The sequence below is a fragment of the Pseudomonas sp. URIL14HWK12:I6 genome, assembly GCF_000514195.1.
Lineage (GTDB): Bacteria > Pseudomonadota > Gammaproteobacteria > Pseudomonadales > Pseudomonadaceae > Aquipseudomonas > Aquipseudomonas putida_A.
This window is the reverse complement of sequence record NZ_AZVL01000009.1, coordinates 56,808-113,531: the sequence shown is the minus strand read 5'-3', so window position 1 is coordinate 113,531 and position 56,724 is coordinate 56,808. Positions and strand designations below refer to the sequence as shown.

Genomic DNA, 56,724 nt, shown 5'->3' with positions numbered 1-56,724 from the left:
ACGCTCCGCATTCGCGAGCAAGCCCGCTCCCACAAAAGCTCTGCAGGAGGCTCAGGATTGGGGGAATACAAGAGAATCGGGCACATCGATATCCCACAACACCCCGGGATCATCCACCGCTACCTCAATCACCCTGCCCTGCTTGAACAAAGGCCTGGCGCCGCGATCACCACTCAATGCCTGCAACCCCGGCCCGAACGAACGCCCGAACCCCACCGGATGCCCAAATTCGCCCTCCTGCACCGGCACACTCACCGCGTCATCGGTCATTGCCGCCACTACCCGCTCAATACTCGACGGCAGGATAAACGGCATGTCCCCCAACACGACCAGCCAGCCATCTGCATCCGGACAAACCGCAACGCCAGCCGCAATACTGTCACCCATCCCGGTCGATTCAATCGAGACCACGTCACAGCCATAAGCCTGAGCCATGCGCATCGCCTGCGGCCGCGCTTCAGTGGTCACCAGCACCCGCTTGTCGAGGTTGGCCGGCAGATTCAGCAACACTTGCTCGATCACCGAGCGCACCGCGCCATCACGCCCGGTGCAATCGGCCAGCAACTTGTCCTTGTCGGCACCGGCAACCTGGCGAAAGCGACTGCCCTCGCCCGCCGCCAGCACAATCACTGCGATAGATCGACTCATGCGCCCTCCACGACTTTCTTCTGTTTCAACTCGACGCCGTTCTTGATCGCGACGATCTCCGCCAACAATGACAGGGCAATCTCCGCTGGCGAATGACTGCCGATGTGCAAACCGATCGGCCCGTGCAAACGGTTGATCGCCTCGGGTGACAAGCCCAGCTGAGCCAGATTGTCCCGGCGCTTCTGGCTGTTGACCCGCGATCCGAGTGCACCGACATAGAAGGCCGGCGAATCGAGCGCGGTGAGCAACGCCATATCATCCAGACGGGGATCGTGAGTCAGCGCGACGATGGCTGTGCGTTCGTCCGTCTGAATGCTCAACACCGCGTCATCCGGCATACCCGGAACAAAGCGACCGTGGTGCTCTTCCCAACCGTAGACGAACTCGGTACGCGGATCGCAGATCAGCACTTCGAAATCCAGCAGCCGCGCCATGTCCGCCACGTAACGCGACAGCTGCCCGGCGCCGATCAACAACAGACGCCAGCGCGGACCATAAATAGCGCGCAGGGTCTTACCATCGAATGCCAGCACATCGGATTTGCTCGCCGCTGATAGCACAACTTCACCGGTTTCGATGTTCAGCTCGCGGGCGACAATTTCATGCGTTTCACAACGGGCGAGCAACTCGGCGACCCACGCCGGATCAGCGACCCGCTCCTCGGTCAGGCGCAGCGTGCCGCCACAGGGCAAGCCGAAACGCGCCGCCTCCTCGCGGGTGACGCCATAGGTAATCAGTTGCACCGGTGGCCCGTCGCTGGCGATGCGCCCGTCGTGCAGACGGGCGATCAAGTCATCCTCGACACAACCGCCGGACACCGAGCCGATCACCACGCCGTCCTCGCGCAACGCGAGCATCGCGCCGGGTGCCCGGGGCGCAGTGCCCCAGGTCTGCACCACACTGAACAGCACCACCCGCTGCCCGGCGCGGCGCCATTCAAGCACGCTGCGCAGGACGTTGAGATCGGCGCTATCCATTACGCCTGCGCCTTCTGCCAACCCTGCAACTGATAACGCACCGGCAAGTTACGGATGCGCTGGCCGGTGGCGGCGAAGATCGCATTGCACAGTGCCGGCGCAATCGGCGGCACGCCGGGTTCACCGACACCACCCAACGGCACGTCGCCCGGCGGCGTCACCAAATGCACCGCGATTTCCTTCGGCGCCAGCGACATGCGCGCCACTTCGTACATATGGAAGTTGTCCTGCTGGACCTTGCCGTACTTGAAGCTGATTTCACCCAGCACCGCGTTGCCCAGGCCCATCACGCACGCGCCCTCGAACTGCGAACGGATACGTTCAGGGTTGATCTGCGGCCCGCAATCGACGGCGATGTCAGCCTTGTGCACGATCAGCGTACCGTCGTCCTTGACCTCGACTTCGATCACCGCCGCCACATAGGTGACGAAGCTGTAATGCACCGCCAGACCGAGGCCTCGGCCCTTGGGCAATTGGCGCCCCCAGCCGGCAGCCTTGGCCGCGGTTTCCAATACCGCGCGCATGCGCCCGGTGTCGATCGGGTAGCGCTCGGGGGATTCGCCGTAGTTCCACTCCTCACTCAGGGTACGCGGGTCGATCTGCCGATCCGGGCCGAGCAACTTGATCTGGTACTTGAGCGGATCGACGCCAGCCTTGTGCGCCAGTTCATCGACGAAACTCTGAATCGCAAAACCGTGAGGAATGTTCGACACCGAGCGATACCAGCCGACGCGGGTATGCACCGTGGCTTCGGGGTTTTCCAGGCGCACGTTGGGAATCGTGTAAGCCATATTGGTGAAACCCATGCCCAGTTCGAACACCGCTTCATGGTTCATGCTCGGGGCGAACAGCGCCGTAATACTCGGCGCCACTGTGCGATGCAGCCAGCCGGAGGGCATGCCGTCCTTGCCGACAGCGGCCTTCAGGTACTCGGCGGACACCGTGTGGAAATACGAGTTGTGGATGTCATCCTCGCGGGTCCATTGCACCCGCACGGCTTTACCGGGGAACTCCTTGGCAAGGATCGCTGCTTCGACGACGAAATCCGGCTTCGATTTACGGCCGAAACCGCCACCGAGCAGCGTGACGTTGAAGGTGACATTGTCGAACGGCAGCCCGAGGCGCTCGGCGATGCGCTCGCGAGTTACCTGCGGCGCCTGACTCGGCGCCCACGCTTCACACACACCTTTGTCGTAGCGCGCGATGGCGACCATCGGCTCCATCGGTGCCTGCGCCAGATGCGGCAGATAATAGGACGCTTCGAGGCTGCTGGCGGCGCCGCTCAGGGCTTTGTCGATATCGCCAGTGTTGCGCACCACTTTGCCGGGTTTGCGCGACGCTGCTTCCAGTTCCTTGCGATAAGCGATCGAGTCATAACTGGCATTGGGGCCGTCGTCCCATTCGATCTTTAGCGCCTCGCGGCCCTTGATCGCCGCCCAGGTATTGCTGGCAATCACCGCTACGCCGCCCAGCGGCTGGAATTCCGAAGGCAGCGGACGGCTCTCGATCTGCATGACCTTCAGCACACCCGGAACCTTCAGCGCGGCGCTGTCATCCAGCGACTTGACCTTGCCGCCGTACACCGCCGGACGGGCGATGGTGGCGTAGAGCATGCCGTCGAAATGCACGTCCGCGCCGTACACCGCGCGCCCGTTGACGATATCGGCACCGTCGATGGCTTTGGTGCCTTCCTTGCCGATGTAGCGGAACTCTGACGGCTGCTTGAGGCGCAGGCTGTCACGCGCCGGCACCGCCAGTGCACTGGCTGCAGCGGCAAGTTCGCCGTAACCCAGCTCGCGACCGGACGGTTTGTGCAGGACTTTGTGCAGCTGCGCCTGGCACTCGCCCACCGGCACCTGCCATTGCGCGGCGGCGGCTTGTTCGAGCATGGTCCGGGCCGCCGCGCCGCAGCGGCGCATCGGTTCATACCAGTGACGCATGCTGCGCGAACCGTCAGTGTCCTGGTTGCCGAAACGTACTTCGTCACCCGGCGCCTGTTGCACTTTGACTTTGGCCCAATCGGCGTCCAGTTCATCAGCGACCACCATGCTCAAACTGGTGCGCACGCCCTGGCCCATTTCCGAGCGGTTGCAGACCACGGTGACCGTGCCATCCGCGGCGATGCTGACGTAGACCTTGGGATCGTCGATCCAGCCATTGGGCATGCCGTCGGCACCGAACTTCTTCGGTTTGTCTTCAGCCAGTGCATCCTGCCAGCCCCAGCTCGCGGCCAGCACCAATGCGCCCGTGGCGCCGACGCCCTTGAGAAAGCCACGGCGGCTGAGATTGCTCAGGGCGAAATCATTCGGCAAGCGGCTCATGCCTTGGCCTCCTTCAAGTGAGTCGAGGCCTGGCGGATCGCGGTCTTGATCCGGTTGTAGGTGCCGCACCGGCAAATGTTGCCGACCATTGCCTCTTCGATCTGCTCGTCGCTCGGATCGGGGTTGGTCTTGAGCAACGCGGTGGCGGACATGATCTGCCCGCCCTGACAAAAACCACACTGCGCAACGGCGCTATCGAGCCAGGCTTGCTGCACCACCTGCCCGACCGGATCGGCGTGCAGATTGTCGATGGTGGTGACGTTTTGCCCGACCACCGAACCGATCGGCGTGATGCAACTGCGCGCCGGCAAGCCGTCGATATGAATGGTGCAGGCACCGCACAGGCCCATGCCGCAGCCGAATTTGGTGCCGTTGTATCCGGCGACATCACGGATTGCCCACAGCAGCGGCATGTCTTCGGTGACATCCAGTGGGTGATCCTGGCCATTGAGTTTCAGGGTAATCATGGGCACGCCCGCATATTCTTGGTGGTTATGGGGTCGAGCAGAACTGGCGGTGGTTCACGCAGATCGACTCAGGCTAATGGGCCAATACACATCAGTGAAGCCGAACACTGAGCCTGTGGCGAGGGTGCTTGCTCCCGCTGGACTGCGGAGCAGGCCCTTCTTGAAAGCGGGGCAGCTACGCGCCCCAGCGGGAGCAAGCTCCCTCGCCACAGGGTCATCGCTGACTGATATGTGGTTGGCACAGGCTCTCTTGTGCCGACGCGAACGTCTGCACCGGGCCTTTGGTGGAGCAAATGACGGTTATCGTTAGCTGGCTAAGTTAACCCACCGTTAACAAAAAAGCCCTGCACTTTTTGTTCAGTGCAGGGCTTTGGATACCGACCTGAAGCGTAGCCTCAATAGCGGTTCGGCTCCATTTCCAGTTCGACATTGAAACGTTCGGCAATATCTTTCTGGATGCGTTGCGCCAGCTCCAGCAATTGCAGGCCGGTGGCGGTGCCGTAGTTGACCAGCACCAGCGCCTGCAATTTATGCACGCCGGCATCGGCCTCGCGGAAACCTTTCCAGCCAGCGCGCTCGATCAACCAGCCGGCGGCCAGTTTCATCTGCCCGTCCGCTTGCGCATAGGCCACCAGATCCGGGTGCTGCGCCTTGATCTGCTCGACCAGCGCCGCCGACACCAGCGGATTCTTGAAGAAACTGCCGGCATTGCCGAGCACCGCCGGATCCGGCAGTTTTTCGCTGCGGATACTGCAGATCGCGCGGCTGACGTCGCTGGGTGTCGGTTGCTCGATGCCTTGCTCGGTCAGGCGCTGACGCACCGGGCCGTATTCCAGATGCAGATGCGCAACACGATCGAGCTTGAAGCGCACCCGCAGGATCAGCCAACGCCCCGGCTGCTGCTTGAACAGGCTGTCGCGGTAGGCGAAGTTGCATTCTTCCAGGCTGAAGTCGCGCAGCTCGCCGGTCTGGCGATCCAGCGCGGTCAGCCCGGCGAACACATCCTTGATCTCGACGCCGTAGGCGCCGATGTTCTGCATCGGCGCCGCGCCCACGGTGCCGGGGATCAGGCTGAGGTTTTCCAGACCGGAAAAACCCTGCGCCAGCGTGTGCTGCACGAACGGATGCCACGGCTCGCCGGCTTCGGCTTCGATCACCACACGGTTGCCGTCATCGCTGATCAGCCGAATGCCACGGCTGGCCATGCGCAGCACCAGCGCCGGAATGTCTGCTGTCAGCAGCAGGTTGCTGCCGCCGCCGATCACCAGTAACGGCAGATCATGGGCACTCGCATAGGCAAGGGCTTCGCGCACGTCGGCGTCGCTGTGGGCCTCGGCGAACAACTGCGCGCGAACGTCGACGCCGAAACTGTTGAACGGTTTCAGCGAAACCTGTGATTGAAGCTGCAAACTCATAACCGGCCCTTCACTTCGATCAACAGTTGGTCACAGGCTGCTTCGATCAGGTCCAGCACCTGCTCGAAGCCTTGATCGCCGTCGTAGTACGGATCCGGCACTTCATCGACCACACCGGCATAACGCCGCAGGAACAGGTCCAGCTCGGCCTTGCCAGTGGACGGTTGCAGCGCCTTGAGGTTGCGCAGGTTGCTGTTGTCCATGGCCAGAATCAGGTCGTAACTGGCGAAATCGGCGCGGCTGACCTGCTGCGCGCGTTGCGCCGACAGGTCATAACCACGCAGTTTGGCTGCAGCCTGGCTGCGCTTGTCCGGCGGATTGCCGACGTGCCAGTCACCGGTGCCGGCGGAGGCCACTTCGACCTGATCCGCCAGCCCGGCTGTGCGCAATTTGTGGCGCAGCACGCCTTCAGCGGTGGGCGAACGGCAGATGTTGCCCAGGCACACGAACAGAATGCGCATCAGGCCTCCAGCAGGCGTCGAACGCGCTCGAGGTCTTCAACGGTGTCGACGCCGGTTGGCGGCGCGATCAACGCGTCGGCGACATGAATCCGCACGCCATGCCACAAGGCACGCAGTTGTTCGAGGGATTCAGTGTTTTCCAGCCAACACGGGCCCCAGTTCACGAAGTCCTGAAGGAAGCCGGCGCGGTAGGCGTAAATGCCGATGTGGCGACGGTACGGCACGCCCTCCGGCAACTGCTCGCGGCTCTTGGCGAAGGCGTCACGCGCCCACGGCAGGGTTGCGCGGCTGAAGGTCAGCGCCAGACCATTGAGGTCGCTGACGACCTTGACCACGTTCGGATTGAACAGGGTTTCAACGTCTTCGATCGGCTCAGCCAGGGTGGCCATACGCGCTTCGGTGTGGGCCGCGAGATTGGCCGCGACCTGATCGATCACACTTGGCGGGATCAGCGGCTCATCACCCTGCACGTTGACCACGATCGCGTCCGGCGCAAGACCCAGCTTCGCCGCTACTTCCGCCAGCCGATCGGTGCCGGAGTTGTGGTCTTCACGGGTCAGCACCACTTCCGCGCCGAACACCTTGCAGGCCTCGACGATGCGCGCATCGTCAGTTGCCACCACCACACGGCTGGCGCTGCTTTTGCTCGCCTGTTCCCAGACATGCTGGATCATCGGCTTGCCGGCGATATCCAGCAGCGGTTTGCCCGGCAGGCGGGTCGAGGCGTAACGCGACGGAATGACAACGGTGAAAGCAGTGGTCATTTATCCAGACGCTCGTCAGTGGTCAGGGTGCGCGCTTCGCTTTCGAGCATCACCGGGATACCGTCGCGGATCGGATAGGCCAGACCGGCACCCTTGCTGATCAGTTCGGTCTTGTCGGCGCTGAGCTTGAGCGGGCCTTTGCAGATCGGGCACGCGAGGATATCGAGCAATTTGGTGTCCATGAACATTCCCTGGATAAAGAGTTAAGGCAAAAGACGATCGGGCAACAGGCGTATCAGTTGGGTGTCGAACCAGGCCACAAAGGCCGGCGACGGCACAGCATCGACCGCCAGATACCACCAGTCGTCTGCTGCGAAGGCACGGCACTTCACCGCGTCTTTTTCGGTCATCACCAACGGCAATGACGGTGTGAAATTCAAGGCCTGCACGCTGTATTCGGCGTGGTCGGCAAACGCATGGGGGACTGCGCGCCAGTCTAGCGCTTCGAGGGTATTGAAGAAACGTTGCGGATTGCCGATCCCGGCCACCGCGTGCACCGATTGGCCGGGCGCAAAATGATCGAGCGGCTTGCGCTCGCCGCTGCGCAGATTGACCAGTGCGGTCGGTTGCAGGCGAAACGCGAAGCCATCGTCGCGGTCTGCCGTGGCACCGTTGAACAGCACACCGTCGACGCTTTGCAGGCGCTCGATCGGCTCGCGCAACGGACCGGCTGGCAGGCAGCGCTTGTTGCCCAAACCACGGGCGGCGTCGATCAGCACCAGCTCCAGATCTCGCGCCAAGCGGTAATGCTGCATGCCATCGTCGGAGAGGATCAGGTCCAGTGGCTCACTGGTGAGCAAGGCTTTGACCGCCGCGCTGCGATCAGGGTCGATCATCAGCGGTACGCCGGTGCGCTGTACGATCAACAGCGGTTCATCGCCGGCGATGTCGGCGCTCTGCTCGGCGGTGACCCGCCAAGGCAGTTGCGGTGGTTTGGCGCCATATCCACGACTGACCACGCCAACCCGCAGGCCGGCGCGTCGGCAATGCTCGATCAGCCACAGGATCATTGGCGTCTTGCCGGTGCCGCCGACGGTGATGTTGCCGACCACGATCAACGGCACCGGTGGCTGATAGATCTGGCCTTCACCGTCGAGAAAGCGCTGACGCTTGTTGACCACCACGCGGCGGTAGAGCATTTCCAGCGGCCGCAGCAGCGTCAGGGCCGGATGCCCCTGATACCACGCGGCGAGCAAACGATCGGACAGGCTCATCAGGATTTGGGCGCCGCCTCGACCGTGGTCATGCGCAAATGGCTGAAACCAAGCTTGCCGGCCGCGTCCATGGCGGTGATCACCGATTGGTGCTGGGTCTTGCCATCAGCGCTGATCGACAACGGCATGTTGGTGTCACCGTTGGCTTCTTTCTGCATGGCTTCCATCAGCGTCGCCAGGTCATTCTTCGGCAGAATCTTGTTGTTCACCGAGAACACGCCTTCGGCGCTGATCGCGACATCCAGTTGCTTGAGCTGCTGGTCTTCGGCGGGCGAACCGCTGACCGATTCCGGCAGATCGACGCGCAACTGTGTCTCGCGGGTGAAGGTGGTTGTCACGACGAAAAACAGCAACAGGATGAACACCACGTCGATCAGCGACGCGAGGTTGATGTCGATCGTTTCTCGGGGTTTGCGACGGAATTTCACGCTTTGTCCCCGGCCAGATCGACGTCACGGTCGCCCTGCACCACTTCGACCAGTTTGATCGCTTCCTGCTCCATGCCCACCACCAGCTCATCGATGCGGCGTTGCAGGAAACGGTGGAAGAACACCGACGGAATACCGACCATCAGGCCCGCCGCAGTGGTGATCAGTGCCTTGGAAATACCGCCGGCCAGGACCGAGGCGTTGGTGGTCATGCCGGAACCGGTGAAGGCGCTGAAAATGTCGATCATGCCCAATACCGTGCCCAACAGGCCCAGCAACGGCGACATGGCGGCAATCGTGCCCAGCGCGTTGACGTAGCGTTCGAGCTCGTGAATCACCCGCGCGGCGGCTTCTTCGATGCATTCCTTCATGATCTCGCGACCATGCTTGGAGTTGGCCAGGCCCGCGGCGAGGATTTCACCCAGCGGCGAATTGGCGCGCAATTCCTTGAGTTTTTCTTTATTGAGCTGCTTGTCCTTGATCCAGACCCAGACCTGACCCAGCAGATGCTCGGGGGTGACGCGGCTGGCGCGCAGGGTCCACAGACGCTCGGCGACAATCGCCATGGCCGCGATGGAGCTCAGAATGATCGGCAACATCATCCAGCCGCCGGATTTGACCAATTCCCACACAGTGACAGTCCCCTCGAAAAAGTGCGCCACTTTACCATACCGGTTGGCGATTAAGACCCGCTGCCCCGACGACCTGATGCCGCATTCGGCGATCCTGCGATCAATGGTGTTTCAGCGCCAGAAACGCCGTTGTTGACGCATCAGCAACGGCGCCTGAAAGCTGCCCAGGCGCAAATGGATGGCGCCGTGCTGCGCGCTGTCGTAGATGCGCAGCCCTTGCTGGCGGTAACGCGCGAGCACCAGCGGGTGCGGATGACCAAAGGAATTGCCCTGCCCCCGGGAGATCAGCACCGAATGCGGGCGTAATGCCCGAAGCAAAGCCATCGAAGAGGAACTGCGGCTGCCATGGTGCGGCGCTTGCAGCCAGTGCGTCGGCAGCGCCAACGGACTTTCCAGCAAAACCCGTTCGGCAGCCGTGTCGATATCGCCGGTCAGCAGCAGCCGCTCGCCACTGGCCTCGATCTGCAACACACAGGAGCGCTGATTGCTGTCATGGGCCGCCGACCATTGCCACAGCTGAAAACTGACCCCGTCCCACTGCCATTGACGTCCACTTTCACAGGCCTCGGCCTGCAGGATGGCGGGCAGCCCCGGCGGATCGCCGCTGATCACCCGCGTCACTTTCAAGCCCCGCGATACTGCCAACGCACCACCGGCATGGTCGGCGTCGGCATGACTGAGCAGCATCAAATCAATGCGCTCGACCCCCAGTTTGTGCAGCGCCGGCAGCACCACCCGCTCCCCCAGATCGAAATCGCCGAAGCGTGGACCGGCGTCGTAGAGCAACGCGTGATGACGCGTGCGGATCAGGATCGCCAGGCCCTGACCGACATCGAGCTGCCAGATATCGGCCAGTCCATCGGCCACTCGCTCGCGCGGCGGCGCCAGCAGAATCAACAGCAACGGCCAGCCCAACGGTCGCAACGGCACCCCACGCGGCAACAGCAACAACACGGCGCCGAGACAGCCAATCAACAAGCCCCACCACGGCAGCGACGGCGAGATCCACGCCGGCCAGGCCCCGGCGATCAGCGACAAGCCGCGAAACAGCCAGTCGATCAAACCACCGGCCAGCCACAACAAGCCTGCACCGACGTAAGGCACCGGCAACAACAGCGTGCCGAGCAGCGCCGGTGGCAGCACCAGCAGACTGACCCACGGCACCGCGAGCAGATTTGCCAATGGCCCGCTGACGCTGATCGGCAGGTTCAGCGCCAGCAACACCGGGCACAGACCCAGCGCAATCAGCCATTGCGCGCGGGTCCAGGTCTGCCACCATTTCCACGCACCGAGTCGCCCGCCGAAGGTGAAAATCAAAATCCCCACCGCGGCGAACGACAGCCACAAACCCGGACGCAAACTGGCTAACGGGTCGAGCAACAGCAACGCATCGAATGCCAGCAACAGCGGCCACCACGCGCCGAGATGGCGAAAGCGCAAACGCCACAACAACACCAGCCCGACCATCACGCAGGCCCGTTGCACCGGCACATCAAACCCGGCGAGCAAGCCGTAACCGAGCGCCGCGGCAAACGCCAGCCCACAGGCCCATGGCAGCCACGGCCAGCGCAGCGGCCACCAGCCGTAGCGCGCCAGCCCGGCGACCAACAGATAGATGACCGCCGCCAACATCCCGATGTGTTGGCCGGAAATCACCAGCAGATGCACGGTGCCGGTGTCCTGCAAGATCTGCCAGTCCTCGCGACTGAGCCCGGAGCCGTCGCCGAGCACCAGCGCCGCCAATGCACCGCCCCGGCCTTGGGCATCGACTGCCATCAAGCGCTGACGAATGCTGTCGCGCCATGCCCAGTTTGCCTCGGCCAGGCGCTGACCATCCTTGATCGTGCCGGTCGCGCCGATGCGTTGCGCCAACAGCCAGGCTTCGTAATCGAAGGCGTCGGAATTGAGCAAACCACCGGGGCGCCTGAGCTTCACCGCCAGGCGCCAGCGCTCACCGCTGTTGAGCGGCGGCCCGGCGTACCACGACAGACGCATCAACGACGGCAATTTTTCGTGTCGCGAGCGAGCATCGGCCAACTCGAACCGCACCACGCCCTCGCTGGTTTGCGGCAAACCGACCACCCGCCCTTCGACCCAACGGGTTTCGCCGTCAAGCGCTTCCGGCAGGCGATCATTCAACGCCCATTGCGCACTGACGCACGCCCAGGTGAAACCGAATAGCAGAAACGCCAGGGGATAGCTGCGAAACGGCAGCAACATCAGTCCCACCAACGGCACCAACATCATCAACCCGACCGGCGGTAAAACCGGCAAAAAAACCGGAACCAGCAGACCGACTGCCAGCGCCATCATCCCTGTGCGCATAAGCCCGTCCTTGAGAGTTCCTGCATTAGGCGTAGCTGGTATGAGGGCGGGTCGTCGTCAACAATTGTCACAAAGTCTGAATGGGCGCTTCGTAGAATCCAGACATACTTGCCGCCTTAACCGACCGAGAAGCCTTATGCCCCGGCGCTTATTCAAACGTTACATGCCCGATCCGACGAGCATCAGGGAACACAAATCCTTACGCTTTCTCGGCAAGTTGCTGCATGACCCGAACCTCTGGCACCTCAATCGTCATTCGGTGGCCCGGGCGATGGCCGTCGGCCTGTTCGCCGCGTTCCTGCCGATTCCGGCGCAAATGCTGGTGGCGGCGGCACTGGCGATCACCGTGCGCGGCAACATGCCGATTGCCGTCAGCCTCGTGTGGCTGACCAACCCGATCACCATGCCGGCGGTGTTTTTCTGTACTTATCAGGCCGGAGCCTGGTTGATGAATGTGCCCGCCCGCACCCTGCCCGATTCGTTGACCTGGGAATGGATCAGCGGAGAGTTGTCGACCATGTGGCAGCCGTTTTTGCTCGGGTCGGTAGTGTGCGGATTGATACTTGGCATCCTCGCCTACTTCACGGTGATGCTGTACTGGCGCTGGTGGGTGGCGCGGCAATGGGCGCGGCGCAAGAAAAGCCGCAAGCCTTGAATGCAAAACGGCCTCCGCAAGGGAGGCCGTTTGGTTTTGTGTTGTCTGCATTCGCGAGCAGGCTCGCTCCCACATTGGATCAGGTCCGCATCCCGCGCCCACTCACCAGCAGCCGCGCGCAACCGAGGTACAACACCACTGTCGCCACCAGCATGAAGGTGATCGCGATGCCGATGCGGATATCCGACACCCCGAGAATGCCGTAACGGAAGGCGTTGACCATGTGCAGCACCGGGTTGGCCAGCGACACGGTCTGCCAGAACGGCGGCAGCAAGGTGATCGAGTAGAACACGCCACCGAGGTAAGTCAGCGGGGTTAGCACAAACGTCGGGATGATCGAGATGTCATCGAAGTTGCGCGCAAACACAGCGTTGATGAAGCCGAGCAGCGAGAAGATCGTCGCGGTCAGCACCACCACAAGGATGGTCACGCCCAGGTGATGCACCTGCAGATGAGTGAAGAACAACGACAGGATGGTCACGATCACCCCGACCATCAAGCCACGCAGCACGCCGCCAATGGTGAAGCCGATCAGAATCGTGTGCGGCGACACCGGCGAGACCATCAGTTCCTCGATGGAACGCTGGAACTTGCTGCCGAAGAAGCTCGAGACCACGTTGCCGTAGGAGTTGGTGATCACCGACATCATAATCAGCCCCGGCACGATGTACTCCATGTAACTGAAGCCACCCATGCCGCCAATCTGCTTGCCGATCAGGTTACCGAAGATCACGAAGTACAGAACCATGGTGATCGCCGGCGGCAGCAGGGTCTGCGGCCAGATCCGCGTGAAGCGTTTGACCTCGCGATAAACGATGGTCTGGAGGGCGACGAGGTTGGGGCGGAACTCGGAACTCATACCGCCACCTTCGACAGATTCTTCTCTACCAGAGACACGAACAGCTCCTCGAGGCGATTGGTTTTGTTACGCAGGCTCAGCACTTCAATATTCTGCTGCGCCAATTGAGTGAACAGCGCGGTGATGCCCATGGATTTGTCGACCTGGACTTCCAGGGTATGGCCGTCGAGCAACCGGGCGGGATAGCCGATCAATTGCGGCGCGGCGTGCAAGTCGTTTTTCAGATCCAGCAGGAAGGTCTCGACGTGCAACTGGCCCAGCAGCTGTTTCATGCTGGTGTTCTCGACAATGGTGCCGTGGTCGATGATGCCGATGTTGCGGCACAGCTGCTCAGCCTCTTCCAGATAGTGCGTGGTGAGGATGATGGTGATGCCTTTCTGGTTCAGCTCGGTGAGGAACGTCCACATCGAGCGACGCAGTTCGATGTCGACGCCAGCGGTCGGCTCATCGAGGATCAGCAGGCGCGGCTCATGCACCAGGGCACGGGCAATCATCAGACGCCGTTTCATGCCGCCGGACAGCGAACGCGACGGCACATCGCGCTTGTCCCACAGGCCGAGCTGGGTCAGGTACTGCTCGGCGCGTTCCTTGGCGATCTTCGCCGGGATGCCGTAGTAACCGGCCTGGGTCACGACGATGTCGAAAGTCTTTTCGAACTGGTTGAAGTTGAATTCCTGGGGCACCACACCGATCGAGCGCTTGAGCGCGGCGGGGTTCTTGTCCAGGTCATGACCGAAGATATTCACCGTGCCGCTGGTCTTGTTGACCAGGGTCGAGAGAATGCCGATGGTCGTGGATTTGCCGGCGCCGTTGGGGCCGAGCAAGGCGAAAAAGTCACCTTCGGCGACGTCCAGATCGATACCACTCAAGGCCTGGAACCCGTTGCCGTAGGTTTTGGTTAGCTGCCGGATGGACAGAGCGGAACTCATATCGGATTTACGCACCAAGAAGGGAAGAAAAGGAAAGATTGGGCCGGGCGGCGAACAAAACAACCACGGCGCATGAGCGCAATGGTGCTTGCCGCCGCCACACAAGTACAGTCAAGAGTGTCGATAGTTATTATCAAGTCAACGCGGTCATGACTGCTTTCTGATAGGCCGGACGCTGCTTCAGCCGTGCGTACCAAGCCTGCAGATGCGGCTGCGCGGCACGTTCGATGGGCATCTCGAACCAGGCATAAATGAAACTGCCCAGCGGAATATCGCCCATGCCGATTTCGCTGCCGGACAGGTACGGCTGGCTGGCGAGGGCCTGATCGGCCATGGCCAGCAGCGCCGTGCACTCCTTGATTGCGGCGTTGATCGCCGGCCAGTCCTGCTGGTCCGCTGGGGTACGCAATACGCCCCAGAACACGGTGCGGAACGGCCCGGCAAAACTCGAGGTGGTCCAATCCATCCACTTGTCCGCGATGGCCCGGGCTTGCAGGTCTGCCGGGTACCAGGCGCTGTTCGGTGCATGCCTGGCCAGCAGGTATCGCACGATCGCATTCGATTCCCACAGCACGAAGCCGTCATCTTCGATCACCGGCACCCGGCCGTTCGGGTTCATCGCCCGGTATTCAGGCGTGTCGACCACACCGAAGGCGCCACCGGCGTCAATCGCCTCGTAGGCCAGGCCCAGTTCCTCGGCGGCCCACAGTGGCTTCCTGACATTCGATGAGTTTTTCCGTCCCCAGATCTTCAGCATGACCACCTCTTTTCCAATGCGTGGGCAGGCAGCATACGCCGGATCAGACCCGACTCAAATCACTCTGCATATCGCCCAAGACCTTCGCCTGATGTTCGCCGAACAGATGCGGGTAGCACTTTTTCAAGTGCTCGAAGAAGAACCGCTCCGGCACATCGACGAACTGACCATGATCGACCAGATACTCCATCAACAGCGCGCCGTCACGGTTGTATGGGTGGAAAACGCTGTCATTGATCCCGTCAAAGTCCAACGGTGCGACGTTGAACAGCTCACAAAGTTGCTGATTGAAGGCCGGCGTGGCCTTGACCCAGCGCTCGTTGAGGAACAATTCGGTGTAACCGTGCATGGCGAACACATCGCTGCGCAACAACTCCAGCAGACGCGGGGTCGACAGGTGATTCTTGACGTCGGCCAGACCGATGCGTGCGGGAATGCCGCAATGCCGTGCGCACCCGGCCAGCAATGTGGCCTTGGGCACGCAATAGCTTTCCCCGGTGGCCAGCGCATAGCTGCCGCACAGGGTTTGCGGGTCGAGGCTGAAGGTATACGGGTTGTAGCGCACCGCTTCACGCACGGCGTAATAGAGACTGATCGCCTGCGCGAGCGGGTCGCGGCTGGCACCACGCTGTTGTTCGGCGAACTCCACCACCGCCGGGTGGTCACTATCGATGAAGCGGCCGGGGCTCAGATACTCGCGCATGACGATGTTCTCCTGGGTGAGCCCCGAGTCTAGCGACAGCTCAAGCACAGAGATAACGACGTTTCGGCCAAACATGCACGCGAAGACGCGGGAGCGGCGAACGATTTCCCACGGGTGTTGCCCACCGAACCTACGAAAACCATCCGGGGTTTCCCACGAGTTCAATCACCATGTTCTGACCACCCCGTTTTACAGATGCCGTCTAAGCTCTGGAGGGTCGGTTTGCCTTGGTTCACGGAGGATTACATATGCTGTTGTTGTGGATACTGGTTCTGATCGTCGGTGTGGCGTATCTCGCCCACCGCCGCATCGCCCCCCTGCCCGCGTTGGGTATCGTCGCCGTATACCTGCTGGCGATGGGCATTTTCAGCCATGCCCCGGGCTGGTTGCTGCTGGTGTTGTGGGTCGTGCTTGCTGTGGTGGCCGCGCCGTTGTTGCTGCCTGACCTGCGCCGCAAACACTTCACCGCGCCGCTGTTCAACTGGTTCCAGAAAACCCTGCCGCCGATGTCGCAGACCGAACGCGACGCGATCGATGCCGGTACCGTGTGGTGGGACGGTGAGCTGTTCAGCGGGCGTCCGGACTGGGACAAGTTGCTGTCCTACCCGAAAGCGCAACTGAGCGAAGAGGAACAGGCCTTTATCGACGGCCCCACCGAAGAACTCTGCGCGATGGTCACTGACTGGCAGATCGGCCAGTCGATGGACCTGCCGCCAGAAGCCTGGAGCCACATCAAGGAACACGGCTTCTTCGCCCTGATCATTCCCAAGGAATTCGGCGGCAAGGGCTTTTCCGCCTACGCCCACTCGCAAGTAGCAATGAAACTCGCGACCCGCAGTGGCGACCTCGCCTCCACCGTGATGGTGCCCAACTCCCTCGGCCCGGCCGAACTGCTGCTGCACTACGGCACCGATGAGCAACGCAATCATTACCTGCCGCGGCTGGCCCGTGGCGACGACATTCCGTGCTTCGCCCTTACCGGCCCGCTGGCTGGCTCTGATGCTGGCGCCATGCCGGACACCGGGATCATCTGCAAAGGTGAATGGGAAGGCCAGGAAGTCATCGGTCTGCGCCTGAACTGGGAAAAGCGCTACATCACCCTCGGCCCGGTCGCGACCCTGCTCGGTCTGGCCTTCAAGGCTTATGACCCGGAGCATCTGCTGGGCGATAAGGAAGATCTCGGCATCAGTCTGGCGCTGATCCCCACCGATACACCGGGAGTGGAAATCGGCCGTCGTCACCTGCCACTGGGTGCCGCGTTCATGAACGGCCCGAACTCGGGCAAAGACGTGTTCATCCCGCTGGACTACCTCATCGGTGGCCCGGAAATGCTCGGCAAGGGCTGGATGATGCTGATGAACTGCCTGTCGGTCGGGCGTTCGATCTCGCTGCCGGCAGTCGGCACTGGCGCGGCCAAATTCACCAGTCTGGTGACCGGTCAATACGCGCAGATTCGTGAGCAGTTCAACGTCCCGTTGTCGGCCTTCGAAGGCATTCAGGAAGCCATGGCGCGCATCGGCGGCAACGCCTGGATGATGGACGCCGCGCGCATGCTCACCGCCAACGCGGTGGATCTGGGCGAGAAACCATCGGTACTGTCGGCGATCCTCAAGTATCACCTGACCGAACGCGGCCGCGAGTGCATCACCCACGCCATGGACGTGCACGGCGGCAAGGCGATCATCATGGGTCCGAACAACTACCTCGGACGCAGCTGGAACGGCGCACCGATCTTCATCACCGTGGAAGGCGCGAACATCCTCTCGCGCAACCTGATGATTTTCGGTCAGGGCGCCATTCGTTGCCATCCGTTCGTGCTCAAGGAAATGGCCCTCGCTGGCCGCGAAGACAAAGAACAGGCACTGAAAGAATTCGATGGCCTGCTGCTCAAGCACATCGGTTTTGCCGTCGGCAACGCCGCCAGCACCCTGGTGCTGAACCTGGGCTTCGGCCACTTCGAACATGCACCCGGGGACAGGATCAGTCAGGGCTACTTCCGTGCACTCAACCGTCAGGCAGCGGCTTTCGCCATGCTGGCGGACTTCAGCATGATGTTGCTGGGTGGCGAACTGAAGCGCCGGGAACGCCTGTCCGCACGTCTTGGCGATGTGTTGAGCAACCTGTATCTGGCCTCCGCTGCGCTCAAGCGTTATCACGACCTGGATTCGCCGGCGCATATGGAGCCGCTGTTCCGCTGGGCCATGGAAGAAAGCCTCGGCCAGTCGGAACGGGCGCTGGATGAGCTGCTGAGCAACTTCCCGAACAAAGTGTTTGGCTGCCTGCTGCGGGTGATCGTGTTCCCGTTCGGACGTCGCCATAAAGGCCCGTCGGACAAGCTCGGCGCCGAAGTGGCAGCGGTGATCGGTCGTGCCAAAGGCGATCCGACCCTCGAAGAACTGCTCGCCGGCTGCTATCGCCCGCAGTCCGCCGACGATGCCGTCGGTGCCCTGCAACACGCCAGCGATTTGCTGAATGCCGCCCAACCGCTGCACAAAAAACTGCACACCTCGCTCAAGAGTGGTCAGGTCAAACCGGTGGCTGGCGAACACGCCATCGACGCCGCACTGGAGGCCGGGGTGCTGCAACCGCAGGAAGCACAGACCCTGCGCGATGCCGAAGCAGCACGGCGCAAGGTGATCGACGTCGATGATTTCGACAAGGAAGAGCTGAAGCAGGCTGAGGGCAAAGTCCGCTGATGCCGACGACCGTGTAGCTGTTTATTTGTGAAAAACGGGCGCGAGAGCTTTATACTCCCGCGCCCGTTTTGCTCTTGAGGACTTATCTCGTGTCCAACGTCGTTGCCGATCATCTGGTTTTGCTCGACCACCTGCGCAGTATCCTGGTCGCCGTAGGTGAGGCCGAACAGGTTCCCGAAGAAAGCCATGCCTTGTTCCTGGAGCGCTTTGACGAACTGCTGGCGTCCCTGCCGATCGATCCGATCGAAAGCCAGTACCTGGGCCAGGACATCCTGACCCAAGTGATTACCCGTTATCCGCAAATTGCCCACCTGATTCCACGGGATCTGCTGTGGTTCTTCGCCGGCGACTGCCTGCACTACCTGTCCGATGAAGAAATCGACCTGTATCAGGCACTGGAAGAACGTCGCTACGAGGCCGAACAGAACGACGAACCGTTCGACTGGAATCAGGAAAAACAGTTGCTGGCGATGTCTGCTCAGGACAGCAAGCACTGATTTAATGGTTTGAAGATCAAAAGATCGCAGCCTTCGGCAGCTCCTACAGGGAATACATGTGATTCCTGTAGGAGCTGCCGCAGGCTGCGATCTTTTGCTTTTAAAGCAGCCCCTCGCTCTCCGGCAATTCATACGCAAGCGCCAGATTATTCGGCGCCCCCGCCTTGCCCGGCTTGCTCAACGTCGGCTCCTTCTCCAGGCACTCCACCAGATAATCGATGAATACCCGCAGCTTCGGCGGCAGGTAGCGCGTGGGCGAATGCAGCAACCACAGACCACCGTGGTAGGACGCGAGGAACGTCCACTCCGGCAGCACCTGCACGATCAACTTCTGCTCAAGCGCATAACGCGCGGTGAAATACGGCAAGCTGCCAATACCAATGTGCTGCAACACTGCCCCGAGCCGCACGCCGGTATGGTTGGCGGCATAGCGGCCACGCACGCCGACGGTCACCGCTTTGCTGCCCTTCTTGAATTTCCAGCGCGCATCGCTCGGGGTTTCCCCCAGATAGATGCAACTGTGATTGAGCAAGTCATGCGGGTGGGTCGGCGTGCCATGTTCGGCCAGATATTGCGGGGTGGCGCAGAGCAAATGGTCGATGGTCAGCAACTGCCGTCCGACCAGCCCGGCCGGCGGACGGTCAGTGATACGAATCGCCAGGTCGACATGATCGTCGATCAGATCAACCTGACGGTCTTCCAGCAGCAACTCGACATCGACCTTCGGATAACGCCGCAGAAACTCAGGCATGTGCGGATGAATCACGAAACGCCCGACCGCTTTCGGCACACTGACCCGCACCAGCCCTTCCGCCTCGTGGGTGAACTGCCCGCTGATCTCCATCACCGATTTGGCGGCGCTGACCATCTCCTGACAGCGCTTGAACACTTCCTCGCCACCGTCACTTAGGCGCAGTTTGCGCGTAGTGCGCTGCAGCAAACGCGTAGCCAGGGCCTTTTCCAGGCGGGAAATGCTGCGACTGATCGCCGACGGCGACGAGCCCAACTGGCGGGCCGCCTCGGAAAAACTGCCGGTCTCTACGACCTTGACGAAGATCGCCATTTCACCGAGCAGTGGCAGCGGAAGATTGATGCTCACAGCGCACAAGTCCTTTGATGTTTGAACGGATTATCACGTTATTGCACGATTCATATAATAAAAACAGACACTTTAATAAGGGCATGGAATATGACGCTTCGCCTCTTTTTCCATAGTGATGACCTCAAGGCTAATGTGGAAGTCCTCGACTGCACGCCCCACGAGAACGAATTTGCCGTGGTGCTGCGCGCCACGTTGTTTCATCCGCAAGGCGGTGGTCAGCCTTGTGACACCGGCATGATCGGCGAAAGCCAGGTGCTGCGCGTGGTGCAGGAACCTGACCGGATCGTGCATTACGTCGATCGTCCGGTAAAACCCGGCATGACCTGTATTCATGTGGATGAACAACGTCGCCGCTACAACACCCGCATGCATTCGGCCGGGCACCTGATCGGGCATTTCGTGCAGGCCATGGGCTGGACGCCGATCAAGGCGCACCACTGGCCGGACGAGGGCCGAGTGCAATTCAAGCCGGGCGATGCCGCTCAGGAAGTCGACGCGCCAACCGTTCAGCACGGTATCCGTCAGTGGATCGAACACGATCTGCCGCGCCTGACCTCACTGCGCGAAGGCGCGCGGGAAATCGGTTTTGGCGAGCTGCCGGCCTATGGCTGCGGTGGCACCCATGTACGCAGCCTGAAGGATTTGGGCACAGTCACGATCGCCTCGCTTTCGCAGAAGAAAGGCACGTTATCCGTCCACTACAGCGTGGATTAAGCTTCTCGGGCGCTGCTCCGCGCAGCGTCCGACGCCGGGGGAACCGCACTCGCCGGTTCCGTTGACTATCGATAGATGGACCTAAAAACAATGATGCTAGACGTCGAGCGTCTCGATGAGACGTGCATAAAAAAACTGGCCAACGAAGAAGTCCTCGCCATCCGCGTCAAAGGCTTCTTGCCCGAGCCGCTGGCGATCGAGATTGGCGACAAGATTCTTGCACCGGGCTTCGAGGGTTACATCAACGCGCCGAGCATCGGCCGGATCGGCATGGCGTTTTACGAGGCGGAAAACCAGCCGCTGCTGATCGAGGACTACTTCGAACGCGCCACCCGCAACATCGCCGAATTGCGCGAGCGCTGTGCGCCCTACTCTTCGCCGGTCGACACCCTGCGCTGCATGCTCGACGAGTCGTGGCCGGCCGGCGCGCATCTGGAAAACCTCTATGGCCGCAAGATGTATGTCGGCCTGTCGCGGGTGGTCAAACCCGGCGTGTGCTTCCTTGCCCACCACGACATATTCGCCAAGGACGCCCCGGACAGCTTTCAGGCCCGCAGCCTGGAGGCGCAATTCGCTTGTAACGTCTACCTGAACATGCCGACCGAGGGCGGCGCGTTGCAAATATGGGACGACGACATCACCCCGGATCAGTTCGACCAGATGCGTGGCGACAGTTACGGCATCGACCCGGCGCTGCTCGGCCCACCGACCCTGGAAGTGCGGCCGGAGCCCGGCGATTTCATCATGTTCAATTCGCGCTGCATGCACTCGGTGACCCCGGGCGTGGCGGATCCGCGTCTGAGCCTTTCGTTCTTTGTCGGCTATCGCGGCAATGCTTCACCCCTGACCTTCTGGAGCTGAGATGTTATCGAACTACCTGGGCGAGTTTCTGGCGCTGGCCACCATTCACTTTCTGGCCGTGGTCGCTCCCGGCCCGGACTTTGCCGTGACCATTCGCCAAAGCGTGCGCTTCGGCCGACTGGTGGGCATCTGCACCGCACTGGGCATCGGCGCCGGCATTTCCGTTCACGTTATCTACACCTTGCTCGGCGTTGGCGCCCTGATGCACACCACGCCGTGGTTGCTGACGGTGGCCAAGGTGATCGGTGGCGCATACATCTTTTACCTCGGCATCAGCCTGATCCGCAGTAAACCGAAGACCACGCTCGAAGGCGAAAAAAGCGCTGACGAACCGCTGGTCGAGCAGTCGCTGTTCAAGGCGTTCAGCACCGGTTTTCTGACCAATGCCACCAACCCCAAGGCCACGCTGTTCTTCCTGGCGATCTTCACCACGATCATCAGCGCCAGCACCCCGCTGAATATTCAGGCGCTGTACGGGGTGTGGATGTGCTTCGTCAATGCGCTGTGGTTCGTGATCGTCGCGCTGTTTTTCTCCAGCAGCCGGGTACGCACCCTGTTCATGCGCATGGGCCATTGGTTCGAGCGCAGCATGGGCGTGATCCTGATTCTGTTCGCCGGCAGGCTGGTGCTGTCGATGTAAAAACGACACCCAAAGACAAGGCCCGGTCAGTTGCACACTGCTCGGGCCTTTTTCGTTTGTGCGCCGCTTTTGCATTTCTGTGCGACGGATCCCACTTCAGGGGCTCCCCTTCAACACCTTCGCGGTGTTAGTTTGGAAAAGATTTGTTTCAACTTTCAGACACTTCCCTCTCAACTGCCTGCAAAGGAATGCCCACCGCAATGAATTTTTCTCTCAAGCGCCTGGCCGCTACCAGCCTGATCCTGGCCAGCTTTTCTGCGTTCACCCTGCCCGCGCAGGCCAACATCACTCCGCAACAGAGCGCAGCCATTCTCAAGAGTTTCGATGAGGCGAGCCTCACCGACTTCCGCCAGTTTCTGGGTGCCGTAGGCAAGAGCGACCTGGGTAAAACCGACAACCTCGGCCCGGCGATCAACGCCTTTCTCGACAACAAGACCCCGAGCGCGGAACAGCAGAACGAGATCTACCGCCTGCTGGGCATTTACACCCGCGCCAAGTACGGCAAAGCCGCCCTGGAAACCCTGCGCGAACTGGTGGAAATCCCGACCTTCCAGAAAGAAGGCGTGGCCCAGCACGACAATCCGGAGTTCATCAAGATCGCCGAAAAGATCAAGAACCTGGCCGAATCGTTCAACCTGAAGTTCCGCAACGTCGACAACCGCGTCTATGAAATCTCCCTCGACGGCAGCGGCGACGAAGTCGTGGGCATTCACGCGCATGCCGACGTGGTGCCGGTCACCCCGGAAAACTGGGTGCTGAAGGACGGCACCAAACTCGACCCGTTCAAAGTCACGCTGATCGGCGACCGCATGTACGGTCGCGGCACCGAGGACGACAAGAACGGCATCGTCGTCGCGATGTACGCGATGAAAGTGATCAAGGAAGAAAAGCTGCCGCTGGCACGCAACTTCAAACTGCTGGTGGACACCACCGAAGAAACCACCGGCGACGCGATCCCGTATTACTTCGAACACAACCCGACGCCGAACTACAACATGGCGCTGGACGGTGGCTACCCGGTGGTCATCGCCGAGAAAGGCTACGGCACGGTCATGGCCAGTTTCCCGCTGCGCAAGGCTGAAGGCAGCGGCGCAGAAATCATATCGATGACCGGCGGCCTGGCAACCAACCAGATTCCATCGGTTTCGGTGGCGACACTCGTCACCGACAAGCCTGAGCAACTGGCTGCGAGTCTGCAGAAAGCCGGCAGCGAATACGCGAAAAAACACGGTGGTGACTTCGAAGTCGCGGCCAAGGTTGACGGCAAAGACGTCAAGCTGAGTGTCACCGGTGTGTCCGCGCACTCCTCCGAACCCGAGTCCGGCGTCAACCCGGTCGCGCGAATGCTCGACTTCATCAACAGCCTCGACGGCAAGGTGGCGCTCAAGCACAACCAGATCACCGACGCTGCACGCTATGCGTCCACCAACTGGGGCCTGGATTATCTGGGTAAAAAACTCGGCGTGGGCTTCTCCGATTCGTTCATGGGTCCGCTGACGACCTCGCTGACCTACGTCGGCGTGGACGACAAAGCCTTCAAACTGGCAGTCAACCTGCGCGTGCCAAAGGGTAAATCGCCAGAAGTGCTGAAGAAGCAAATCGCTGACAAACTGGCGGCCTGGAGCAAGAAATCCCACGTTGCCGTGGACTTCACTTACTCGATCGCCGAACCGATGTACCGCAATCCGGAAGGCGAATGGGTCAAGGCACTGCTGGCGGTGGCCACTGAAAACCTCGGCATGAAGCACGAGTTCGGCACGTCTGCCGGCGCGACCTCAGTGCATGAACTGCCGAACGGCGTGCAATTCGGCCTGGCCCGGCCTGAAGTCAAATACACCGGGCATACCGATGGCGAGTTCAAGACGGTTGACCAGTTCCTGCTCGACCTGCAGATCGTCACTGAGATGATGGGCCGTGTCGGCCAGCTACCGAAGCTCTGATAAGGCACTGGCCCGTGATTCAGCGGGCCTGAGTGAAAACAAAAAAGGACCCGAAGGTCCTTTTTTGTTGCGTACAAAACGCTGCACAAACAAAAACGCCGATCATCACTGATCGGCGTTTTTGTGAAATTGGAGCGGGAAACGAGACTCGAACTCGCGACCCCGACCTTGGCAAGGTCGTGCTCTACCAACTGAGCTATTCCCGCAATGGCGTCCCCTAGGGGACTCGAACCCCTGTTACCGCCGTGAAAGGGCGGTGTCCTAGGCCACTAGACGAAGGGGACAGGCTACAACTTTCACTAATAAAAACGCCGCTCACTGAGCGGCGCTTTTAGAATTTGGAGCGGGAAACGAGACTCGAACTCGCGACCCCGACCTTGGCAAGGTCGTGCTCTACCAACTGAGCTATTCCCGCAAATGGCGTCCCCTAGGGGACTCGAACCCCTGTTACCGCCGTGAAAGGGCGGTGTCCTAGGCCACTAGACGAAGGGGACACGCTACCCGGAACACATGGTGTGTGTTTCGGTGTCCAGACCCGCATCCGAAGACTTGGTTCTGGTTTCACTCAGCCCCGCCCGAAAGCAGTGCTGTTTAAAATTGGAGCGGGAAACGAGACTCGAACTCGCGACCCCGACCTTGGCAAGGTCGTGCTCTACCAACTGAGCTATTCCCGCATTGGCGTCCCCTAGGGGACTCGAACCCCTGTTACCGCCGTGAAAGGGCGGTGTCCTAGGCCACTAGACGAAGGGGACACGCTACAACATTCACTCCCTGCCGCGTTTCGCTGTGTGCTTTACGCTGCAAGTGGCGCGCATTCTATGGATGGTTTGAGAGGTCGTCAACCCCCGAATATAAATTTATTTAAATCAATGACTTCGACCTGCTTTACGGGAGCATTCGGGCTTTTCCGTCGCCCGACGATTGACGCCTATATTCCGCCACCCGCCAAGGCGTTATAGTCCGCAACACAATGATGGCAATCTGCGCACCTTGCGCCAGCATTCATATAAGCAGTGGGCAGCCGATATAGACAGAAGCTGCTGAATCAACTCGTCGAGCGGCGCTGGGCGCCTGAATGTCCAGCCACTACACTCGCATGCGAACCCTATAAAGAGGTCTTACCGGTGACACCACTCATGATCACCCTGCTAGTCATAGCCGGGATCGCAATTCTGATCGCCATTGGCTACATGAACCATGTGGTGGAAAACAACAAACTGGAGAAGGCCCGCACCAAAGTCGAACTCAACGACCGCCTGCGCCGCTGCGGCGAGCTGACCGAAACCTTCCCCGGCCAGTTCATGACCCCGGCACTCAAGCTGCTGCTGACCCGTCTGGAGCTGAACGTCTGCCAGCGCCTGCTGAACCTGGAAAAAACCAGCGCCACGACCAAGGCACGGATCACCGAACTCAGCGCACTGGTGGCCCAAGGCGAATCGATCCCGGTCAACAACCCGCCGGCACCGATCCTGACCGAAGCCAAAGCCAAGGACGTCCGCTTCCTGCTCGAAGCCTTGCACGGCCAGATCACCCGCGCCGCCCATGACGGCTTCCTGCCACCGAACGAAGCCAAACACTGGATCAAGGAAGTCCGCCACATCCTGGTCCTGCTGCACATCGAATTCTTCAACAACCTCGGCCAACAATCCCTGCAACAAAACCAACCCGGCCAGGCCCGCCTCGCCTTCGAACGCGGCGTGCAATACCTGCGCAAACAGCAAGACCCGCAGATGTACTCGGAACAACTGCAATACCTGGAAAAACTCCTGGCCCGCGCCAATGCCCAGGTCATGGACAAGATTGCCCCGGTTGAAGGCGAAGTGAACCAGTTGACCGAAGGCCTCAAAGAAGTCGAAGCCGATGCGGACTGGAAGAAGAAAGTGATTTACGACTGATGGTCGAGAGTTAAGAGAAGCCACCGAGAGGTGGCTTTTTTGTGGGGGGTGGGCTGACTGCCATTGCGAACATTCAGTTAGAGATTGGTTGGCAGTAAGGCCGCCTTCGCGAGCAAGCCCGCTCCCACAGTGGGCATGAGTTTATTCAGTTGGAGATTGGTCGGCTGTCAGGCCGCCATCGCTGGCAAGCCAGCTCCCACAGTTGGAATGGGGGCGCTCAGTTGGAGACTGGTCGGCTGTCAGGCCGCCATCGCTGGCAAGCCAGCTCCCACAGTGGGATAGGGTGAGTGAGTTAGAAAACTGGTCGGCTGTCAGGCCGCCTTCGCGAGCAGGCTCACACCTACAGAAGAGCGAGATAGTGCACCGCCTCGCTCTTCACCACTCAAATGGCCGAGTGTCAGCTCGCCGAAAGCTCTTGATCTTGCCGTGCCGGCCCCTTCGGCAGGCTGAGTGGAGGGGTTCATCCGGGGGTGGGAGCGCAGCGACCGTTTGGCGCAGCCAAACACATCGAGAGGAGGTGCAGCGAAGCAAACCGGAGGCGATGCCCCCGGATGAATCCCGGAGCGAAGGAACCCGAGCCTAAGCGAGGGCCGAACGCTGGGGCCAAGCGTTTTGGTTACTTTTGGGCGTCTGCAAAAGTGACTCGCTGTAAGAGCGAAACCGCCAGCCGCAGCCCCCGAAGCAACGGATATTCACCCCCCCCCCCAGAACCTGGTCGGCCCAGAGGCCGCCAAGTCAAAGCCGAAAATGCCCAACCATCCCCTTGAGCTCCCCTCCCAACCGCGCCAGCTCAACACTCGAAACCGCATTCCCCCGCATCGCCATCGAAGACTGATCCGCACTCGCACGAATACTCGTCACACTGCGATTGATCTCCTCAGCCACCGAGCTCTGCTCCTCCGCCGCCGCCGCAATCTGCTGATTCATCTGCTGAATCAACGAAACCGCCGCCGCAATACTGCCCAGCGCACTCTCGGTCTGCAGCGCATCACTGACCGCCAGCTTCACCAAGTCACCACTGCTCTGAATCTGCTGCACCGACGAATGCGCCGCCGAACGCAACGCACTGACCAGACGCTCGATCTCCTCGGTGGATTGTTGTGTACGCCGCGCCAACGCGCGAACCTCATCAGCCACCACCGCAAAGCCCCTGCCCTGTTCCCCGGCCCGCGCCGCCTCGATCGCGGCGTTGAGCGCCAGCAGATTGGTCTGCTCGGCAACGCTCTTGATCACATCCAGCACCGTACCGATGTTCTGGATCTGCGCACTGAGGCTTTCGATGCTCGAACTGGCTGATGTCGCCGAATCCGCCAGTTGCTCGATCCGCACCATGCTCTGGCGCACCACCTGCTGCCCGCTCTCGACCTTGGCATCCGCCGTTTGTGCGGCCAGCGCGGCCTCCTCGGCGTTACGTGCCACATCATGCACGGTGGCGGTCATCTGGTTCATGGCCGTGGCCACTTGCTCGGTCTCTTCCTTCTGGCTGTTGACCTCAAGGTTGGTCTGCTCGGTTACCGCCGACAGCGATTGCGCGGAACTGGCCAACTGCTCGATGCCCGCCTGCAAACCGCTGACGATCGTGCTCAGCCCAGTGCCCATCTGCTGCATTGCCAGCATCAGTTGCCCGATCTCATCACGCCGGGTGACCTCCACCCTCGCACTCAAATCCCCCGCCGCAATCTGTTGCGCCACCCGCATCACACTGCGCAACGGCGCGACAATCAACCGGGTGATGACCCACGCGGCAATCAGCCCGACCAGCAATGCCAGCGCCGAAGAACCGATGATCAACACCGAGTTTTTCTTCAATTCCGCCTGCATCGCGCCGTCCTCGGCGCCATACGCCTGATCCACGCGCTCCATCACCTGCGCCGCACGCTGGTGCAACTGTTCGTAGACGGTTTTTTCCTGGGCCAGCAGGCCGGTGTACTCGGCCAGTTTGTCGTTGAATCCGGCGATGTGCCCGGACACTTCATTGAGTACCGTCAGATAGCCCTCATCCTTGACCGTGGTCTTCAACTGCTCGGCCTGAGCCTGCGCCTGGGCGGCCTGCTCGATATTGCCCTTGCCGGCACTCTCGGCATCGCCCTTGCGGCTCTGATCCAGACGAACCCGCGCCTCGTTCATCGCCTGCAACATCAGCCGCGACACCTGGCTGACCTGGCTGGCCTGTTCGATGAACTGTGCGCCGTCCTTGCCCTCGCTGTCCTTCAAGGTATACGCGCCATCATCGGCCAGCCCGGCTTGCAGCACGTCCAGGTTGTTGGCCACGCTGGACACCGACCAACTGGCCATTTCCAGCGCCAGATCCTTGGCCTGGGTCAGCGAGACAAACTCATCGAAAGCCTTGCGATAAGCGCCCAGTGCCTGTTCGACATCGCTCATCACCGCCACGTTGGCCGGGGACTGCGCCTTGAGTTGCGCGGCCTGGGCCAGCAAACCGTCTACGCCTTCGTGCAAGGCATCGACGGTTTTCGGATTGCTGTGCAGCGCATAGTCCTGCTCCAGCAGCCGCACCTTGAGCAGTGCACTGTTGAGCGACGACATCTGCTTCAGCCCATCGAAGCGCTGACTGATGGTCTGCAGGGACCAGACACCAATGGCAGCCACCAGCGCAGTCAACAGCAGCACCAGCACGAACCCGATACCCAGTTTCTTCGCCATACCGAGGTTGGCAAAACGTCCTTGCACGGCGGAAATCATTGCGCGAAGCCCCCTGCCAAAGTCTGTTACCGAAGATTCGCAACGGCCATGGAGCAGCACAAGTCTCTGGCGACGGAATAATGGCAAAAAGCTACGCACGCGTCGTTTTCAGAACGCTTGAGGTCGATTCACACCGGTACTGCGAAAAAACTGCCGGGCCCTCGGATCACAGGCATAGGCCACGTTGATCCGCTGCCACTCACTGGGTTCGCCACTCGGACTGAAGGCCCCCGGGTCGCAAAGGCTGACACCATTGCACTGCGCCTGACTGTGCAAGCGGCCAGTATCGCCCAGAGGGGCACGGGCCCAGATGAACAGGCCGCCACACGGCTTACCGAAGACCTCCCAGTCGGCGTCTTCCAGCGCCTGCAACGCGGCGACCCGATCGGTATTCAACCGTTGACGCTGGCGCTGGACCATTTTGCGATAGGCGCCATTGGCCAGAAGACTGGTCAGCACTGCCTCATTGAAACTCGAAGCGCCCATGCTACTGATCATCTTGATTCGCCCCAGCCGCGCTATCAGCGCTGGCTCGGCGTACACAAACCCGACGCGCAGCGAGCTGCTCAGTGTCTTGGAAAAGCTGCCGACATAGATCACTCGCTCATCGAGTGCCGCCAGGCGTGTGCCATTGCCATTGTGCAGGTCGGCGTAGACATCGTCCTCGATCACTCGCACATCGTGAGCGTTACACAACCGCAGGATCTGTTGGGCAACGCCAAGTGTCAGGCAAGAGCCGGTGGGATTGTGGTGGTGACTGTTGATGAACATCGCGACCGGCCGGAACTGCCGCAACAGTGCTTCCAGCGCCTGGGGATCCGGCCCGCTCGGCGTGCGGCGCACTTCCAGCAACTGCACGCCGTACAGGCGCAACAGCTCGAACAGCGGCGCATAGCCCGGGGTTTCGACGACAACGCAGTCACCGGCCTTCAACAATGTGCGCGCGAGCAGATCAAGCGCCTGGCTCGCACCGGAGGTCGTCAGCACCTGTTCATCCAGAGCCTCGACGCCGATCAGCCTGAGGCGTTTGACGATCTGCTCGCGTAACGCCGGCAGCCCCAGCGGGCTGCTGTAATTGAACAGACTCGCCATGTCGGTACGGGCCACCTGACGGATCGCATAACTCAGGTCGTCGGATTCACGCCAGCTCTGCGGCAAGCCTCCCTCGCCGAGTTTCAACCCGCTGTGTGCCTGCCCGCAGTCAATCCCGATCACCCCACGGCCCTGCGCGGCCACCATGAACCCGGCGCCCTGACGCGGGGCCAGAACGCCTTGCGCCACCAGCCGTTCGCAGGCCTCGGCCACACACGACTGACTCAGCAGATTGGAGCGCGCAATCTGCCTGACGGAGGGCAAACGCGTGCTCGGCGCCACACCGCTTCGCGAGATCCACTCAGTCATGCCATCAACAATCTGCTGTACGACCGGCACCATTGCCTGTCGGTCAATTCTCAATTCCATGAGCACGCAAACTCCTGTCCATTTTGCTGGCGGCAGTAAATCACAGCCGCGTCGCTCAGGCTGTGCGACAACGCCGTCAAAAGCAGCCGTTCTAACCGTTTGATACACATTGTTTAGCGGTTTAACGGAACTGGCGCCCAGCAACAGGAAAACCCGCACTGAGGCGGGTTCCAGAGTCTTGCCACTCGGCGTCAGAAAGCCGTGACGCCGCCATCCACGGCCAGGGAATGACCGGTGGTAAACGCCGCGCCATCGCTGCACAGATACAGCACGGCGCTGGCGATTTCCTCGACCTTGCCGATGCGCCCCACTGGGTGCATCGCGTTGGCGAATTCGCCTTTCTTCGGGTCAGCCTCGTAAGCGCGACGGAACATGTCGGTATCGATCACCGCCGGGCACACGGCGTTGACGCGGATTTTCTTCTTCGCGTATTCGATCGCCGCCGACTTGGTCAGGCCGATCACCGCGTGTTTCGACGCTGCATAAATGCTCATCTTCGGCGCCGCGCCAAGGCCCGCCACCGACGCGGTGTTGACGATCGCCCCGCCGCCCTGAGCGAGCAACAACGGCAACTGATACTTCATGCACAACCACACACCTTTGACGTTGACGCCCATGATCGCGTCGAACTCGTCCATCGAGCCGTCGGCCAGTTTGCCCTGCTCGATTTCGATCCCGGCATTGTTGAAGGCGTAGTCCAGGCGACCGTAGGTATTGATCACCTCGTCCATCAGATTTTTCACTTCGCTTTCGACGGTAACGTTGCAGCGTACGAAGGTCGCTTCGCCGCCGGCTGTACGAATCAGCGCCACGGTGCCTTCGCCCCCTGCCGTGTCCAGGTCGGCCACCACAACTTTCAAACCTTCGGCGGCGAACGCCTGGGCGGTCGCCCGGCCGATACCGTTGGCCGCTCCAGTGACTACGACCACTTGGCCGGAAAACGTCATGCTCATTGTTATGTCCTCGAAGGGAGAGATGCAGGAGGGATATGCAGACTCGCAGCATAGTCACCGGGGCCCGTCCCGAGTCAGCACTATCAGAAGGCTGTTTATGCCTTCATCCGTCGCAGTGATAAAAGCCTGTGGGCCACTATCACTGCACTGGATCATTGCGCATTCGCCACATCAGCCGACCTTGCAGCATTGGCCTCGAGGGTCTATCAACAAGGCTTCATTCAGTTCGAGTGCCTGCCATGACCAGTCAGACCAATCGCCAGTTCCTCCTCGCCAAACGCCCGGTGGGGGCTGCAACCCGTGAGACCTTCACCTACCAGGAAGTCCCGGTCGGCGAACCGGGCGCTGGTCAGATACTGGTGAAAAACCAATACCTGTCCCTCGACCCGGCCATGCGCGGCTGGATGAACGAGGGCAAGTCCTATATCCCGCCGGTAGAAATCGGTGAAGTCATGCGCGCCTTGGGCGTGGGCCAGGTCATCGCTTCGAACAACCCGGGCTTTGCCGTCGGCGACTACGTCAACGGCGCCCTCGGCGTGCAGGATTATTTCCTTGGCGAGCCCAGAGGTTTCTACAAGGTCGATCCGAAACTGGCGCCGCTGCCGGTGTATCTGTCCGCCCTTGGCATGACCGGCATGACCGCCTACTTCGCCCTGCTCGACGTCGGCGCACCGAAGGCCGGCGACACCGTGGTGTTGTCCGGAGCTGCCGGGGCAGTGGGCAGCATTGCCGGACAGATCGCCAAGATCAAAGGCTGCCGGGTCGTCGGCATCGCCGGTGGTGCCGACAAGTGCAAATACCTGATCGATGAACTGGGCTTCGACGGCGCTATCGATTACAAGCACGAAGACGTGCTGGCCGGACTCAAGCGTGAGTGCCCGAAAGGCGTTGATGTGTATTTCGATAACGTCGGCGGCGAGATCCTCGACGCTGTGCTCAGCCGTCTGGCGCCGAAAGCCCGGGTGGTGATCTGCGGCGCCATCAGCCAGTACAACAACAAGGAAGCGGTCAAAGGCCCGGCCAACTATCTGTCGCTGCTGGTAAACCGTGCGCGCATGGAAGGCTTTGTGGTGATGGACTATGCCGCGCAGTACGCCGGTGCCGCGCAGGAAATGGCCGGCTGGATGGCCAAGGGGCAGCTCAAGAGCAAGGAAGACATCGTTGAAGGTCTGGAGACCTTTCCGGAGACGCTGATGAAATTGTTCAGCGGGGAGAATTTCGGCAAGTTGGTGCTGAAAATCTAAGACCAATCAGAAACCAATGTGGGAGCGAGCCTGCTCGCGAAAGCGGTGGATCAGTCGGCAAGGAATTCGACTGACACGCCCTATTCGCGAGCAGGCTCGCTCCCACATTTGGATCTTCGGTGTTGCTTAGGCGATTTCGGCCACGACCGACGCCAGTGCCTTGGCCGGATCCGCCGCCTGACTGATCGGACGGCCGATCACCAGGTAATCGGAACCGGCATCCAGCGCCTGACGCGGGGTCAGGATACGGCGCTGGTCATCTTGCGCACTGCCCGCCGGGCGAATCCCCGGGGTCACCAGTTGCAGCGACGGGTGCGCCGACTTCAGTGCGGTGGCTTCCAGCGCCGAGCACACCAGACCGTCCATCCCGGCCTTCTCGGCCAGCGCAGCCAGACGCAGCACTTGCTCCTGCGGTTCGATATCCAGACCGATACCGGCCAGATCCTCGCGCTCCATGCTCGTCAGCACGGTCACACCGATCAGCAACGGCTGCGGGCCGCTGCGCTTGGAAAGCTCTTCACGGCAAGCGGCCATCATGCGCAGGCCACCGGAGCAATGCACATTGACCATCCACACGCCCATCTCGGCAGCGGCTTTCACGGCCATCGCGGTGGTGTTGGGAATGTCGTGGAATTTCAGGTCGAGGAACACCTCGAAGCCTTTGTCACGCAAGGTGCCGACGATTTCCGCGGCGCAACTGGTGAACAGTTCCTTGCCCACTTTGACCCGGCACAGTTTCGGGTCCAACTGGTCGGCCAGCTTCAGTGCGGCGTCACGGGTGGGGAAATCCAGGGCGACGATGATAGGAGTCTGGCAGGCGGACATGGATGGGCTCTCAGGCAAGTCGAAATCGGCGCGCATTGTAGCGGAAGCGGCGCCAGCGCGGCACCCGATGATCGGTAAATCGTCGCCGCAAACGTGATCAGCATAGCGCTCGCGGGTATTGTGTCGAATCCGATACACAACCGACACGCCGCCAACAAGCGCCCGCGCTAGCCTCGCCAGCCGCAACACGTCCTTACATCAGCACTTCCCGCCTCACGGCAGGACGCCTATGCTGAAACCACCACCTCGCAGCCCATCTTTGTGGTTGGCGGCCTACTGGCAGATGAACAGCCCCATGCACAACACCCAGACCACCGTGACTGATGAGCAGAAAGACGACAAGCGCTGGAGCATCCGTGCGCTGATCGTCGATGACGATGTGCCGATCCGCGAGCTGATGATCGACTACCTCGCGCGTTTCAACATCCACGCCAGCGGCGTCACCGACGGCGCGGCCATGCGCCAGGCCATGCTGGCGGAACATTTCGACGTGGTGGTGCTCGACCTGATGCTGCCCGGCGAAGACGGCCTGTCGCTGTGCCGCTGGCTGCGCGCCGAATCGGACATCCCGATCCTGATGCTCACCGCCCGCTGCGAACCCACCGACCGCATCATCGGCCTGGAACTGGGCGCCGACGACTACATGGCCAAACCGTTCGAACCACGGGAACTGGTGGCGCGGATTCAGACTATCCTGCGCCGTGTGCGCGATGACCGCACGGAACAGCGCGCCAACATCCGCTTCGACAACTGGCGCCTGAACAGTGTGCTGCGGCAGTTGATCGCCGACGATGGCCTGGTAGTGCCGCTGTCCAACGCCGAATTCCGCCTGCTCTGGGTCTTCATCGAACGCCCGCGCCGCGTACTCAGCCGCGAACAACTGCTGGATGCCGCCCGTGGCCGCTCGATCGAGGCGTTCGACCGCAGCATCGATTTGCTGGTGTCGCGCCTGCGGCAAAAACTCGGCGACGACCCGAAAGCCCCGCAGTTGATCAAAACCGTGCGCGGTGAAGGTTACCTGTTCGACGCGCGAGACATCGGCTGATGCGAGCGCGCTTCGACACGCTGTTCGGCCGCCTGTTTGGCATGCTGTTCGTGGCGATCGTCCTCGCGCACCTGCTGGCCTTTGCCTGGTTTCATCACTATGGGCCACCCCCACCGCCGCCCCCGCCGGAGTTTGCCGAGGGCGTCGACGGCCAACGGCCACCGCCGGATCCACGTTTCGCCCATCGCCCGCCGCGCCCCTGGTTCGGCGGGCCGTTGGTGCCGCTGACCTTCCAGTTCATCTCGCTGATGATCGCTGCGTGGTACGGCGCCAAACTGCTCAGCCGGCCGATCCAGCGCCTGAGCGATGCCGCCGAACGCCTCAGCGAAAACCTCGACAGCCCGCCGCTGGACGAGTCCGGCCCGCGTGAGGCACGACAGGCGGCGCACACCTTCAACCTGATGCAACAACGCATTCGTGAACAGGTGCAGCAGCGAGCACGCATGCTCGGCGCCGTCTCCCACGACCTGCGCACTCCGCTGTCGCGGTTGAAGCTGCGCCTGGAACAGATCGACGACGAAAAACTGCAAGGTCAGATGCGCCAGGACCTCAACGACATGATCGGTATGCTCGACGCTACCCTCACCTACCTGCACGAACAGCGCACCAGCGAAGCGCTGCAGTTGATGGACGTGCAGGCGCTGGTCGAATCGTTGTGCGAGAACGCTCAGGATCAGGGCGCCGACGTTGACGTCAGCGGCCATTGCGCACCGCTGCAGGTGCAGCCGATGGCGCTGCGCTCGTGCATCAACAACCTGATGGACAACGCCCTGCGCTACGCCGGACAGGCACGCATCGAACTGCAGGATCAACGCGAGCAACTGCTGATCCGCGTGATCGACCACGGCCCGGGCATTGCCGAAGACAAACGCGAGGCGGTGTTCGAACCGTTCTTTCGCCTGGAAGGCTCGCGCAACCGCAACTCCGGCGGCGTAGGCCTGGGCATGACCATCGCCCGCGAGGCAGCGCAGCGTTTGGGTGGACAATTGAATCTGGAAGAAACCCCGGGCGGCGGCCTGACCGCAATCATCCGCCTGCCGCGCACTTAAGAAACACACCTATCCACCGTGGGAGCGGGCTTGCTCGCGAAAGCGGTGTGTCAGTCGACTTCTGTGTTGAATGATTGGCCGCCTTCGCGAGCAAGCCCGCTCCCACAGAGGATTTTTGGTATTCCCGCCACTGTGTACCACTCGGTACAAAGCCAAAACACCCAGGACATCTTGCCCCTTGAGTCTGCACAAGCCGGTACACCCACCGGTTTTACAGTCCAAGGAGTGAGCCCATGATCGGTAGCGTCAGCAACTACACGAGCTATACCAGCACCAGCAGCACCACCCAGAACGCCCGCAGCCAGCAATTGCAAAAGGAACTGTTCGCCAAACTCGACAGCAACGGCGACGGCGCGGTGGATCAGGACGAACTGAAAAGTGCTCTGTCGCAAAAATCCGACGATGGCCTGCTGGTCAACCTGAGCAAGCAATTCGGCGATCTGGACAGCGACGCCAGCGGCAGCCTCAGCGCCGAAGAAATGACCGCGATGGCGCCTCCGCCGCCACCTCAGGATCAAGCACCGAACACCGACCTCGCCGACGCCCTGATCAGCGCCCTCGACGCCGATGGCGACGGCGCCATCAGCAGCGACGAACTGCGCAACGGCCTCACCAGCGCCGGCAGCAGCGCCGACAGCAACCAAATATTCTCGGCCCTGGACAAGAACAAGGACGGCACCGTCAGCCAGGACGAACTCACCGCCAGCCTCACCCCGCCTCCACCTCCGCCGCCTCAGATTTCCAGTGATGAATTGTTCAGCCAACTGGATGCCGATGGTGACGGCAGCATCAGCGCGACCGAACTGAGCAGCGCGCTACAAACCAGTGACAACACCTCAACGAACAGCACCGACACCAGCGCCGCGCTGCTCAAGGTACTCGACAGCGACAGCAGTGGCGGCGTGAGCAGCGATGAACTGAAAGCGGCGCTACAGGCAGGTCGGGAACACCCGCCCGAAGATCAGACCACCAGTACCCAGACCACCAGCGAAGCGCTGAACCGGATGATTGCCAACTTGAGCAAACAGTACTCACTCGACAATGCCGCGCCGGTGGGCAAATACCTGAATGTGGCGACCTGACCCGATGTCATGATGGATGATCGTTTCCATGCAGCGGTGTGGGAACGGTCATTTGGGTGTGGCCGTGAGAGGCTGGTTGCCTGATATGCCTCTTCGCGAGCAGGCTCACTCCTACAATTGGATGGAGTGCATTCAGTTGGAGATTGTTCGGCTATAAGGCCGCCTTCGCGAGCAAGCCCGCTCCCACAGTTGGATTGGGGGTGGTCAGTTGGAAATTGGTCGGCTGTCAGGCCGCCATCGCCAACAGGCTGGCTCCCACAATTTTTAACTGTATGCACCGCACGCGGCGAAGCCGCCCCACTCAATGGCCGAGTGTCAGCTCGCCGAAAGCTCTTGATCTTGATCCACAGGCCCCGTCGGCAGGCTGAGTGGAGGGATTTATCCGGGGGTGGGAGCGCAGCGACCGTTCGACGAAGTCGAACACATCGAGAGGAGGTGCAGCGAAGCAAACCGGAGGCGATGCCCCCCGGATGAATCCCGTAGCGAAGGAACCCGAGCCACGGCGAGGGCCGAACGTTGGGGCAAGACTTTTTGGTTACTTTTGAGGCGTTTGTCAAAAGTGACTCGCCGTAAGGGCGAAACCGCCAGCCGCAACACCCGAAGCACCGGATATGCCCACAACCCCAAAAAAGCCGCGACGCCTAGACCCGAGCCTGACTCTTACTCCAATCCGTCAACAAACTATAAGCCACCGCCAACAACGTAGGCCCGATAAACAACCCGATAAACCCAAACGCAATCAACCCGCCAAACACCCCAAGCAACACAATCACCAACGGCAGATTCCCCCCGCGGCTGATCAGATAAGGCTTCAACACGTTATCCACGCCACTGATGATGAACGTCCCCCAGATCCCGAGAAACACCGCCATCCCGTATTCACCTTTCCAGGCCAGCCAGGCCGTGGCCGGAATCCACACCAACGGTGGCCCCATCGGAATCAGACTCAACAGAAAGGTCACGATCCCCAGCACCAGCGCCCCCGGAACCCCGGCAATCAGGAACCCGACCAACGCCAGAACCGCCTGCGCCGCCGCCGTACCGATCACCCCGTTGACCACCCGCTGCACGGTGCCGGCCACCAGCTCGATGTAATACCCGGCTCGCTCGCCGATCAGGCGCTGCAGCAGACCGTGCACAAACGCCGCCAAGCGCGGCCCGTCGCGATAGAAAAAGAACACAAAGACAATGCTCAGGGTCAGCTCGAGAATCCCGCCGCCGATCTGCGCACTGCGCGCCAGCAACCAGTTACCGACCTGCCCCAGATACGGTTTGATCGACACCATCAGCGCTGCGCCCTGCTGATCAATGCTGTTCCAGATCCCCACCAGCCGCTCGCCCACCAATGGCACGCTGCCGAGCCAGACCGGCGCCTCCGGCAGACCATCGACCTGCACATCCTTGATGAACGCCGTGGCATCGCGCACGTGATCGGCCAGGTTGAACCCGAGCCACACCAGCGGCGCCGCCACCAGCAACATCCAGCCCAGGGTCAAAATGGCCGCGGCGAGTGATTCGCGGCCATTGAGCCAGCGGGTCAGCAGACGCATCAGCGGCCAACTGGCGAACGCCAGCACCGCGCCCCAGAACAGCGCCGACCAGAACGGCGCCATCACCCACAGGCTGGCACCGAACAGCACCAGCAGGAGGATTTGCACCAACAGCCGATCGTTATTGAGCATGTACAGTCTCGAAGAAGTCAGTCGGTCAAAGAGTAGGCGAACACGCCGCGCGTGCACGCCCGATGCAGCTTACCGCAACAGATCGATGCGCAGGCCAGAGCCGTCGGCGCTCCCCGCCTCCATCCGTGCCGCCCGCACCCCCTGACCGATCAGCGCCTGACGCCAGGCCTCAGCCTTGGGTCCGGCAATCGTCACGCGTTGGGTGGTATCGAGGTTCAAGCCACGGGAAATCAGTCGTAACCAGGTGTCATCCGGATCGCCGGTCAGCTTGGGAAAGTCCAGTTCACCGGTACTTTTGAGCTGTCGCAACAGCGTGGCCGAGGTCGGCAGCAACACGCCCAGCGGCGCGCCCGCTTCGAACTGTTCGACATGCAGATAGGCTTTGCGATTGCCGCGGGTGATGCTGTAGAGCGCCACCAGGGTGTTGTCCTTCGGTGCGGCCAGACGCAACAGCAGATAGGCCTGTTGCTCGTCGGCGCCGTACAGCTTGGCGTTACCGAACACTTCATTGGCCCACAGGCTGCTTTCGCCACAATCGCGGGCCTGGCACCAGAACAGCAACTCGGCGTCCTGTTTTTGCAGGGCTTCGCGGGCGGCGGTGAAGGCTTCGGTGGCGGAATGCTCAGGCGGCAACTCGTAGGTGACCGAAGTGGTCTGGCCGCGCGCCGTGACCTGGCCGTCAAAGCGCAACTGGCCGCTGATCTTGCGGATCGAGCCCAGCGGATAGATCCGCTCAAGCTCCACAGGAGGGCGATAGTCGACGATCTGCGCATCGGCCAGACGCGGCACGATCTGCAAATCCTGGCTGCCGGGCACGTCGGCGGCGAACGAAACGGAACTGAAACAGCACAGCGCCAACAGACTGAGTGACCGCATAGTCAGGCTCATCGGATCGGCATGGCTTGGCGGGTCGGGGGCGCAGCGGTATAGAAATCCATCGTGTTTGTCTCCCATTTCAACCCGCCCAGCCTCGACAGTTGCCCGGTGCAAGTCAAGGAATGGCGAAGAAGCGATTGAAACAGTCTGCGACAAGGTCGGCACCGGACTCATCGTTCAGGTGCAAATGATGCCCGCCCGCCAGCTGTTCCTGGCTAAAGGGTAGCCGCTCCAGCAACTCCGGATGTTTGGCCAGCATGCCGTCGGCGGCCACCACCAGTTGCGCCGGGCAGGTGATGCGCTGGACGAAAGCCATCGCCTGCTCTTGAGTCAGGCGCAGCGGTGACGGCAGGGTCAGGCGATTGTCGGTGCGCCAGGTATAACCGCCGGGCACCGGCATCAGGCCGCGCTGCGCCAGCAGTTCGGCGGCTTCGCGGCTGACCGCCACCAGCCCCTTCATCCGCGCTTCGATGGCACGATCAAGGGTGTTGTAGACCGGCTTGCGCTTCTCGCGCAAATCCAGTTGCGCCTGCAGGGCCATGCCCATGCGCTCGGCAGCATTTTCGCCTTTGTCCGTAGGAGGAATCACCCCGTCGATCAACGCCAGGTGGCTGATGCGCTCCGGCAACGAACCGGCCAGCACCAGCGAAACGATCGCGCCCATCGAATGCCCGAGCAGGCCGAAGCGCTTCCAGCCCAATTGCTCGGCGACCTGCAACACGTCGTGCGCATAGTCCCACAACGCATAACCGGCGCCGTTGGGCCGATGCCCGGAATGCCCATGCCCGGCCATGTCCAGCGCGATGATGCGCAGGCCTTTGAGCTTGGGCGCCAGGCGCGCAAAGCTGTTGGCGTTGTCGAGCCAGCCATGCAGGGCAATCACCGGCAGACCGTCCTCGGGGCCGAACAAGTGCGCGGCCAGTTCGATATGCGGCAGGCTCAAGCGCACTTCTTCGAAGGTCGGGCTCATGCGCAGTCCTTCTGTTGGCGGCGCTCCCAGCGCGTAAACAGCTCTTTGAGCAGGCGCGCCGTGTCTTGCGGACGTTCCAGCGGAAACATGTGCCCGCCCGGCATGCTCAGTGCTTCACCCTGCGGCAGGCGCCCGACGAATCGGCTGTGATGACGCATGACCACCCGACTCTTGTGCCCACGCACCACCGCCAGCGGCACTTTCAGCTGACGAGTGCGACCGGGACTGGTGTGCGGCACGCCGCGATAGATGCTGATTTCAGTGGCCGGATCAAAGCGCAGACGCAGCTTGTCGCCAACCGTATGCAGCCCGTGCTGCAGGTAGGCATCGAAGCATTCCGGATCGAAACCGCGAAACAGGGTCTTGCCGGCAAAATAGCTGCGCGCCGTGTCGAGATCGGCGAACTCTTCGCGCCGCCCCAACGTACGTCCGGCCGGGGTCAGTTTGTCGATAAAACCGAAGCGCTTGGCCGCGCGGATCACCCACTGGTCTGTGCGAGTCAGCACCGGCGAGTCGAGCATGACCACGCCGCGATACAGCTCAGGGCAACGCAACGCCGCGTGCAGGTGCAACACACCGCCAAACGAATGGCCGACGCCCCACACCGGCTGATCCTGTTGCTGCAGATGGTGGATCAGTTCGTCGACCAGGTTGTACCAGTTGTCGTCCGCCGGGAAACGCGGGTCATGGGCATGCTGTTCCAGATGCGCGACCCGATACTCGGGCGCCAGCGCCGCGAACAACTTGCCATAGGTGCCCGAGGGAAACCCGTTGGCGTGGGCGAAAAAGATCGGTTGCGACATGCAGGTTTATCCATGAGCGGAAACATGCCGCTGATTGTCCGCAAGAGCGCGGCCCTGAGCAATGACCGTAACTGCCAGGAATGATGACAGTCCGGTCATGGCGATGGCGCATCTGACCTCAACGCGCCGGTGGCTGCTCGCCCAGTGGCACCACCGCCATGGTCAACCGCGACACACAACTGGCCTTGCCCTCGTCACTGGTCAGGCGGATATCCCAGACATGCGTGGTGCGGCCGATGTGAATCGGTTTGGCCACCGCGGTCACGCGCCCGCTGCGCAAACCGCGCAAATGGTTGGCATTGATCTCCAGCCCCACGCAGTAGAACTTGCTGGCATCGATGCACAGATAACTGGCCATCGAACCGACGGTTTCCGCCAGCACCACCGAGGCGCCGCCGTGCAGCAGACCGTAAGGCTGGTGGGTGCGGTGGTCGATGACCATGCTCGCCGTCAGCGATTCCTCGTCGAAGGACTCGAAACGGATATCCAGCACTTCGCCGATGGTGTTTTTCTGGATTGCGTTCAACTGCTCGATGTTCGGAGTGGTGCGCCACAAGCTCATCGCAGGCTTCCTTTGTTGTTTTGGTGGTCACTCAATCCTGCCACAGCACCGCCTCGCTGCGCGCGCTCCATTCTTCAAACCGCGCGCCGTAGGTGTCTTCAATGACGTTGCGCTTGATCTTCAAGGTCGGCGTGAGAAAACCGTTTTCCACCGCCCAACTGTCCTTGACCACCACCAGCCGGCGCAGGCGTTCGTGCTTGTCGAGCACGGCGTTGACATCTTCCAGCAGTTTTTCCAGGCTCGAATGCAGGCTGGCCCGCCCCTCCTCCTGATTGACCGTCGACAGTACGCACAAGCCCAGCGGCGCACTCAGGCCATCGCCGACCACACAGACCTGTTCGATCCGTGAGTGCACCGCCAGCCGGTTTTCAATCGGGGCCGGGGCCACATATTTGCCTTTGCTGGTCTTGAAGATTTCCTTGAGCCGGCCGGTCAGGCGCAAGCGTCCCTCGGCATCCAGCTCACCCTTGTCGCCGGTACGCAGGAAGCCGTCCTCGGTGAGGGTCTCGGCGGTTTTCTGCGGCTCCTTGAAATAGCCGAGCATGTTCGCCTGACTGCGCACCTGCACCTCGCCGGACTCGTCGATCCGCACCTCGACCTCCGGGCAAGGTTTGCCGATCCAGCCCTGTTTGTACTGGCCCGGCAGGCAGATGTGCGAGTAGCCGCAACTCTCGGTCATGCCATACACCTCCAGCACATCGAGGCCGAGTTTCTGATACCAACTGAGCAAGGTCTGCGGCACCGGTGCCGCACCGGACAGCGCCACGCGCAAGGCATCAAGGCCCAGGCCGGCCAGCACCTTGTGCCCGACCCGCTTGCCAAGGAACGGCAGGCCGAGCAGGAAATCCAGGCGCTTGGCCGGAATCTTGCCGTACACGCCCATCTGGAATTTGGTCCAGATCCGCGGCACGCCGAACATCGCCGTGGGCCGCGCCCGCTGCAGGTCGGTGATGAAGGTGTCGAGGCTTTCGGCAAAGAACACGGTTTGCCCGGTATAGATCGAGGCCAGCTCAACGAACATGCGTTCGGCGACATGGCACAGCGGCAGGTACGACAGCAGCCGGTCTTGCTCGTTAAGCCCGAACAGTTGCGTGCCGCGAGTCGTGGCGAACCCCAGATTGGCAAAACTGTGCATCACGCCTTTGGGCAACCCGGTGGTGCCGGAGGTGTAGATGATGGTTGCCAGTTGCTCGGCAGCAGGACGCGGGTCGTCCTGGATCGGCGAGCTTTTTTGCAGGTCATCCCAACTGAAATCGAACTCGCCGGGCGGGTGCAGCGGCAGGCTGATGGTCGGCAAATTCGCCGGCACACCGACCGACATGCCCGGCCAGTCATCAAGCTTGCCGATGAACGCCAGCACACTTTCCGAATGCGTCAGCACCTGATTCACCGAGTCGGCGGTGAGGTTGGGATACAGCGGCACCGAGACGTGCCCGGCCATCCAGATCGCCAGATCGGCAATGATCCAGTGCGCGCAGTTTTTCGAGATCAGCGCGATGTGGCTGCCCTGCGGTAATTCCCGCGCGCGCAGCCAGTGCGCGGCACAACGCGCTTGATGACCGACGTCGGCCCAGGTCAGGGTCTCGACCTGCCCGCCGCCGATGGGCTGCACCAGAAAACGCTGGCGCGGGTGCCGGGCCTCACGCTCGTAGAACACGTCCAGCGGCAAACGGAAGGCGGCAGACATGCGACTCGCTCCTGTTTTTTGGGTCTGGAGCAAGCGTAGTCAACCAAGCAAGTGCTTGGTTGGAAAATTCAAACAAATAATTTCAACTGAAAATGAGGGCCCTGTGGGAGCGGGCTTGCTCGCGAATGCGGTCTATCAGTGACATTTACAGTGACTGACACAGCGCATTCGCGAGCAAGCCCGCTCCCACAAGGAATCAGCGTCAGGGGTGCTTGAGACTGTTGAGGGTCATCGAGCCGATCAGCAGCTCAGGGCTTTCCAGCTCAGCCAGACCGGCAGTGCCGACCTTCTCCGGCGGATGCCCGGCGCCGTGCTGCAGATAGCTCAGCAGGTTGCCCACCAACGGGTTATGGCTGACCAGCAGCACATTGCTCACCGACACCAGTTGATCGGTGACCTTGTCCGGATCGCTCTCTGGCTTCAGCCAATCGACGGTGCGGATCTCCGGCTCGAACCCCAGCGCCTCGCGGACAATCTGTGCGGTCTGTTGCGCACGCAGATAAGGGCTGGCGTAGATCGCCGTCAGTGGCTGGCCGATCAATTGCGCGGCGCTGCTCAACGCTTCTTTGCGACCGTGTTCGGTCAACGCCCGCTCGGAGTCAGGGCACGAGCCGTAAGGCACCGCCTCACCGTGACGCAACACCCAGAGTTTCATAGCTTGGGTTCCTCATCGCGGGCTGGGTGCGGCGCTGGCGGCACGGCGTGCGGTGCTTCGCCTTCCGGGGCACGCGGGGTTGGCCAGTCGGCAAACGGCCAGGGTTTCTGGTCGCTGTGAAAGCTGCCGAAGCGGCCGATCTGCGCGAGGAACTGGCTCAGGCTGTCGCCGAAATTCATCAGGCTGGCGCTCGGCGCGCCGTAAATCAAACGATAGATCAGTTGCACCAGCACCACGGCGCCGAGGATGAACTGCGCCACTTGCCAGACCAGCACGTAGACGATCATCCACAGCACCCGCAGGAGAATGGATTCGTACTTGGCTTCGGTTTTCGGATCGTTCATGGCTCGCTTCCTGTTGAATCAGTTGAAACCGCTGGTGGAGATAAAGTCGACGTCGGTTTTCGGTTCGGCACGCATCAGTAGACCGATCACCTGCTCCAGCGTGCGTCCTTCAAACAGAATCGCATGCAGCCCGGCGACCAGCGGCATGTACACGCCAACCTCCTGGGACTTGGCCTTGAGCACCTTCAGGGTGTTCACGCCTTCGGCGACTTCGCCCAGACGCGACACCGCTTCATCAAGGCTCAAGCCCTGACCGAGGGCAAACCCGACCTGATAGTTGCGGCTCTTCGGCGACGAGCAGGTGACGATCAAATCACCGACCCCGGCCAGACCGAGGAAGGTCATCGGATTGGCACCCTGGTTCACCGCGAACCGGGTCATCTCGGCCAGGGCGCGAGTGATCAGCATGCTCTTGGTGTTCTCGCCCATCTCCAGCGCCACCGCCATGCCGGCGATGATCGCGTAAACGTTTTTCAACGCCCCACCCAGCTCGACACCGAAACGGTCAGCACTGGCGTAAACGCGGAAGGTGCGACCATGCAACGCAGCCTGTACCGCTTTGCAGAGTTCTTCGTCTTCGCTGGCGACCACGGTGGCGGTCAGCGCGTGTTCAGCGATCTCCCGCGCCAGGTTCGGCCCGGACAGCACACCGATGCGCGCCTGCGGGGCGATCTCTTCGAGGATCTGGCTCATCAGTTTGAAGGTGTGCGCTTCGATGCCCTTGGTCAGGCTGACCAGCATCTTGCCGCTCAGGCGCTCGGCGTGGGCGGCCAGCACCGTGCGCAATGCGCTCGAGGGTAGCGCGACGAAGCACAGCTCGCAGGCGTCGAGGGTGGCCTGCAGGTCAGTGACCGCAGTCACTCCCGGCAGAATCTTGATGCCTTTGAGGTAACGCGGATTCTCGCGGTTGACCCGGATGGCCTCGGCCTGCTCGGGGTCACGCATCCACTGCCGGACTTGATGGCCGTTCTCGGCCAATAGATTGGCCACGGCGGTACCAAAACTTCCGCCTCCCAGGACCGCAATCGGGCGCTGTTCAGTCATATGCAATCCGTTAATCCATACCAGTGGCGATGCCGGCATTATACGGGGCGACCGGAGCGCGGCCAGCCCCTGCGTCAATTACCGACACTTGTAGGAAGAAGACCAATAAAGCCGAGGAAAATGCCCGCATCGTGACTGGAAAAGTCACTGTCCTCGGTTAACATGCGCGCCAATTCTTTGCGATCAAGGCCGTGCCGTGTCTTTTGGCTCTCCCCCCTCGCGTTCGTCACTGCTGCTGGCGCTGCTGTTCAGCCCGGTGTTGCAGGCGGACGACCTGTTTGTCGACAGCGAAACGCTGCCGCAGGTGCTGACGGCTACGCGCCTGAAACAGACGCCGGCGGAAGTGCCGGGGAGCATGACCGTGCTTGACAGTGAGCTGATCAACGCCAGCGGCGCGCGGGACATCAGCGAGTTGCTGCGGCTGGTGCCGGGGATGATGGTCGGCAACATCAGCGGCAATCAGGCGGCGGTCAATTATCACGGGACCAATGCCAGTGAAGCGCGGCGCATGCAGGTGCTGATCGATGGCCGCTCGGTGTACCGCGCAGGCCTGGCCACGGTGGACTGGAGTGACATTCCGGTGGCCATGGAAGACATCGAGCGCATCGAGGTTTTCCGTGGGCCGAACACCGTCAGCTACGGCGCCAACGCGCTGATGGCGGTGGTCAACATCATCACCCGCAACCCGGCGGACAGCCACGGCACGCGCCTGAAGGTCACCCGAGGCCAGCGCGGCATCAACGACTTCTATGCCAGCCAGGGCACGGGGTGGAATGGCGGCGACTTGCGCCTGTCGCTGTCCGGCCAGGAAGACGATGGCTTCGACAGCGACCGCACCGGCGCCGATTATCGCGACAGCCGCCGCTTGAACCGCTTCAGCCTCGCCGTCAGCCAGACCCTGAGCGACAACCAGAGCCTCGACTGGCAGATCAACGCGAAGGACGGCAGCAACCAGCGGCCCTACACCTACCACCCGGTGTTCTCGGGGATTACCGCTGCCGGGAACAATTCCGACGTGGTCGCCAAGGATTACGCCGGCTCGGTGCGCTGGAATCTCGACATCAATCCCGAACACAGCCTTTACATACAAGGTTCAGCCCAACACTGGGATCGCCAGCAAGTGTGGCGCGCCTGCGATGCCGAAGTGTCGTTCAGCCCGCAACTGACCCAACTGTGGCAACTCAACCCGAACTACACCGAACGCCTGGCGCGCAACATCACCCGCTTCACCGGCCCCGGTCCGGAAGCCGGAACGCCGCAGGAAATGGCCCTCGCCAATCAGGTGCTGAATCAGTGGCGCAACGGTGCCAGCCAGACCTTGTGCGGCGACATCGATCAAAGCGCCCGCGAATCACGCTACGACCTCGAATTGCAGGACACCCTCAGCCTGTCCGACAGTCTGCGGCTGGTCAGTGGCCTGAACTATCGTTACGACCGGGCCGACTCCGAGACCTACTTCAACGGCACGCTGGACGACACCACCTGGCGCGCGTTCGGCCAACTGGAGTGGCGCGCTAGTGAACACTGGCTGTTGCAGGGTGGCGCCATGTTCGAAAACACCCAATTGATCGGCAGTTCGCTGACGCCCCGCTTCGCGATCAACTACCTGATCAACCCACGCCATGGCCTGCGCGCGGTGTACTCGGAGGCGATCCGCTCGCCGGACATGTTCGAGAACAACGTCAACTGGAGCTATCAGGTGAGCAACCTGCGGCCGTCCGCCTATGGTCAGTCTTCGGCGCGCTACTTCGTCAAGACCCGTGGCCCGGGCAATCTCGATCAGGAACACATGCGCTCGCGCGAACTGGGCTACAACGGCTATTTCGCAGAGCTGGGGCTGGCCGTGGACGTGAAGCTGTTCTACGACGAAATCACCGGGATGATCAGCGAGCCGCTGCGCAACAACCAGTACATCGCCAGCAACGCCAACAGCTCACGCTTTCGCGGCAGCGAAACCCAGCTCGACTGGCGCCTGAGCATGATCGATCGCCTGCGCTTCACTTACGCTTTCGTCGACGCCGAAGCGAGCAATCCGCTGGATCAGCAATTCACCTCGCGCAACAGCGGTTCTGCCGGCTGGCTGCGTGATTGGGGCCACGGCTGGAACAGCGCGCTGTTCTATTACGGCGACAACGCGCTCAACGGCTACCGCTTCGAGCGCGTCGACACGCGCATCGCCAAACGCATCCCGCTGGGCAAGGCGCAACTGCAACTGGCCGGCGTGCTGCAGCAGCGGCTCGACAATGAACCGACCACTTTCGTCGACAACAATTACGACGAACGCCGGGTGCTGTACTTCAGCGCCGAGCTGGAGTTCTAGGGTGCGCTACGCCACGCCAAACAAGACGCCAACCCTTGGCCACTGGCTGGCGGGTGTCTGTCTGTTTTTGACCGCGTGGCTGCACGGCGTGGCGGTGCAAGCCGCCGATATTCTGTTGACCGGTGCCGAAGAAAGCCCCGGGGTGCAAGCTTTCGTCCAGGCCCTGAGCGAGCTGCGTCCCACTGACAACGTGCGGTTCCAGCCACTGACCAGCCTGCCGGCGCCGGGCAAGTTGCCGGCCAATCTGCGGATGATTCTGCTCGACCTGCCCAGCCTCGACTGGCGTCTGCAGGAGCCCCAAGGCCCGGCGACGCTGGTGTTGCGCATCAGCCGACTGCAAGCGCGGCAACGCCTGGGTGGCGCACAACCGCCGCACTTGAGTCTGCTGTGGAGCGACCCGCCGCTGGGGCGGCAACTGCAACTGATTCGGCGGATTCTGCCGCAGGTGCGCCGGGTCGGCGTGCTGTTCGACCAGCACAGCGAATTCCTGCTCAAGGAGCTGCACCAGGCCGCAGCGCCGCTGAATCTGCAAATCGTCAGCCAGCGTTGGGACAACACCCAGGACAGTCGCCCGTTGCAAAGCGTGCTGAGAAACAGTGACGTGCTGCTGGGCCTCGACGATCCCGATCTGTACAACCCGAAAACCGCGAAAAACCTGTTGCTCAGCAGTTACTCCCGGCAAGTGGCGCTGGTCGGGCCGAACGCGGCATTCGTGCGGGCCGGCAGCCTCGCCAGCACTTACAGCGATCAGCCCGACTGGCTGGCGATCCTTGACCAGTTGCTCGATCGCCCGCCGGCGACGTGGCCGCGAACGCTCTACCCCGATCGCTTCAAGGTCTCAAGTAATGTGCAGGTCGCTCGTTCCCTGGGTATCGAGCCAATCGATGAAGCGTCTGTAGCCCGCCAGTTGGCTGAAGGAGAAAGCCACCCATGAATCTGCGTCGCCGCTGGGACATCAACACCCGCACGCAATTGATCAGCCTCGGCCCGGCCCTGCTGCTCACGCTGCTGCTGATCAGTTTCTTTACCTTCGTGCGGATTCAGGATTTACGGCAGGAGCTCAATCACACCGGGCAACTGATCGCCAACCAACTGGCGCCCGCCACCGAGTACGGGGTGATTTCCGGCAACAACGAAGTGCTGGAAAGCCTGCTCAAAGCGACCCTGGCCACACCGAACGTACGCTTTCTGGAAGTGCAGGACAGCGCCAACCGTATTCTGGCCTACGTTGAGCAAGCCGCCGATGCGCACAACCGCCCGCATCAGGTGGAGGTGTTCCAGGCCCCGGTGCGCCTGCAACGGATCGCCCTCAACAGCGATTTTTTCCACGACGCCAAAGCCAGCAACAACGTGACCAGCGAGGACTATCTGGGCCGGGTGATCGTCGGTCTGTCCAACGATGCCTTCAGTCAGCGCCAGCAGGAAATTCTGCTCAAGGCCGGGATCCTGGCGTTGTTCGCCCTGCTCTTCACGTTTGTTCTGGCGCGGCGTCTGGCCGGCAGCCTGTCGGCGCCGATCCGCGATATTGGCAACGCGGTCAAGGCGATTCAGCAAGGCGACTACAAGACTCCGCTGCCGATCGTCGATGACACCGAACTGGGCGCCCTGTCGCAACACATCAACAACCTCGCCCAGGCCCTGGAACAGGCCAGCCGCGAACAGCATCAGGCGATGGCGCAACTGATCCAGACCCGCGAAGAAGCGGAAAAAGCCAACAATGCCAAATCCGATTTTCTGGCGATGATGAGCCACGAACTGCGCACCCCCATGAACGGAGTGCTGGGCATGTTGCAGTTGCTGGAAACCACCGACATGACCGAGGAGCAGATCGAGTACGCGGCGCTCGCTTCCGAGTCCACCGAACACCTGCTGAAAGTCATCAACGACATTCTCGACTTCTCGCGGATCGAACGCTCGGAGCTGGAGCTTGAGCACATTCCATTCAACCTCGCCGACCTGATCGGCGCGTGTGCCCAGTCGTTCCAGCACAGCGCGGTGCAGCGTGGCCTGGACCTGAACCTGCGGATCCCCGAGGACATGCGCGCCTTGCAGGTGCAGGGCGACCCGACGCGGATCCGGCAGATTCTGGTCAACCTGGTGGGCAATGCCTTGAAGTTCACCGAGCGCGGCCGGGTCAGCATCGAGGCGCAGTGGCAGTCGCTGGATCACGAGTTGCTGTGGTTCACCTGTTCGGTGCGCGACAGCGGCATCGGCATCTCCTCGGAAAGCCTGGAGTTGATGTTCAATGCGTTCCAGCAGGCCGACAGTTCGATTTCCCGGCGCTATGGCGGCACCGGCCTCGGCTTGCCGATCGCCCGCACCCTGGCCGAACGCATGGGCGGGACGTTACGCGCGCAAAGCGAAGAAGGCCTGGGGTCGGTGTTCACTCTGGAAATCCCGCTGGCCTTATATAAGCAGACGTTGCCGCAACTGGCGGCACCGCGTGCAGCCAATGGCAACGGGCATGGTGAGGGGCGCAATGTGTTGCTGGTGGAGGACAATCCGGTCAACCAGACCGTCATCGAAGCGATGCTGCGCAGCCTCGGCTTTACTGTCAGCGTCGCCACCGATGGCGCGCAAGCGGTGCGCAGCGCCGAAGGCAATGATTTCGAAGTGATTCTGATGGACTGCCGCCTGCCGATCATCGACGGTTACGAGGCGACTCGGCAGATCCGTCAACTGCCCGGACGCGGCGAGGTACCGATCATCGCGCTGACCGCCAACGCCTTGCAGGGCGACCGCGAAACCTGCCTGTCGGCGGGCATGAACGATTACCTGGCCAAGCCGTTCAAACGCAATGACCTACAACAGATTCTGCAGCGCTGGGTGCAGTAGTGACGGTTTTTCGACCATCTGCGACTGGCGTGAAAAGCGAAAGTGCGGCAGTCTTAGGCACCCGAACAAGCCTCAAAAGAGGCTTGAATAAAAATTTCAGTGCACAAGTGTACATTCATGTCCTTGGTGCTGTGACTTTCACCACAACGCAATAGTCTATGAGTAGGCTGCCGGTACGAGGCATGAACGCGTCGATCGGCCGGGAAGATTTGCCCCACCTGCCGCATGGGATTATTGAGGAGCTCGCATGACCAAACAAAACGCCTTTACTCGGGAAGACCTGCTGCGCTGCAGTCGCGGTGAGCTGTTCGGCCCAGGTAACGCGCAACTGCCCGCCCCGAACATGCTGATGGTGGATCGCATCACCCTGATCAGCGAAGAAGGCGGCAAGTACGGCAAAGGTGAATTGGTCGCCGAGCTGGATATCAACCCTGACCTGTGGTTCTTCGCGTGCCACTTCGAAGGCGATCCGGTAATGCCGGGCTGCCTGGGTCTGGACGCCATGTGGCAACTGGTCGGCTTCTTCCTGGGCTGGCAAGGTCTGCCGGGCCGTGGCCGTGCGCTGGGTTCGGGCGAAGTGAAATTCTTCGGCCAGGTCCTGCCGACCGCCAAGAAAGTCACCTACAACATTCATATCAAACGCGTCCTCAAGGGCAAGCTGAACCTGGCCATCGCCGACGGTTCGGTGACTGTCGACGGTCGCGAAATCTACACCGCCGAAGGCCTTCGCGTCGGCGTGTTCACCTCCACTGACAACTTCTAAGGGTTATTCGCATGCGCCGCGTCGTTATCACTGGTCTGGGCATTGTTTCGTGCCTGGGCAATGACAAAGAGACCGTCTCCGCTAACCTGCGTGCAAGCCGCCCTGGCATCCGGTTCAACCCGGAATATGCTGAAATGGGTCTGCGTAGCCAGGTTTCCGGCTCCATCGACCTCAACCTTGAAGAACTGATCGATCGCAAGATCTATCGTTTCGTCGGCCACGCAGCGGCTTACGCCTACCTGGCCATGAAAGACGCGATCACTGACTCCGGCCTGACCGAAGAGCAAGTGTCCAACCCGCGTACCGGCCTGATCGCCGGCTCGGGCGGCGCGTCGACTCTGAACCAGATGGAAGCGCTGGACATCCTGCGCGAGAAAGGCGTGAAACGCGTTGGCCCATACCGTGTAACGCGGACCATGAGCAGCACCGTTTCCGCGTGCCTGGCCACGCCGTTCAAGATCAAGGGCCTGAACTACTCCATCGCTTCTGCCTGCGCCACCAGTGCTCACTGCATCGGTACCGCCATGGAACAGATCCAGATGGGCAAGCAGGACATCGTCTTCGCCGGTGGCGGTGAAGAAGAGCACTGGAGCCAGTCGTTCCTGTTCGACGCGATGGGCGCCCTGTCCAGCAAGCGCAACGACACCCCGGAGCAAGCCTCCCGCGCCTACGACGCCGACCGTGACGGTTTCGTCATCGCTGGCGGTGGCGGCATGGTCGTGGTTGAAGAGCTGGAACACGCTCTGGCCCGTGGTGCCAAGATCTACGCCGAAATCGTTGGCTACGGCGCAACGTCCGACGGCTACGACATGGTTGCCCCAAGTGGCGAAGGCGCGATCCGCTGCATGCAGATGGCAATGTCCACCGTCGACACCCCGATCGACTACCTGAACACCCACGGCACCTCGACTCCGGTCGGCGACGTCGCGGAAATGAAAGGTGTGCGTGAAGTGTTCGGCGACAAGGCTCCTGCGATCAGCTCGACCAAGAGCCTGTCCGGTCACTCCCTGGGCGCCGCCGGCGTTCACGAAGCGATCTACTGCATGCTGATGATGGAAGGCAACTTCATCGCCGGCTCCGCCAACATCGACGAACTGGACCCTGAAGTGGCCGATCTGCCGGTGCTGACCAAGACCCGCGAAAACGCCACCATCAACACCGTGATGAGCAACAGCTTCGGCTTCGGCGGCACCAACGCCACGTTGGTGCTGAAGCGCTGGGAAGGCAAGTAAGTCCCCGCTGCAGAGCCACACATGAAAACGCCCCGACTGGTTCGGGGCGTTTTTTTGCCTGAAATAAATGGCAGTTAACCGTAAACCCTGTGGGAGCGAGCCTGCTCGCGAATGCGATATTCCAGCCACCCTCTCATCATCTGACCCACCGAATTCGCGAGCAGGCTCGCTCCCACAAGTGGACTTGCTGAGCTTCTGAAAATGAAACTTCTGTCATGAAACCTTGCACCCTGCGACCGAATGTCGCGGATTACGCGGGCTGCAGCACTGTTGCAAAAACCGCAACAACACCTTGCGCAAATCAAGCGTTTACTTAGCAAGCTAACAAATCATATAAAAGAGTCCTGCACACGCCTTGCTGCAGATAACTTGAGATTTGGAGCTAGCAGATGACTGTAAAAGTAACTGAACGCGACGATTCACACATGTCCCACGAAGGCGTAGCCGCCGGTATCCGCATCTGGGATGTGCATCAACAAGACTTGCTGGTCGGCATGTTCCACAACGAGATTGACGCCCACAATTACAAGGCCGAATTGGAACTGCAGGAAAAGCAGCGGGATCTGAAATCCGCCTGAAGCAACCACAGCATTGAAAACGACAAACCCCGCCATGAGCGGGGTTTGTCGTTATTACAGCTTTATCGGTTTACCACATCAGGTCATCCGGGATCTGATAGGCCGCGTACGGATCGTCTTCGGCATTGACCTCTTCGGTCTGCACGTTGAGCTGCACGATACGTTGCGGGTCGCGCTCCTGGATCTTCAGGGCCGCTTCACGAGGGATCACTTCGTAGCCGCCGGCATGGTGCACGATCGCCAGCGAGCCGCTGCTGAGCTTGTTGCGCATCAGCGTATTGACCGAGATGCGCTTGACCTTCTTGTCGTCGACGAAGTTGTAGTAGTCCTCAGTGGTCAGCTTCGGCAGACGCGAGACTTCGATCAACTGCTTGACCTGCGCGGCGCGGGCCTTGGCCTCGGCTTTCTCCTGCTGCTGACGGTTCAACTCCTGGTCGCGCTTGACCTTCTCGGCCATGGCTTCCTGAGCGGCGCGCTGCTGCGAATCATCCAGCTCGGCCTGCCCTTTGTGGGCCAGACGCTGTTGCTTCTGCTTGTCTTTGCTGACCTGCTTGGCCTGCTTTTGGTTGACCAGACCTGCTTTGAGCAACTGGTCGCGAAGGGAAAGGCTCATTAATGCTTACTCACTTGGGCAACGGCTCAGCCGCAGCTGGGCAAATTCTTTTCCTGACGTTTGGCTTCGCCCCACAGGGCGTCCAACTCTTCGAGGGTGCAATCTTCCATGGGACGACGGGTGTCGCGCAATGCCTGTTCGATAAAACGGAAACGTCTTTCAAACTTGGCGTTGGCGCTACGCAGCGTGGTTTCCGGATCGACCTTCAGGTGCCGGGCCAGATTGACCACGGAAAACAGCAGATCGCCGATCTCGTCGGCCACTGCTTGCGGATCGTTTTCGGACATGGCTTCGAGCACCTCATCGAGCTCTTCGCGCACCTTGTCCAGTACCGGCAACGCATCCGGCCAGTCGAAGCCGACCTGCGCAGCGCGCTTCTGCAATTTGGCCGAACGCGACAGCGCCGGCAACGCGGCAGGCACATCATCGAGCAGTGACAGCTGCTCGGGCGCGGCGGATTTCTCGGCGCGTTCTTCGGCCTTGATCTCTTCCCAGCGCTGCTTGACCTGCTCTTCGCTCAAGCGTGGTACGTCCAGCGGCGCATACAGATCGCCGGTGGGGAACACGTGCGGATGGCGGCGGATCAGCTTGCGGGTGATGCTGTCGATCACTCCGGCGAATTCGAAGCGCCCTTCTTCCTTGGCCAACTGGCTGTAATAGACCACCTGAAACAGCAGATCACCCAGCTCGCCCTGCAAGTGATCGAAGTCGCCCCGCTCGATGGCGTCGGCCACTTCATAGGCTTCTTCGAGGGTGTGCGGGACGATGGTCGCGTAGGTTTGCTTGATGTCCCACGGGCAACCGTACTGCGGGTCGCGCAGGCGGTTCATCAGGTGGAGCAGGTCTTCAAGGCTGTGCATCATTTTTCTGTCTCACCACAAAACCATTGTGGGAGCGAGCCTGCTCGCGAAAGCGGTGTGTCTGCAACAACCTTGTCGGCTGACACACCCTCTTCGCGAGCAGGCTCGCTCCCACAGAAAAACGACATCACGGAGTACGGTTACGCCGCGTCTCGATGATGTTCGGCAACTGCGAAATCCGTCCCAGCAAGCGCCCCAGCGCATCCAGCCCCGGGATCTCGATGGTCAGCGACATCAACGCAGTGTTGTCTTCCTTGTTCGAGCGGGTGTTGACCGCCAGCACGTTGATCCGCTCGTTGAGCAGCACCTGCGAGACGTCCCGCAGCAGACCGGAACGGTCGTAGGCGCGGATGACGATGTCCACCGGATAAGTGAGCACCGGCACCGGGCCCCAGCTGACCTGGATGATCCGCTCCGGCTCGCGCCCGGCCAGTTGCAGCACCGAGGCGCAGTCCTGCCGGTGAATGCTCACGCCGCGGCCCTGGGTGATGTAGCCGACAATCGCGTCGCCCGGCAGTGGCTGGCAGCAGCCGGCCATCTGCGTCATCAGGTTGCCGACACCCTGGATCTGAATGTCGCCGCGCTTGCCCGGCTTGTAGCCAGTGGCCTTGCGCGGAATCAGCTCCAGCTGTTCGTTGCCGCGTTCCGGCTCGACCAGTTGCTGCGCCAGGTTGACCAGTTGCGCCAGACGCAAGTCGCCGGCACCGAGGGCGGCGAACATGTCTTCGGCGGTTTTCATGTTGGCCTTTTCGGCCAGCTTGTCGAAGTCCACCGCCGGCAGACCGAGGCGATTGAGTTCGCGCTCGATCAGGGTTTTACCGGCCGCGACGTTCTGGTCACGGGCCTGCAACTTGAACCAGTGAACGATCTTCGCCCGCGCCCGCGAGGTGGTGACGTAACCCAGGTTCGGGTTCAGCCAGTCGCGGCTCGGCGTACCGTGCTTGCTGGTGATGATCTCGACCTGTTCACCGGTCTGCAGGCTGTAGTTGAGCGGCACGATCCGCCCGTTGATCTTCGCGCCACGGCAGTTGTGCCCGATTTCGGTGTGCACGCGATAGGCGAAGTCCAGCGGCGTCGCGCCCTTCGGCAAGTCGATGGCGTGGCCGTCCGGGGTGAAGATGTACACCCGATCCGGTTCGATATCGACCCGCAGCTGTTCGGCCAGACCACCGATATCGCCCAGTTCTTCGTGCCACTCGAGCACCTGACGCAGCCAGGAGATTTTCTCTTCGTAGTGGTTGGAGCCGGATTTGACGTCGGTGCCCTTGTAGCGCCAGTGCGCGCAGACGCCGAGCTCGGCCTCTTCGTGCATCGAGTGCGTACGAATCTGCACTTCCAGCACCTTGCCTTCCGGACCGATTACCGCGGTGTGCAGCGAGCGGTAGCCGTTCTCTTTCGGGTTGGCGATGTAGTCGTCGAATTCTTTCGGGATGTGCCGCCACAGGGTGTGGACGATGCCGAGCGCGGTGTAGCAGTCGCGCATTTCCGGCACCAGCACACGCACCGCGCGCACGTCGTAGATCTGGCTGAATTCCAGACCCTTGCGCTGCATTTTGCGCCAGATCGAATAGATGTGTTTGGCCCGGCCGCTGATGTCGGCGTCGACGCCGGTGGCCTGCAATTCGTCCTTGAGCTGGGTCATCACATCGCTGATGAACCGCTCACGGTCCAGCCGCCGCTCATGGAGCAGCTTGGCGATCTGTTTGTATTGATCGGGTTCCAGGTAACGGAAGGACAAGTCCTCCAGTTCCCACTTGATATGACCGATGCCGAGTCGGTGCGCGAGCGGCGCATAGATGTCGAAGACTTCCCGGGCGACGCGATTGCGCTTCTCGTCATCAGCGGTTTTCACCGCACGAATGGCGCAGGTACGTTCGGCCAGTTTGATCAGCGCGACACGAACGTCGTCGACCATCGCCACCAGCATCTTGCGCAGGTTTTCCACCTGGCCTTGGGTGCCCATCACCATCGACTGGCGCGGGCTGAGGCTGGCACTGATCGCCGCCATGCGCTGCACGCCGTCGATCAGTTTGGCCACGACGGGACCGAAGCGCTGGCTGACCGCCGCGAGCTCGATCTGGCCCTCGCGAACACCGCGATAAAGCACCGCCGCGACCAGCGAATCCTGATCGAGTTTGAGATCGGCGAGGATCTCGGCGATCTCCAGTCCCGTGCTGAAACTGCCGGAGCCTTCGGCCCACAGATTCTTCTTGGCATTGGACTGCTGTTCGGCCTCGCGAGCGAACTCGCAGGCTTCTTTCAAGGCTTCGCGATCCAGTGCCATGTCGACACTGACCGCGTGATCGAGCCAAGCCTCGAGATTGATACTGCCGTCAGTGTTGATCGGCTGGTGTGCTCTCACCTGTACCATGCTGCTTTACCTTCCCTACGACGCAGATTCAATGCGTCAAATCGCTGACCCTCAACGCCCGTATGCGCTCGCGGGGCTAAAGCGAGCGCCGCCCGGACAGGTCAGACGGATTCAGACGAGCCATCCTGGCTCGCTTCAAATAACGCCATGGCCTCGACATGTGCCGTCTGAGGAAACATATCGAGAATCCCGGCACGTTTTAACCGGTAGCCCTGCCTGATCAATTCGACCGTATCGCGCGCCAGAGTTGCAGGGTTGCACGATACA

General features: G+C 61.3%; 52 protein-coding genes and 6 tRNA genes (1 of these 58 cut by a window edge). 18 read left to right on the top strand and 40 right to left on the bottom strand.

Annotated features, from left to right (window positions below):
• Positions 1–51: 51 nt before the first annotated feature.
• The 12 genes from H043_RS0113810 to H043_RS0113755 all read right to left on the bottom strand — a co-directional run bounded on the left by H043_RS0113810 (position 52) and on the right by H043_RS0113755 (position 11,652).
• Entirely contained in the window at positions 52–648 is a 597-nt protein-coding gene (locus H043_RS0113810; protein WP_027612348.1) for a nucleotidyltransferase family protein, read from the bottom strand.
• Complete coding sequence (locus H043_RS0113805) at positions 645–1,625, bottom strand: XdhC family protein (protein ID WP_027612347.1); 981 nt, start codon at positions 1,623–1,625, stop codon at positions 645–647. Before H043_RS0113805 ends, H043_RS0113810 begins: the two co-directional genes overlap by 4 nt.
• The gene (locus H043_RS0113800; protein WP_027612346.1) at positions 1,625–3,946 is read right to left on the bottom strand and encodes a xanthine dehydrogenase family protein molybdopterin-binding subunit; all 2,322 of its coding nucleotides are present in this window, start codon (positions 3,944–3,946) and stop codon (positions 1,625–1,627) included. The genes H043_RS0113805 and H043_RS0113800 overlap by 1 nt, the downstream gene beginning before the upstream one ends.
• Positions 3,943–4,413 (bottom strand): (2Fe-2S)-binding protein, encoded by a 471-nt coding sequence (locus H043_RS0113795; protein ID WP_027612345.1) that lies wholly within the window; start codon positions 4,411–4,413, stop codon positions 3,943–3,945. Before H043_RS0113795 ends, H043_RS0113800 begins: the two co-directional genes overlap by 4 nt.
• A 395-nt stretch (positions 4,414–4,808) precedes the next feature.
• Positions 4,809–5,828: a UDP-N-acetylmuramate dehydrogenase gene (gene murB / locus H043_RS0113790; RefSeq protein ID WP_027612344.1), complete on the bottom strand. Its 1,020-nt coding sequence runs from the start codon at positions 5,826–5,828 to the stop codon at positions 4,809–4,811.
• Positions 5,825–6,289: a low molecular weight protein-tyrosine-phosphatase gene (locus H043_RS0113785; protein WP_027612343.1), complete on the bottom strand. Its 465-nt coding sequence runs from the start codon at positions 6,287–6,289 to the stop codon at positions 5,825–5,827. Before H043_RS0113785 ends, murB begins: the two co-directional genes overlap by 4 nt.
• The gene (gene kdsB, locus H043_RS0113780; RefSeq protein WP_027612342.1) at positions 6,289–7,053 is read right to left on the bottom strand and encodes a 3-deoxy-manno-octulosonate cytidylyltransferase; all 765 of its coding nucleotides are present in this window, start codon (positions 7,051–7,053) and stop codon (positions 6,289–6,291) included. Before kdsB ends, H043_RS0113785 begins: the two co-directional genes overlap by 1 nt.
• The gene (locus tag H043_RS0113775; protein ID WP_003174668.1) at positions 7,050–7,235 is read right to left on the bottom strand and encodes a Trm112 family protein; all 186 of its coding nucleotides are present in this window, start codon (positions 7,233–7,235) and stop codon (positions 7,050–7,052) included. The genes kdsB and H043_RS0113775 overlap by 4 nt, the downstream gene beginning before the upstream one ends.
• 21 nt (positions 7,236–7,256) lie before the next feature.
• Positions 7,257–8,267, bottom strand: coding sequence for a tetraacyldisaccharide 4'-kinase (gene lpxK / locus H043_RS0113770; RefSeq protein ID WP_027612341.1), 1,011 nt, complete (start codon positions 8,265–8,267; stop codon positions 7,257–7,259).
• Positions 8,267–8,695, bottom strand: coding sequence for a biopolymer transporter ExbD (locus tag H043_RS0113765; RefSeq protein WP_027612340.1), 429 nt, complete (start codon positions 8,693–8,695; stop codon positions 8,267–8,269). Before H043_RS0113765 ends, lpxK begins: the two co-directional genes overlap by 1 nt.
• Entirely contained in the window at positions 8,692–9,327 is a 636-nt protein-coding gene (locus tag H043_RS0113760) for a MotA/TolQ/ExbB proton channel family protein (RefSeq protein WP_003227083.1), read from the bottom strand. Before H043_RS0113760 ends, H043_RS0113765 begins: the two co-directional genes overlap by 4 nt.
• A 111-nt stretch (positions 9,328–9,438) precedes the next feature.
• Positions 9,439–11,652 (bottom strand): DNA internalization-related competence protein ComEC/Rec2, encoded by a 2,214-nt coding sequence (locus H043_RS0113755; RefSeq protein WP_027612338.1) that lies wholly within the window; start codon positions 11,650–11,652, stop codon positions 9,439–9,441.
• A gap of 136 nt (positions 11,653–11,788) precedes the next feature.
• Here H043_RS0113755 and H043_RS0113750 point away from each other — a divergent pair, with 136 nt between their 5' ends.
• Positions 11,789–12,307: a DUF2062 domain-containing protein gene (locus H043_RS0113750; RefSeq protein ID WP_027612337.1), complete on the top strand. Its 519-nt coding sequence runs from the start codon at positions 11,789–11,791 to the stop codon at positions 12,305–12,307.
• A gap of 79 nt (positions 12,308–12,386) precedes the next feature.
• Here the strand turns inward: H043_RS0113750 and H043_RS0113745 are convergent, their stop codons facing one another.
• The 4 genes from H043_RS0113745 to H043_RS0113730 all read right to left on the bottom strand — a co-directional run bounded on the left by H043_RS0113745 (position 12,387) and on the right by H043_RS0113730 (position 15,555).
• Positions 12,387–13,166 (bottom strand): ABC transporter permease, encoded by a 780-nt coding sequence (locus tag H043_RS0113745; protein WP_027612336.1) that lies wholly within the window; start codon positions 13,164–13,166, stop codon positions 12,387–12,389.
• On the bottom strand, positions 13,163–14,095 hold the full coding sequence (locus H043_RS0113740; RefSeq protein ID WP_027612335.1) for an ABC transporter ATP-binding protein: 933 nt from the start codon (positions 14,093–14,095) through the stop codon (positions 13,163–13,165). Before H043_RS0113740 ends, H043_RS0113745 begins: the two co-directional genes overlap by 4 nt.
• A gap of 133 nt (positions 14,096–14,228) precedes the next feature.
• On the bottom strand, positions 14,229–14,852 hold the full coding sequence (locus H043_RS0113735) for a glutathione S-transferase family protein (protein WP_027612334.1): 624 nt from the start codon (positions 14,850–14,852) through the stop codon (positions 14,229–14,231).
• Positions 14,853–14,895: 43 nt separating this feature from the next.
• Positions 14,896–15,555, bottom strand: a complete 660-nt coding sequence (locus H043_RS0113730; RefSeq protein WP_027612333.1) for a transglutaminase family protein — start codon at positions 15,553–15,555, stop codon at positions 14,896–14,898.
• 248 nt (positions 15,556–15,803) lie between these two features.
• On the opposite strand from H043_RS0113730, the gene H043_RS0113725 reads away from it, so the two are divergent.
• Positions 15,804–18,251 (top strand): acyl-CoA dehydrogenase, encoded by a 2,448-nt coding sequence (locus tag H043_RS0113725; RefSeq protein WP_027612332.1) that lies wholly within the window; start codon positions 15,804–15,806, stop codon positions 18,249–18,251.
• An 89-nt stretch (positions 18,252–18,340) separates the two neighbouring features.
• Complete coding sequence (locus H043_RS0113720; RefSeq protein ID WP_007967565.1) at positions 18,341–18,748, top strand: PA2817 family protein; 408 nt, start codon at positions 18,341–18,343, stop codon at positions 18,746–18,748.
• Between the two features lie 100 nt (positions 18,749–18,848).
• On the opposite strand, the gene H043_RS0113715 is transcribed toward H043_RS0113720, so the two are convergent.
• Complete coding sequence (locus H043_RS0113715; protein ID WP_027612331.1) at positions 18,849–19,847, bottom strand: LysR family transcriptional regulator; 999 nt, start codon at positions 19,845–19,847, stop codon at positions 18,849–18,851.
• A gap of 90 nt (positions 19,848–19,937) precedes the next feature.
• On the opposite strand from H043_RS0113715, the gene H043_RS0113710 reads away from it, so the two are divergent.
• From H043_RS0113710 to H043_RS0113695, 4 genes are all read left to right on the top strand, one after another.
• A complete protein-coding gene (locus H043_RS0113710) occupies positions 19,938–20,564 on the top strand; it encodes a serine-tRNA(Ala) deacylase AlaX (RefSeq protein WP_027612330.1) in 627 nt (208 codons plus the stop codon).
• Between the two features lie 90 nt (positions 20,565–20,654).
• Positions 20,655–21,425, top strand: a complete 771-nt coding sequence (locus H043_RS0113705) for a 2OG-Fe(II) oxygenase (protein ID WP_027612329.1) — start codon at positions 20,655–20,657, stop codon at positions 21,423–21,425.
• Between the two features lies 1 nt (position 21,426).
• Complete coding sequence (locus H043_RS0113700; protein WP_027612328.1) at positions 21,427–22,065, top strand: LysE family translocator; 639 nt, start codon at positions 21,427–21,429, stop codon at positions 22,063–22,065.
• Between the two features lie 200 nt (positions 22,066–22,265).
• Entirely contained in the window at positions 22,266–24,005 is a 1,740-nt protein-coding gene (locus H043_RS0113695) for a dipeptidase (RefSeq protein ID WP_027612327.1), read from the top strand.
• Positions 24,006–24,135: 130 nt separating this feature from the next.
• Here the strand turns inward: H043_RS0113695 and H043_RS0113690 are convergent.
• The 6 genes from H043_RS0113690 to H043_RS0113665 form a co-directional block, all read right to left on the bottom strand.
• Positions 24,136–24,211: transfer RNA gene (locus H043_RS0113690), tRNA-Gly, on the bottom strand.
• 2 nt (positions 24,212–24,213) lie between these two features.
• A tRNA-Glu gene (locus tag H043_RS0113685) sits at positions 24,214–24,289 on the bottom strand.
• 55 nt (positions 24,290–24,344) lie between these two features.
• Positions 24,345–24,420: transfer RNA gene (locus H043_RS0113680), tRNA-Gly, on the bottom strand.
• Between the two features lie 3 nt (positions 24,421–24,423).
• A tRNA-Glu gene (locus tag H043_RS0113675) sits at positions 24,424–24,499 on the bottom strand.
• Between the two features lie 104 nt (positions 24,500–24,603).
• A tRNA-Gly gene (locus H043_RS0113670) sits at positions 24,604–24,679 on the bottom strand.
• A 2-nt stretch (positions 24,680–24,681) separates the two neighbouring features.
• Positions 24,682–24,757 (bottom strand) — tRNA-Glu (locus H043_RS0113665).
• A gap of 384 nt (positions 24,758–25,141) precedes the next feature.
• Between H043_RS0113665 and H043_RS0113660 the strand changes: the two genes are divergently transcribed.
• Complete coding sequence (locus H043_RS0113660; RefSeq protein WP_171061878.1) at positions 25,142–25,900, top strand: hypothetical protein; 759 nt, start codon at positions 25,142–25,144, stop codon at positions 25,898–25,900.
• Positions 25,901–26,635: 735 nt separating this feature from the next.
• On the opposite strand, the gene H043_RS0113655 is transcribed toward H043_RS0113660, so the two are convergent.
• The 3 genes from H043_RS0113655 to H043_RS0113645 form a co-directional block, all read right to left on the bottom strand.
• A complete protein-coding gene (locus H043_RS0113655) occupies positions 26,636–28,603 on the bottom strand; it encodes a methyl-accepting chemotaxis protein (RefSeq protein ID WP_027612325.1) in 1,968 nt (655 codons plus the stop codon).
• A 108-nt stretch (positions 28,604–28,711) separates the two neighbouring features.
• Positions 28,712–30,064, bottom strand: a complete 1,353-nt coding sequence (locus H043_RS0113650; RefSeq protein WP_027612324.1) for a PLP-dependent aminotransferase family protein — start codon at positions 30,062–30,064, stop codon at positions 28,712–28,714.
• A gap of 191 nt (positions 30,065–30,255) precedes the next feature.
• Entirely contained in the window at positions 30,256–31,017 is a 762-nt protein-coding gene (locus H043_RS0113645; RefSeq protein WP_027612323.1) for an SDR family oxidoreductase, read from the bottom strand.
• 239 nt (positions 31,018–31,256) lie between these two features.
• On the opposite strand from H043_RS0113645, the gene H043_RS0113640 reads away from it, so the two are divergent.
• Positions 31,257–32,261, top strand: a complete 1,005-nt coding sequence (locus H043_RS0113640; protein ID WP_027612322.1) for an NADP-dependent oxidoreductase — start codon at positions 31,257–31,259, stop codon at positions 32,259–32,261.
• Positions 32,262–32,387: 126 nt separating this feature from the next.
• Here H043_RS0113640 and pyrF read toward each other — a convergent pair whose 3' ends face one another.
• Positions 32,388–33,086 carry an orotidine-5'-phosphate decarboxylase gene (pyrF, locus tag H043_RS0113635; RefSeq protein WP_007968913.1) on the bottom strand — a complete coding sequence of 233 codons (699 nt, stop codon included), beginning with the start codon at positions 33,084–33,086 and terminating at the stop codon, positions 32,388–32,390.
• Between the two features lie 295 nt (positions 33,087–33,381).
• Between pyrF and H043_RS0113630 the strand changes: the two genes are divergently transcribed.
• The 3 genes from H043_RS0113630 to xopAW all read left to right on the top strand — a co-directional run bounded on the left by H043_RS0113630 (position 33,382) and on the right by xopAW (position 36,262).
• Positions 33,382–34,131 carry a response regulator gene (locus tag H043_RS0113630; protein WP_027612321.1) on the top strand — a complete coding sequence of 250 codons (750 nt, stop codon included), beginning with the start codon at positions 33,382–33,384 and terminating at the stop codon, positions 34,129–34,131.
• The gene (locus H043_RS0113625) at positions 34,131–35,180 is read left to right on the top strand and encodes a HAMP domain-containing sensor histidine kinase (protein ID WP_027612320.1); all 1,050 of its coding nucleotides are present in this window, start codon (positions 34,131–34,133) and stop codon (positions 35,178–35,180) included. The genes H043_RS0113630 and H043_RS0113625 overlap by 1 nt, the downstream gene beginning before the upstream one ends.
• Positions 35,181–35,413: 233 nt before the next feature.
• Positions 35,414–36,262, top strand: a complete 849-nt coding sequence (gene xopAW, locus H043_RS0113620) for an EF-hand domain-containing protein (RefSeq protein ID WP_027612319.1) — start codon at positions 35,414–35,416, stop codon at positions 36,260–36,262.
• Between the two features lie 641 nt (positions 36,263–36,903).
• Here xopAW and H043_RS0113615 read toward each other — a convergent pair.
• The 9 genes from H043_RS0113615 to H043_RS0113575 form a co-directional block, all read right to left on the bottom strand.
• The gene (locus H043_RS0113615) at positions 36,904–37,944 is read right to left on the bottom strand and encodes an AI-2E family transporter (RefSeq protein WP_027612318.1); all 1,041 of its coding nucleotides are present in this window, start codon (positions 37,942–37,944) and stop codon (positions 36,904–36,906) included.
• 69 nt (positions 37,945–38,013) lie between these two features.
• A complete protein-coding gene (locus H043_RS0113610; RefSeq protein WP_027612317.1) occupies positions 38,014–38,820 on the bottom strand; it encodes a DUF4892 domain-containing protein in 807 nt (268 codons plus the stop codon).
• Positions 38,821–38,935: 115 nt separating this feature from the next.
• Positions 38,936–39,790 (bottom strand): alpha/beta hydrolase, encoded by an 855-nt coding sequence (locus H043_RS0113605; protein ID WP_027612316.1) that lies wholly within the window; start codon positions 39,788–39,790, stop codon positions 38,936–38,938.
• The gene (locus H043_RS0113600; protein WP_027612315.1) at positions 39,787–40,593 is read right to left on the bottom strand and encodes an alpha/beta fold hydrolase; all 807 of its coding nucleotides are present in this window, start codon (positions 40,591–40,593) and stop codon (positions 39,787–39,789) included. Before H043_RS0113600 ends, H043_RS0113605 begins: the two co-directional genes overlap by 4 nt.
• A gap of 118 nt (positions 40,594–40,711) precedes the next feature.
• Positions 40,712–41,155 carry a hotdog fold thioesterase gene (locus H043_RS0113595; RefSeq protein WP_027612314.1) on the bottom strand — a complete coding sequence of 148 codons (444 nt, stop codon included), beginning with the start codon at positions 41,153–41,155 and terminating at the stop codon, positions 40,712–40,714.
• A 31-nt stretch (positions 41,156–41,186) separates the two neighbouring features.
• Positions 41,187–42,842, bottom strand: a complete 1,656-nt coding sequence (locus tag H043_RS0113590) for an AMP-binding protein (protein ID WP_027612313.1) — start codon at positions 42,840–42,842, stop codon at positions 41,187–41,189.
• Positions 42,843–43,044: 202 nt separating this feature from the next.
• Positions 43,045–43,497: a phosphohistidine phosphatase SixA gene (gene sixA, locus H043_RS0113585; RefSeq protein WP_027612312.1), complete on the bottom strand. Its 453-nt coding sequence runs from the start codon at positions 43,495–43,497 to the stop codon at positions 43,045–43,047.
• Positions 43,494–43,841, bottom strand: coding sequence for a DUF4389 domain-containing protein (locus H043_RS0113580; protein WP_007968953.1), 348 nt, complete (start codon positions 43,839–43,841; stop codon positions 43,494–43,496). The genes sixA and H043_RS0113580 overlap by 4 nt, the downstream gene beginning before the upstream one ends.
• A gap of 18 nt (positions 43,842–43,859) precedes the next feature.
• Entirely contained in the window at positions 43,860–44,885 is a 1,026-nt protein-coding gene (locus tag H043_RS0113575) for an NAD(P)H-dependent glycerol-3-phosphate dehydrogenase (RefSeq protein ID WP_027612311.1), read from the bottom strand.
• A gap of 196 nt (positions 44,886–45,081) precedes the next feature.
• On the opposite strand from H043_RS0113575, the gene H043_RS0113570 reads away from it, so the two are divergent.
• From H043_RS0113570 to H043_RS0113545, 6 genes are all read left to right on the top strand, one after another.
• Positions 45,082–47,205 carry a TonB-dependent siderophore receptor gene (locus H043_RS0113570; RefSeq protein ID WP_027612310.1) on the top strand — a complete coding sequence of 708 codons (2,124 nt, stop codon included), beginning with the start codon at positions 45,082–45,084 and terminating at the stop codon, positions 47,203–47,205.
• 1 nt (position 47,206) lies between these two features.
• Positions 47,207–48,139, top strand: coding sequence for an ABC transporter substrate-binding protein (locus tag H043_RS0113565; protein WP_027612309.1), 933 nt, complete (start codon positions 47,207–47,209; stop codon positions 48,137–48,139).
• Complete coding sequence (locus tag H043_RS0113560; protein ID WP_027612308.1) at positions 48,136–50,040, top strand: response regulator; 1,905 nt, start codon at positions 48,136–48,138, stop codon at positions 50,038–50,040. Before H043_RS0113565 ends, H043_RS0113560 begins: the two co-directional genes overlap by 4 nt.
• 247 nt (positions 50,041–50,287) lie before the next feature.
• Positions 50,288–50,803, top strand: a complete 516-nt coding sequence (gene fabA, locus H043_RS0113555) for a 3-hydroxyacyl-[acyl-carrier-protein] dehydratase FabA (protein ID WP_003227150.1) — start codon at positions 50,288–50,290, stop codon at positions 50,801–50,803.
• Positions 50,804–50,814: 11 nt separating this feature from the next.
• Entirely contained in the window at positions 50,815–52,035 is a 1,221-nt protein-coding gene (gene fabB, locus H043_RS0113550) for a beta-ketoacyl-ACP synthase I (protein WP_007968959.1), read from the top strand.
• Positions 52,036–52,424: 389 nt separating this feature from the next.
• Positions 52,425–52,613 carry a hypothetical protein gene (locus tag H043_RS0113545; RefSeq protein ID WP_027612307.1) on the top strand — a complete coding sequence of 63 codons (189 nt, stop codon included), beginning with the start codon at positions 52,425–52,427 and terminating at the stop codon, positions 52,611–52,613.
• A 70-nt stretch (positions 52,614–52,683) separates the two neighbouring features.
• On the opposite strand, the gene H043_RS0113540 is transcribed toward H043_RS0113545, so the two are convergent.
• The 4 genes from H043_RS0113540 to rlmD form a co-directional block, all read right to left on the bottom strand.
• A complete protein-coding gene (locus tag H043_RS0113540) occupies positions 52,684–53,226 on the bottom strand; it encodes a DUF2058 domain-containing protein (RefSeq protein ID WP_007968960.1) in 543 nt (180 codons plus the stop codon).
• 26 nt (positions 53,227–53,252) lie between these two features.
• A complete protein-coding gene (mazG, locus tag H043_RS0113535) occupies positions 53,253–54,086 on the bottom strand; it encodes a nucleoside triphosphate pyrophosphohydrolase (RefSeq protein ID WP_027612306.1) in 834 nt (277 codons plus the stop codon).
• Positions 54,087–54,213: 127 nt separating this feature from the next.
• Positions 54,214–56,457 carry a GTP diphosphokinase gene (gene relA, locus H043_RS0113530; RefSeq protein ID WP_027612305.1) on the bottom strand — a complete coding sequence of 748 codons (2,244 nt, stop codon included), beginning with the start codon at positions 56,455–56,457 and terminating at the stop codon, positions 54,214–54,216.
• Positions 56,458–56,558: 101 nt separating this feature from the next.
• Positions 56,559–56,724: the end of a 23S rRNA (uracil(1939)-C(5))-methyltransferase RlmD gene (rlmD, locus tag H043_RS0113525; RefSeq protein ID WP_027612304.1), read on the bottom strand. 1,211 nt of this gene lie beyond the right edge of the window; the window shows 166 of its 1,377 coding nt (coding positions 1,212–1,377); the start codon falls outside the window, past its right edge; it ends in the stop codon at positions 56,559–56,561.

Excerpts from the sequence above, each read along its gene's own strand:
- H043_RS0113595 (WP_027612314.1), bottom strand. The coding sequence starts at position 41,155 with ATGAGCTTGTGGCGCACCACTCCGAACATCGAGCAGTTGAACGCAATC.
- sixA (WP_027612312.1), bottom strand. The coding sequence starts at position 43,497 with ATGAAACTCTGGGTGTTGCGTCACGGTGAGGCGGTGCCTTACGGCTCG.
- H043_RS0113695 (WP_027612327.1), top strand. The coding sequence starts at position 22,266 with ATGAATTTTTCTCTCAAGCGCCTGGCCGCTACCAGCCTGATCCTGGCC.
- H043_RS0113810 (WP_027612348.1), bottom strand. The coding sequence starts at position 648 with ATGAGTCGATCTATCGCAGTGATTGTGCTGGCGGCGGGCGAGGGCAGT.
- H043_RS0113805 (WP_027612347.1), bottom strand. The coding sequence starts at position 1,625 with ATGGATAGCGCCGATCTCAACGTCCTGCGCAGCGTGCTTGAATGGCGC.
- xopAW (WP_027612319.1), top strand. The coding sequence starts at position 35,414 with ATGATCGGTAGCGTCAGCAACTACACGAGCTATACCAGCACCAGCAGC.
- H043_RS0113615 (WP_027612318.1), bottom strand. The coding sequence starts at position 37,944 with ATGCTCAATAACGATCGGCTGTTGGTGCAAATCCTCCTGCTGGTGCTG.
- H043_RS0113560 (WP_027612308.1), top strand. The coding sequence starts at position 48,136 with ATGAATCTGCGTCGCCGCTGGGACATCAACACCCGCACGCAATTGATC.
- H043_RS0113605 (WP_027612316.1), bottom strand. The coding sequence starts at position 39,790 with ATGAGCCCGACCTTCGAAGAAGTGCGCTTGAGCCTGCCGCATATCGAA.
- pyrF (WP_007968913.1), bottom strand. The coding sequence starts at position 33,086 with ATGTCCGCCTGCCAGACTCCTATCATCGTCGCCCTGGATTTCCCCACC.
- H043_RS0113775 (WP_003174668.1), bottom strand. The coding sequence starts at position 7,235 with ATGGACACCAAATTGCTCGATATCCTCGCGTGCCCGATCTGCAAAGGC.
- H043_RS0113785 (WP_027612343.1), bottom strand. The coding sequence starts at position 6,289 with ATGCGCATTCTGTTCGTGTGCCTGGGCAACATCTGCCGTTCGCCCACC.
- H043_RS0113645 (WP_027612323.1), bottom strand. The coding sequence starts at position 31,017 with ATGAGCATGACGTTTTCCGGCCAAGTGGTCGTAGTCACTGGAGCGGCC.
- murB (WP_027612344.1), bottom strand. The coding sequence starts at position 5,828 with ATGAGTTTGCAGCTTCAATCACAGGTTTCGCTGAAACCGTTCAACAGT.
- relA (WP_027612305.1), bottom strand. The coding sequence starts at position 56,457 with ATGGTACAGGTGAGAGCACACCAGCCGATCAACACTGACGGCAGTATC.
- H043_RS0113730 (WP_027612333.1), bottom strand. The coding sequence starts at position 15,555 with ATGCGCGAGTATCTGAGCCCCGGCCGCTTCATCGATAGTGACCACCCG.
- H043_RS0113540 (WP_007968960.1), bottom strand. The coding sequence starts at position 53,226 with ATGAGCCTTTCCCTTCGCGACCAGTTGCTCAAAGCAGGTCTGGTCAAC.
- H043_RS0113800 (WP_027612346.1), bottom strand. The coding sequence starts at position 3,946 with ATGAGCCGCTTGCCGAATGATTTCGCCCTGAGCAATCTCAGCCGCCGT.
- mazG (WP_027612306.1), bottom strand. The coding sequence starts at position 54,086 with ATGCACAGCCTTGAAGACCTGCTCCACCTGATGAACCGCCTGCGCGAC.
- H043_RS0113795 (WP_027612345.1), bottom strand. The coding sequence starts at position 4,413 with ATGATTACCCTGAAACTCAATGGCCAGGATCACCCACTGGATGTCACC.
- H043_RS0113630 (WP_027612321.1), top strand. The coding sequence starts at position 33,382 with ATGCACAACACCCAGACCACCGTGACTGATGAGCAGAAAGACGACAAG.
- H043_RS0113590 (WP_027612313.1), bottom strand. The coding sequence starts at position 42,842 with ATGTCTGCCGCCTTCCGTTTGCCGCTGGACGTGTTCTACGAGCGTGAG.
- kdsB (WP_027612342.1), bottom strand. The coding sequence starts at position 7,053 with ATGACCACTGCTTTCACCGTTGTCATTCCGTCGCGTTACGCCTCGACC.
- H043_RS0113580 (WP_007968953.1), bottom strand. The coding sequence starts at position 43,841 with ATGAACGATCCGAAAACCGAAGCCAAGTACGAATCCATTCTCCTGCGG.
- H043_RS0113600 (WP_027612315.1), bottom strand. The coding sequence starts at position 40,593 with ATGTCGCAACCGATCTTTTTCGCCCACGCCAACGGGTTTCCCTCGGGC.
- H043_RS0113735 (WP_027612334.1), bottom strand. The coding sequence starts at position 14,852 with ATGCTGAAGATCTGGGGACGGAAAAACTCATCGAATGTCAGGAAGCCA.
- H043_RS0113650 (WP_027612324.1), bottom strand. The coding sequence starts at position 30,064 with ATGGAATTGAGAATTGACCGACAGGCAATGGTGCCGGTCGTACAGCAG.
- H043_RS0113640 (WP_027612322.1), top strand. The coding sequence starts at position 31,257 with ATGACCAGTCAGACCAATCGCCAGTTCCTCCTCGCCAAACGCCCGGTG.
- H043_RS0113740 (WP_027612335.1), bottom strand. The coding sequence starts at position 14,095 with ATGAGTTCCGCTCTGTCCATCCGGCAGCTAACCAAAACCTACGGCAAC.
- H043_RS0113710 (WP_027612330.1), top strand. The coding sequence starts at position 19,938 with ATGACGCTTCGCCTCTTTTTCCATAGTGATGACCTCAAGGCTAATGTG.
- H043_RS0113705 (WP_027612329.1), top strand. The coding sequence starts at position 20,655 with ATGATGCTAGACGTCGAGCGTCTCGATGAGACGTGCATAAAAAAACTG.
- H043_RS0113660 (WP_171061878.1), top strand. The coding sequence starts at position 25,142 with ATGATCACCCTGCTAGTCATAGCCGGGATCGCAATTCTGATCGCCATT.
- H043_RS0113725 (WP_027612332.1), top strand. The coding sequence starts at position 15,804 with ATGCTGTTGTTGTGGATACTGGTTCTGATCGTCGGTGTGGCGTATCTC.
- H043_RS0113610 (WP_027612317.1), bottom strand. The coding sequence starts at position 38,820 with ATGCGGTCACTCAGTCTGTTGGCGCTGTGCTGTTTCAGTTCCGTTTCG.
- H043_RS0113545 (WP_027612307.1), top strand. The coding sequence starts at position 52,425 with ATGACTGTAAAAGTAACTGAACGCGACGATTCACACATGTCCCACGAA.
- H043_RS0113755 (WP_027612338.1), bottom strand. The coding sequence starts at position 11,652 with ATGCGCACAGGGATGATGGCGCTGGCAGTCGGTCTGCTGGTTCCGGTT.
- fabB (WP_007968959.1), top strand. The coding sequence starts at position 50,815 with ATGCGCCGCGTCGTTATCACTGGTCTGGGCATTGTTTCGTGCCTGGGC.
- H043_RS0113700 (WP_027612328.1), top strand. The coding sequence starts at position 21,427 with ATGTTATCGAACTACCTGGGCGAGTTTCTGGCGCTGGCCACCATTCAC.
- H043_RS0113745 (WP_027612336.1), bottom strand. The coding sequence starts at position 13,166 with ATGAGTTCCGAGTTCCGCCCCAACCTCGTCGCCCTCCAGACCATCGTT.
- lpxK (WP_027612341.1), bottom strand. The coding sequence starts at position 8,267 with ATGAGCCTGTCCGATCGTTTGCTCGCCGCGTGGTATCAGGGGCATCCG.
- fabA (WP_003227150.1), top strand. The coding sequence starts at position 50,288 with ATGACCAAACAAAACGCCTTTACTCGGGAAGACCTGCTGCGCTGCAGT.
- H043_RS0113750 (WP_027612337.1), top strand. The coding sequence starts at position 11,789 with ATGCCCCGGCGCTTATTCAAACGTTACATGCCCGATCCGACGAGCATC.
- H043_RS0113575 (WP_027612311.1), bottom strand. The coding sequence starts at position 44,885 with ATGACTGAACAGCGCCCGATTGCGGTCCTGGGAGGCGGAAGTTTTGGT.
- H043_RS0113625 (WP_027612320.1), top strand. The coding sequence starts at position 34,131 with ATGCGAGCGCGCTTCGACACGCTGTTCGGCCGCCTGTTTGGCATGCTG.
- H043_RS0113655 (WP_027612325.1), bottom strand. The coding sequence starts at position 28,603 with ATGATTTCCGCCGTGCAAGGACGTTTTGCCAACCTCGGTATGGCGAAG.